39 protein-coding genes, 1 rRNA gene and 2 pseudogenes (1 of these 42 running past the window's edge) are annotated in these 57,671 nt (G+C 71.9%); 25 read left to right on the top strand and 17 right to left on the bottom strand.

Annotated elements, in window-relative coordinates; genetic code table 11:
* The 8 genes from ACIBL4_RS09845 to ACIBL4_RS09810 form a co-directional block, all read left to right on the top strand.
* Positions 1-655 carry the end of an ABC transporter substrate-binding protein gene (locus tag ACIBL4_RS09845; RefSeq protein ID WP_399408224.1) on the top strand. The gene continues 752 nt to the left of window position 1, outside the view, so the window shows 655 of its 1,407 coding nt (coding positions 753-1,407); its start codon lies off the left edge, out of view; it ends in the stop codon at positions 653-655.
* A 4-nt stretch (positions 656-659) separates the two neighbouring features.
* On the top strand, positions 660-2,006 hold the full coding sequence (locus ACIBL4_RS09840; protein WP_399408222.1) for a carbohydrate ABC transporter permease: 1,347 nt from the start codon (positions 660-662) through the stop codon (positions 2,004-2,006).
* The gene (locus ACIBL4_RS09835; protein ID WP_399408220.1) at positions 2,003-2,863 is read left to right on the top strand and encodes a carbohydrate ABC transporter permease; all 861 of its coding nucleotides are present in this window, start codon (positions 2,003-2,005) and stop codon (positions 2,861-2,863) included. Before ACIBL4_RS09840 ends, ACIBL4_RS09835 begins: the two co-directional genes overlap by 4 nt.
* A gap of 142 nt (positions 2,864-3,005) precedes the next feature.
* Positions 3,006-5,267, top strand: coding sequence for a CDP-glycerol glycerophosphotransferase family protein (locus ACIBL4_RS09830; RefSeq protein WP_399408218.1), 2,262 nt, complete (start codon positions 3,006-3,008; stop codon positions 5,265-5,267).
* 176 nt (positions 5,268-5,443) lie between these two features.
* Positions 5,444-7,642 carry a CDP-glycerol glycerophosphotransferase family protein gene (locus ACIBL4_RS09825; protein WP_399408216.1) on the top strand — a complete coding sequence of 733 codons (2,199 nt, stop codon included), beginning with the start codon at positions 5,444-5,446 and terminating at the stop codon, positions 7,640-7,642.
* A gap of 8 nt (positions 7,643-7,650) precedes the next feature.
* Entirely contained in the window at positions 7,651-9,891 is a 2,241-nt protein-coding gene (locus ACIBL4_RS09820; RefSeq protein WP_399408214.1) for a CDP-glycerol glycerophosphotransferase family protein, read from the top strand.
* Positions 9,888-11,693, top strand: a complete 1,806-nt coding sequence (locus ACIBL4_RS09815) for a hypothetical protein (RefSeq protein ID WP_399408212.1) — start codon at positions 9,888-9,890, stop codon at positions 11,691-11,693. The genes ACIBL4_RS09820 and ACIBL4_RS09815 overlap by 4 nt, the downstream gene beginning before the upstream one ends.
* Positions 11,694-11,848: 155 nt before the next feature.
* Positions 11,849-13,408 carry a hypothetical protein gene (locus ACIBL4_RS09810; RefSeq protein ID WP_399408210.1) on the top strand — a complete coding sequence of 520 codons (1,560 nt, stop codon included), beginning with the start codon at positions 11,849-11,851 and terminating at the stop codon, positions 13,406-13,408.
* 4 nt (positions 13,409-13,412) lie between these two features.
* On the opposite strand, the gene ACIBL4_RS09805 is transcribed toward ACIBL4_RS09810, so the two are convergent.
* On the bottom strand, positions 13,413-13,826 hold the full coding sequence (locus tag ACIBL4_RS09805; RefSeq protein ID WP_399408208.1) for an organic hydroperoxide resistance protein: 414 nt from the start codon (positions 13,824-13,826) through the stop codon (positions 13,413-13,415).
* A gap of 124 nt (positions 13,827-13,950) precedes the next feature.
* Here ACIBL4_RS09805 and ACIBL4_RS09800 point away from each other — a divergent pair, with 124 nt between their 5' ends.
* Positions 13,951-14,439, top strand: a complete 489-nt coding sequence (locus ACIBL4_RS09800) for a MarR family winged helix-turn-helix transcriptional regulator (protein ID WP_399408206.1) — start codon at positions 13,951-13,953, stop codon at positions 14,437-14,439.
* 61 nt (positions 14,440-14,500) lie between these two features.
* Here the strand turns inward: ACIBL4_RS09800 and ACIBL4_RS09795 are convergent, their stop codons facing one another.
* Complete coding sequence (locus ACIBL4_RS09795; RefSeq protein WP_399409303.1) at positions 14,501-16,087, bottom strand: glycosyltransferase family 39 protein; 1,587 nt, start codon at positions 16,085-16,087, stop codon at positions 14,501-14,503.
* Positions 16,088-16,259: 172 nt separating this feature from the next.
* Between ACIBL4_RS09795 and ACIBL4_RS09790 the strand changes: the two genes are divergently transcribed.
* Positions 16,260-17,876, top strand: a complete 1,617-nt coding sequence (locus tag ACIBL4_RS09790; protein ID WP_399409301.1) for a glycosyltransferase family 2 protein — start codon at positions 16,260-16,262, stop codon at positions 17,874-17,876.
* A gap of 65 nt (positions 17,877-17,941) precedes the next feature.
* Positions 17,942-18,922 carry a UDP-glucose 4-epimerase GalE gene (gene galE / locus ACIBL4_RS09785; protein WP_399408204.1) on the top strand — a complete coding sequence of 327 codons (981 nt, stop codon included), beginning with the start codon at positions 17,942-17,944 and terminating at the stop codon, positions 18,920-18,922.
* A 19-nt stretch (positions 18,923-18,941) separates the two neighbouring features.
* Here galE and ACIBL4_RS09780 read toward each other — a convergent pair whose 3' ends face one another.
* Positions 18,942-19,568, bottom strand: a complete 627-nt coding sequence (locus ACIBL4_RS09780; protein ID WP_399408202.1) for a TetR/AcrR family transcriptional regulator — start codon at positions 19,566-19,568, stop codon at positions 18,942-18,944.
* Positions 19,569-19,753: 185 nt separating this feature from the next.
* On the opposite strand from ACIBL4_RS09780, the gene ACIBL4_RS09775 reads away from it, so the two are divergent.
* The 6 genes and pseudogenes from ACIBL4_RS09775 (at position 19,754) to ACIBL4_RS09750 (ending at position 27,147) form a co-directional block, all read left to right on the top strand.
* Positions 19,754-20,668, top strand: coding sequence for an ABC transporter permease (locus ACIBL4_RS09775; protein ID WP_356926925.1), 915 nt, complete (start codon positions 19,754-19,756; stop codon positions 20,666-20,668).
* Complete coding sequence (locus ACIBL4_RS09770; RefSeq protein WP_399408200.1) at positions 20,661-21,485, top strand: ABC transporter ATP-binding protein; 825 nt, start codon at positions 20,661-20,663, stop codon at positions 21,483-21,485. Before ACIBL4_RS09775 ends, ACIBL4_RS09770 begins: the two co-directional genes overlap by 8 nt.
* A gap of 79 nt (positions 21,486-21,564) precedes the next feature.
* Positions 21,565-23,760 (top strand): CDP-glycerol glycerophosphotransferase family protein, encoded by a 2,196-nt coding sequence (locus tag ACIBL4_RS09765; RefSeq protein ID WP_399408198.1) that lies wholly within the window; start codon positions 21,565-21,567, stop codon positions 23,758-23,760.
* Entirely contained in the window at positions 23,757-25,403 is a 1,647-nt protein-coding gene (locus ACIBL4_RS09760; RefSeq protein ID WP_399408196.1) for a glycosyltransferase family 2 protein, read from the top strand. Before ACIBL4_RS09765 ends, ACIBL4_RS09760 begins: the two co-directional genes overlap by 4 nt.
* A gap of 137 nt (positions 25,404-25,540) precedes the next feature.
* Positions 25,541-25,948, top strand: coding sequence for a YciI family protein (locus ACIBL4_RS09755; protein WP_399408194.1), 408 nt, complete (start codon positions 25,541-25,543; stop codon positions 25,946-25,948).
* 17 nt (positions 25,949-25,965) lie between these two features.
* Positions 25,966-27,147, top strand: a pseudogene (locus ACIBL4_RS09750) (RNA polymerase sigma factor).
* 43 nt (positions 27,148-27,190) lie between these two features.
* On the opposite strand, the gene ACIBL4_RS09745 reads toward ACIBL4_RS09750, so the two are convergent.
* From ACIBL4_RS09745 to ACIBL4_RS09725, 5 genes are all read right to left on the bottom strand, one after another.
* Complete coding sequence (locus ACIBL4_RS09745; protein WP_399408192.1) at positions 27,191-28,732, bottom strand: hypothetical protein; 1,542 nt, start codon at positions 28,730-28,732, stop codon at positions 27,191-27,193.
* Between the two features lie 121 nt (positions 28,733-28,853).
* Positions 28,854-29,312 (bottom strand): GtrA family protein, encoded by a 459-nt coding sequence (locus ACIBL4_RS09740; RefSeq protein ID WP_399408190.1) that lies wholly within the window; start codon positions 29,310-29,312, stop codon positions 28,854-28,856.
* Between the two features lie 132 nt (positions 29,313-29,444).
* On the bottom strand, positions 29,445-34,403 hold the full coding sequence (locus ACIBL4_RS09735) for an NAD-glutamate dehydrogenase (RefSeq protein ID WP_399408188.1): 4,959 nt from the start codon (positions 34,401-34,403) through the stop codon (positions 29,445-29,447).
* 556 nt (positions 34,404-34,959) lie between these two features.
* Positions 34,960-35,625 (bottom strand): HAD family hydrolase, encoded by a 666-nt coding sequence (locus tag ACIBL4_RS09730; RefSeq protein WP_399408186.1) that lies wholly within the window; start codon positions 35,623-35,625, stop codon positions 34,960-34,962.
* 88 nt (positions 35,626-35,713) lie between these two features.
* Entirely contained in the window at positions 35,714-36,229 is a 516-nt protein-coding gene (locus tag ACIBL4_RS09725; protein ID WP_399408184.1) for a DUF6912 family protein, read from the bottom strand.
* Positions 36,230-36,563: 334 nt separating this feature from the next.
* Between ACIBL4_RS09725 and ACIBL4_RS09720 the strand changes: the two genes are divergently transcribed.
* On the top strand, positions 36,564-37,430 hold the full coding sequence (locus ACIBL4_RS09720) for an Rv3235 family protein (RefSeq protein ID WP_399408182.1): 867 nt from the start codon (positions 36,564-36,566) through the stop codon (positions 37,428-37,430).
* Between the two features lie 73 nt (positions 37,431-37,503).
* On the opposite strand, the gene secA is transcribed toward ACIBL4_RS09720, so the two are convergent.
* Positions 37,504-40,350 (bottom strand): preprotein translocase subunit SecA, encoded by a 2,847-nt coding sequence (gene secA, locus ACIBL4_RS09715; protein ID WP_399408180.1) that lies wholly within the window; start codon positions 40,348-40,350, stop codon positions 37,504-37,506.
* Between the two features lie 280 nt (positions 40,351-40,630).
* Between secA and ACIBL4_RS09710 the strand changes: the two genes are divergently transcribed.
* Positions 40,631-41,200, top strand: coding sequence for a GNAT family N-acetyltransferase (locus ACIBL4_RS09710; protein ID WP_399408178.1), 570 nt, complete (start codon positions 40,631-40,633; stop codon positions 41,198-41,200).
* A 223-nt stretch (positions 41,201-41,423) separates the two neighbouring features.
* A complete protein-coding gene (locus ACIBL4_RS09705) occupies positions 41,424-42,602 on the top strand; it encodes a winged helix-turn-helix domain-containing protein (RefSeq protein ID WP_399408176.1) in 1,179 nt (392 codons plus the stop codon).
* Positions 42,603-42,621: 19 nt separating this feature from the next.
* Here ACIBL4_RS09705 and ACIBL4_RS09700 read toward each other — a convergent pair whose 3' ends face one another.
* The 7 genes and pseudogenes from ACIBL4_RS09700 to mtnA form a co-directional block, all read right to left on the bottom strand.
* Positions 42,622-43,368 carry a response regulator gene (locus ACIBL4_RS09700; protein ID WP_399408174.1) on the bottom strand — a complete coding sequence of 249 codons (747 nt, stop codon included), beginning with the start codon at positions 43,366-43,368 and terminating at the stop codon, positions 42,622-42,624.
* 207 nt (positions 43,369-43,575) lie between these two features.
* Positions 43,576-44,274 (bottom strand): ribosome hibernation-promoting factor, HPF/YfiA family, encoded by a 699-nt coding sequence (gene hpf / locus ACIBL4_RS09695; RefSeq protein WP_356926910.1) that lies wholly within the window; start codon positions 44,272-44,274, stop codon positions 43,576-43,578.
* Between the two features lie 311 nt (positions 44,275-44,585).
* A pseudogene (locus ACIBL4_RS09690) lies at positions 44,586-45,486 on the bottom strand (ComF family protein).
* A gap of 128 nt (positions 45,487-45,614) precedes the next feature.
* Positions 45,615-47,447: an LpqB family beta-propeller domain-containing protein gene (locus ACIBL4_RS09685; RefSeq protein ID WP_399408172.1), complete on the bottom strand. Its 1,833-nt coding sequence runs from the start codon at positions 47,445-47,447 to the stop codon at positions 45,615-45,617.
* Positions 47,437-49,656, bottom strand: a complete 2,220-nt coding sequence (gene mtrB / locus ACIBL4_RS09680) for an MtrAB system histidine kinase MtrB (RefSeq protein WP_399408170.1) — start codon at positions 49,654-49,656, stop codon at positions 47,437-47,439. The genes ACIBL4_RS09685 and mtrB overlap by 11 nt, the downstream gene beginning before the upstream one ends.
* A 1-nt stretch (position 49,657) precedes the next feature.
* Complete coding sequence (mtrA, locus tag ACIBL4_RS09675; RefSeq protein WP_003990656.1) at positions 49,658-50,347, bottom strand: two-component system response regulator MtrA; 690 nt, start codon at positions 50,345-50,347, stop codon at positions 49,658-49,660.
* Between the two features lie 200 nt (positions 50,348-50,547).
* Positions 50,548-51,696: an S-methyl-5-thioribose-1-phosphate isomerase gene (gene mtnA, locus ACIBL4_RS09670; RefSeq protein WP_399408167.1), complete on the bottom strand. Its 1,149-nt coding sequence runs from the start codon at positions 51,694-51,696 to the stop codon at positions 50,548-50,550.
* A gap of 140 nt (positions 51,697-51,836) precedes the next feature.
* Between mtnA and ACIBL4_RS09665 the strand changes: the two genes are divergently transcribed.
* From ACIBL4_RS09665 to ACIBL4_RS09645, 5 genes are read left to right on the top strand one after another with little or no spacing between them, the layout of a single operon-like run.
* Positions 51,837-53,234, top strand: coding sequence for a glycerophosphoryl diester phosphodiesterase membrane domain-containing protein (locus tag ACIBL4_RS09665; RefSeq protein WP_399408165.1), 1,398 nt, complete (start codon positions 51,837-51,839; stop codon positions 53,232-53,234).
* Between the two features lie 4 nt (positions 53,235-53,238).
* Entirely contained in the window at positions 53,239-54,009 is a 771-nt protein-coding gene (locus ACIBL4_RS09660) for a DUF4129 domain-containing protein (RefSeq protein WP_399408163.1), read from the top strand.
* Positions 54,006-55,202, top strand: a complete 1,197-nt coding sequence (locus tag ACIBL4_RS09655) for a DUF4350 domain-containing protein (protein WP_399408161.1) — start codon at positions 54,006-54,008, stop codon at positions 55,200-55,202. Before ACIBL4_RS09660 ends, ACIBL4_RS09655 begins: the two co-directional genes overlap by 4 nt.
* Positions 55,202-56,191 (top strand): AAA family ATPase, encoded by a 990-nt coding sequence (locus ACIBL4_RS09650; protein WP_399408159.1) that lies wholly within the window; start codon positions 55,202-55,204, stop codon positions 56,189-56,191. Before ACIBL4_RS09655 ends, ACIBL4_RS09650 begins: the two co-directional genes overlap by 1 nt.
* Positions 56,191-57,501, top strand: a complete 1,311-nt coding sequence (locus ACIBL4_RS09645; RefSeq protein ID WP_399408157.1) for a DUF58 domain-containing protein — start codon at positions 56,191-56,193, stop codon at positions 57,499-57,501. Before ACIBL4_RS09650 ends, ACIBL4_RS09645 begins: the two co-directional genes overlap by 1 nt.
* Before the next feature lie 79 nt (positions 57,502-57,580).
* Here ACIBL4_RS09645 and rrf read toward each other — a convergent pair.
* Positions 57,581-57,671, bottom strand: a 5S ribosomal RNA gene (gene rrf, locus ACIBL4_RS09640); the annotation flags it as partial.

The following is a 57,671-nucleotide window of genomic DNA, read 5'->3' as shown; positions in this document are numbered from 1 at the left end:
GGAGAAGTACGACCAGCTGGCCAAGCACGAGATCAAGTGGACGGACCCGTCCGTGAAGGACGCGCTGACCACGCTCGCGCAGGTCTGGGGCAAGCCCGACTACATCGCGAAGGGGGCGTTGCAGACCGACTTCCCGGCCTCCGTCACGCAGGTCTTCACCGGCGGGGACCAGCCCAAGGCCGCCATGGTCGCGGCGGGCGACTTCGCGCAGGTCAACATCCCGACGAGCATGAAGATCGGTACGGACGCGAAGGTGTTCCCGTTCCCGGCGGTCGGTGACAACGGGCCGGTGGTCTCGGGCGGCGACGCGGCCGTGATCCTTCAGGATTCCAAGGGGTCGCAGGCCCTGGCCACCTGGCTCGCCTCGCCGGACGCGGCGCAGATCCAGGCCAAGCTGGGCGGCTACCTCTCGCCGAACAAGAACGTGCCGAACTCCGCGTACCCGAACGCGGTGCAGCAGAGGATCGCCAAGGCGCTCATCGACGCCGGTGACGACTTCCGCTTCGACATGTCCGACCAGGCCCCGCAGGCCTTCGGCGGGACGCCCGGCAAGGGCGAGTGGAAGATCCTCCAGGACTTCCTGAAGAACCCGAAGGACGTCGCGGGGGCACAGCAGAAGCTGGAGGCCGAAGCGGCCGCGGCCTACGGAGGCTGACGGCATGACGTCGGCCACGGCGGCAGGGGGCGTCAAGCCCCCTGCCGTGGGCAAGTCGCGCAAGAGTGTGACCGGCACCCGCAGGATGGTCGCGGCGCTGTTCCTGCTGCCCGCGCTCGTCCTGCTCGGCGCGCTCGTGGTGTACCCGATCGGGTACTCGGTGGTCCGCAGCTTCTACGACCAGTCCGGCGACGGCTTCGCCGGGATCGACAACTACGAGGCCCTCTTCACCGACGAGGGCATCCGCACCGCGCTGAAGAACAACGTCATCTGGGTGGTGTTCGCGCCGACGGTCGCGACGGCGCTCGGCCTGATCTTCGCGGTGCTGACCGAACGGGTGCGCTGGGGCACGGCCTTCAAGCTGGTCGTCTTCATGCCGATGGCGATCTCCATGCTGGCGGCGGGCATCATCTTCCGCCTGGTGTACGACCAGGACCCGGACAAGGGCGTGGCGAACGCGGTGTGGGTGGGCGTGCACGACACGTTCACGCAGGCGTCGGCGTTCCCGAAGGCCCACCCGGGCCGCCAGTCGCCGCTGGAGCCGGCGGGCGGCGGTGCGTTCATCACCAAGTCGCCCGTCCGCGCGGGCGAGACCGTCTCGCTGCCCCTGGTGGGTGTCGCGCCGGACCTGATGCCGGACGGCGCGAAGCCGGCGGCGGCGCCGAAGCCCGAGCCGGACAAGGTCACCGGCACGACCTGGCAGGACTTCACGCGGGGCAAGGGCGTCGGCAAGCTGAACACCGTCGACCCGTCCGAACTGGGCTATGCCGGCATGAGGATCGAAGCCGTCAAGGACGGCAAGGTCGTGGCCTCCACCACGGCCGGCGACGACGGCACCTTCACCCTGCCGGCCTCGGCCGACGGGGCCCGACTCCGACTTCCGGACAGCAACTTCAAGGAGCCGTACAACGGCCTGGACTGGCTCGGCCCGTCCCTGGTCACCCCGTCCATCATCGGCGCGTACATCTGGATGTGGGCGGGCTTCGCGATGGTGCTGATCGCGGCCGGGCTCGCGGGCGTGCCGCGCGAACTGCTGGAGGCCGCCAGGGTCGACGGCGCGAGTGAGTGGCAGGTGTTCCGGCGGGTCACGGTGCCGCTGCTGGCGCCGGTCCTCGCGGTCGTCACCGTCACCCTGATGATCAACGTGCTGAAGATCTTCGACCTGGTCTTCATCATCGCACCCGGCTCCGCCCAGGACGACGCGAACGTCCTCGCCCTGGAGCTGTACCGCAAGGGCTTCTCCGAGGACCAGCCGGGCATCGCCAGCGCCATCTCGGTGTTCCTGCTGCTGCTCGTGATCCCGGTGATGTGGTTCAACGTGCGTCGGCTGAGGCGGGAGGTGCGGCGATGAAGAGGAAGCAGTCGCTGGGGTCCCGGCTGGCCGAGGGGGTCAGCGGTGGGCTGGTGCGGGTGTTCCTCATCGTCGTCGGCCTGTTCTGGCTGGTGCCGACGATCGGTCTGCTGCTGGCGAGTCTGCGTTCGCCTGAGGACATCGCGGCGAGCGGCTGGTGGAAGGTGTTCACCGAGCCGTCGCAGATGACCTTCGACAGCTACTCGAAGCTGCTGGAGAACGAGGACATCACCAGCAGCCTGGTCAACACGGTGTGGATCACCGTCCCGGCGACGCTGCTGGTCGTGATCATCGGCTCGCTGGCGGGCTACGCCTTCGCCTGGATGGAGTTCCCGGGCCGGGACTGGTGGTTCCTGGGCGTGGTCGGCCTGTTGGTCGTGCCCGTGCAGGTCGCGCTGATCCCGATCGCCGATCTCTTCGGCAACATCGGCATCTTCGGCTCGGTGATCGGCGTGGTGCTCTTCCACGTCGGCTTCGGTCTGCCCTTCGCGGTGTTCCTGCTGCGGAACTTCTTCGCGGAGATCCCGAGGGAGCTGCTGGAGGCGGCGCGCCTGGACGGGGCGGGCGAACTGCGCCTGTTCTTCCGTGTCGTGATGCCGCTCGGCGCCCCGGCGATCGCCTCGCTCGGCATCTTCCAGTTCCTGTGGGTGTGGAACGACATGCTGGTCGCGCTGATCTTCTCGGACTCCGGGAGCCAGCCGATCACGGTCGCACTCCAGACGCAGGTACGGCAGTTCGGCAACAACATCGACGTGCTGGCACCCGGCGCGTTCATCTCGATGGTGGTCCCGCTCGCCGTCTTCTTCGCGTTCCAGCGGCAGTTCGTGTCCGGCGTGATGGCAGGAGCCGTCAAGTAGCGTTCAGAGCAAGGAAGTTGGAGGGGCGGGCCGAGCGCGGTCCGCCCCTTGTACGTTCCCCCGGATGCCGTAGCCGCCGTAACCAACTCGCCCCACCGGCCGTTCCCGGGCCGAACGCCCGCGCCGACCGATGGATGGCCTCTTGCCCAGGTTCAGTGTCATTGTCCCCGCGTACCAGGTTCAGGCGTACCTGCACGAGTGCCTCGAATCGGTGCTCTCCCAGTCCTGTCCCGATCTCGAACTGATCGTCGTCGACGACTGCTCGCCGGACGCGTGCGGCGCGATCATCGACGAGTTCGCCGCCCGCGACGCGCGCGTCCAACCCGTCCATCTGCCTCAGAACGTCGGCCTGGGCCGCGCGAGAAACGCCGGCGTGTCCCACGCGAGCGGCGACTACCTGCTGTTCCTCGACAGCGACGACACCCTCACGCCCGACGCGCTGCGGTCGATCGCGGACCGGCTGAAGGAGACCGGTGATCCGGACGTCCTGGTCTTCGACTACGCGCGCACCTACTGGACGGGCGAGGCGGTCCGCAACCAGGCGGCCCTCCAGCTCACCGAGCAGGGCCCGGCCCCGTTCCGCCTGGAGGACCGGCCGGGCCTGCTGCGGCTGCTGATGGTCGCCTGGAACAAGGCCTACCGGCGGGAGTTCGTCGAGGAGCAGGGGTTCGCCTTCCCGCCGGGGTACTACGAGGACACGCCGTGGACGTACCCGGTGCTGATGACCGCGGAGTCGATCGCGACCCTCGACCGCGTCTGCGTGCACTACCGGCAGCGGCGGCAGGGCAGCATCCTGCGCACCACCAGCGAGCGGCACTTCGACGTCTTCGAGCAGTACGACCGGGTGTTCGCGTATCTGGAGGAGCGGCCCGAACTGGCCCGGTGGCGGCCGGTGTTGTTCCGCCGCATGGTCCATCACCTGGCGATCGTGTACTCGCGTCGGGACCGGCTGCCCCCCGGCACGCACGCGGACTTCATGCGCCGGGCCCGCGCCCACTACCGCCGCTACCGCACCCCCGGCGTCCCCGTCCCCCTGCGCTGCCGGATCCACCACACCCTGATCCGCTTCGGCCTGCACCGCACCTACCGCACGCTCCAGCTGGCCTCGGCCCTGCACCGACGCGTCGCGCGGACCACCGGGAAGCTGCTGCGCGGAGCCCGGTCCGCCGCGCTCGGGCTCCACTACCGCGTGCAGCGCTGTCTCCCGCTGCGCGCCGACCGGGCCGTCTTCACCGCCTACGACGGCCGCGGCCACAGCTGCAACCCGGGCGCGCTGGAGTCCGCGTTCCGCGACCTCGCGCCGCACATCCGCACGACGTGGATCGCCCGGCCCGAGCACCACCACACCATCCCGCCCGGCACGCGCCGCGTCGTCCCCGGCACGGCCGCCTACTGGACGGCCCTGGCCCGCTCCGCCTACCTCGTCAGCAACACCGACTTCGACCACCGCCTGGTCAAGCGCCGGGGCCAGACCCTCATCCAGACCGGGCAGGGCACCCCGCTGGGGCACATCGGCCTCGACCTGCAGGAGCGCCCGGCGGCGGCCCGGGGCAGGGACTTCGCCCGGCTGCTCAAGGGCGTCGACCAGTGGGACTACGTGCTGTCCGCCAACCGCCACACCACCCTCACCCACGAGCGCGTCCACCCCGGGCGCTACACCACCCTGGAGTACGGCTGTCCCCGCAACGACGTGTTCCGCACGGCGACCGAAGCGGACGTGGCCCGGCTGCGCGCCTCCCTCGGCATCCCGGAGGGCACGGTGGCGATCCTCTACGCTCCGACCCGCCGCGACTACCGCCGCTCCCAGCGCCACGCCCTCGACCTCCAGCGGATCGTGCGCCGCCTGGGCCCGCGCTTCATGGTGCTGGCCCGCGCCCACCACGCCTACGACGCCCCGCTGGCCGACACCTGCGGCCGGGTCGTCGACGTCAGCGACCACCCGAGCGTCCAGTCGCTCTGCCTGGCCTCGGACGCCCTCGTGACGGACTACTCGTCGCTGATGTTCGACTACGCCAACCTTGACCGGCCGATCGTGATCCACGCCGACGACTGGGAGGCGTACGACGCGGCCCGCGGCACCTACTTCGACCTGCGCTCCTTCCCGCCGGGCGCGGTCGCGCGCGGCGAGGACGAGCTGATCGACATCTTCGCCACCGGCCACTGGCGCGGCTCCCGGTCGGCCCAGCTGCGCTCGGCGTTCCGGGAGCGGTTCTGTACATACGACGACGGCCTGGCCGCCGAGCGGGTGGTGCGCCGGGTCGTCCTCGGGGAGTCGGACCTGCCGCCGGTGGTGCCGCTCGACGAGCGCCGGCCGGTGCGGTCGGCGGCGGCCTCGCTGGTGCGCGAGCCGCTCGCCACGGTGCCGCTGCCGGCCGGTCCGTCCGTCGTCACCGACCTCCTCTGAGCCCGGTTCTCACGCGTGGGAGTCCCCATGCCCTCCAGCCCGTCACGGCCGACGCCGAGCCGGCCGCCGACCTGGCGCCCGTCCGGCCGGCCTGGACGCCCTCGCGCCACCTGACGCGGTCCCCGCTTGCGAAGACCCTCGCCCCTCGTCCCTCGACCCTCGACAGAGAGAGCAGAATGCCCCGCTTCAGCATCGTCGTCCCGTCCCATGGGGTCGCGGGCCGGCTGTCCCAGGCGCTGGACTCGGTCCTCGGCCAGTCGTTCGGCGACTTCGAGCTGATCCCGGTGTGCGACGCGCCCGACTCACCCGCGGCGGACGTCGTCGCCGGGCACGCCGAGCGGGACTCCCGGGTGAGGCCGGTGCACTCGCCGCCGTCGGCCGGTCTGGCCGGGGCGCGCAACACCGGGCTGCGGTCGGCCGTCGGCGGCCATGTGCTGTTCCTCGACGGCGACGACATCCTGGTCCCGGGAGCGCTGGCGGCGCTGGACGCCCGGCTGAGCGCCGTGGGTGACGTCGACGTCCTGTACTTCGAGCACGAGCGCACCCCCTGGTGGGAAGGCGAGCCGGCCAACCCGGCCGCGCCCCTGCTGGCCGGGACACCGGACGGGGCCTTCTCCCCCGGCCGGGCCCCGCGGCTGACGGGCGTGACGCTGCCGACGTGGAGCGCCGCCTACCGCCGGGCCTTCCTCACCGAGCAGAACCTCACCTTCCCCGGGGACCACTTCACCGACACCGGGTTCGGCGGTCTGGTCGCCCTGCGGGCGGAGCGGATGGCGGCCCTGCGCACGGTCGTCGTCCGGCATCTGCTGCGCCGGCAGGGCAACCTCCTCAACCTGCCCGGAGGGCACCACGCCGAGCTGCTCGACCAGACCGAACTGGTGCTGACGCGGGCCGCGCAGCAGGGGCTGCCCGCGGACCGGCTGGGGCCGCTGTTCGAGCAGCTCTTCGCCGCCGTGCTGAAGACGGCCGCCCATCCCCGGCGGCTGCCGGCCGGGCGGCGCGCCTTCTTCCGCCGGGCGAGCGCGCTCTACCGGCGGTACCGCCCCGCGGGCTACCAGCCGCCCGGCGGCAGCCTCGGCGTCCAGCACCGGCTGCTGGCGGCCGGCTCGTACGCCGCGTTCCGCACCCTGCGCGCCGCCAACCGGAGGGCCGCGGGAGCCGCCGCGCTGCTCCCGCGCCCGAAGGGGCTGCGCACCCGCCTGCGGTACGCGGCGGCCCTGCGGCTCCCCCTCGACGAGAACCTCGTCGTGTACTGCGCGTACTGGGGCCGCGGCTACGCCTGCAACCCGGCCGCGATCCACGCCAAGGCCCGCGAACTCGCCCCGCACCTGCGTGCGGTGTTCCTGGTGGAGCCGGAGGCGGTGGGCGCCATGCCGCCGGACGTGGAGTACGCGGTGATCGGCAGCCGGAAGTACTGGCAGGTGCTGGCCCGCGCCAAGTACCTCGTCAACAACGCCAACTTCGCGGACGCCGTCGTCAAACGCCCCGGCAGCGTGCACCTGCAGACCCAGCACGGCACACCGCTGAAGAAGATGGGCGCCGACCAGGCGACGTACCCCGTGGTGGCCGCGGCGACCGGCAGCTTCACCAAGCTGCTGGCCCGGGTCGACCGCTGGGACTACAACCTCACCTCCAACCGGCACTCCACCGAGATGTGGGAGAAGGCGTTCCCCGGCGCGCACGAGACCCTCGAGTACGGCTATCCGCGCAACGACGTCTACTGCACGGCCTCCGCCGAGGACGTCGCCCGCGTCCGCAAGGAGCTGGGCGTCCCGGACGGCAAGAAGGCCCTGCTCTACGCGCCCACGCACCGCGACTACGCCATGGGCTTCGCGTCGGGCCTGGACCTGGCGGAGTTCTGCGAGGCGATCGGCGACGACTACGTGGTGCTGCTGCGCGCCCACTACTTCTACGACCAGGGGGCGAGCCGGGGCGGTGGCCGGATCATCGACGTCACCGGGCACCGCTCCTCGGAGGACGTGTGCCTGGCCGCCGACGCCCTGATCACCGACTACTCGTCGATCATGTTCGACTACGCCAACCTGGACCGGCCGATCGTCGTGTACGCCGACGACTGGGAGGTCTACCGGGAGGTCCGGGGCGTCTACTTCGACCTGATGCGGGTCCCGCCCGGCCGGGTCGCCCGCACGCCCGAGGAACTGGCGGCCCTCTTCCGCGACGGCGGCTGGGCGGACGAGTCCGCCACGGCCCTGCGCGCCGCCTTCCGTGAGCGCTTCTGCCAGTTCGACGACGGACGGGCCGCCGAGCGCGTCGTACGCCGGGTGCTGCTGGGTCAGCCGCCCGAGTCGATCCCGCCCGTGATCCCACTCGCGGAGCGCGTCCCGGCCCCCGCCGCCACCCTCGTGAGGAGCTGACCGAAGAAGTGCCCCGCTTCAGCATCATCGTCCCCGTCTACAAGGTGCAGGGCTTCCTGCGCGAGTGTCTCGACTCGGTGCTCGGCCAGTCGTACGGCGACTTCGAGGTGATCGCCGTGGACGACCGCTCGCCCGACGGCAGCGGTGCGATCCTCGACGAGTACGGGGCCCGCGACGCCCGGGTGCGGGTGCTGCACCTGCCCGAGAACGTCGGCCTCGGCCGGGCCCGCAACGCCGGTCTGGAGCAGGCGGCCGGCGACTACGTCCTGTTCCTCGACAGCGACGACCACTACACGCCGGGCCTGCTGGCGGCCGTCGCCGCGCGCCTCGAAGCGACCGCCGAGCCGGACATCCTGGTCTTCGACCACGTGCGCACCCACTGGTGGGGCCGGGGCGGGCGCAGCGAGGCGGCGGACCTGCTGGCCGCGGCGGGCCTGGACACCTTCTCGATCCGGGAGAGCCCGCAGTACCTGAACCTCTTCCTGGTCGCCTGGAACAAGGCGTACCGCCGGTCCTTCTTCCAGGAGCACGGCCTGCGCTACGCGCCGGGGCTGTACGAGGACGCGCCGGTCACCTACCGGTCGATGGTGCTGGCGGACCGTATCGCCTGCCTGGACCGGATCGGGGTGGAGTACCGGCAACGCCGGCAGGGCGCGATCACCAAGACGCCGGGGCGTCGGCACTTCGACATCTTCCCGCAGTACGAGGGCCTGTTCGCGTTCCTGGAGCAGCGCCCCGACCTGGACTGGGCACGGCCGCTGCTGCTGGAGCGGGCCCTGGACCACATGCTGTTCGTGCTGGCCCGGGAGTACAGGGTGCGGCCCGCGGACCGGGGCGACTTCTACCGCGAGATCCGCTCCTTCCACCGCCGTCACCTCCCCGAGGGCGGATTCCCTGAGCCGGAGGGCTGGCGCGGGGTCGAGATGCGGCTGCTGGCGTCGGCGCCCTACGCGTCGTACGCGGCGGTGCGGGGACTGCGGGACGTGCGCGCCACCGTCCTGGGCGGGCAGCGGGCGGTGGCGCGGAAGGCGTCGGAGACCGCCGTGCGCACCTGGTACCGGGCCCAGTCGAAGCGGCCCCTCGATCCGCATCTCGCCGTCTACTCGGCGACCCACCACCGGGGCGTGTCCGGCGACCCGGCCGCGATCCACGCCAAGGCCCGCGAACTCGCCCCGCACATCCGGGGCGTGTGGGTGGTCCGGGAGGACGCGGTGGACGCGCTGCCCCCCGGCATCGACCACGTCACGCCGGGCTCGCGGCGCTACCACGAGGTCATGGCGCGGGCCACGTACTGGGTGAACAACGTCAACTGGCCCGGCACCCTGGCCAAGCGGCCCGGCAGCGTCCACATCCACACCCATCAGGGCACCCCGCTCAAGTACATGGGCGCCGACCTGCTGACCAAGCCGGGCGCCCGGCACGGCTTCGACGTGCCGCAGATGCTGCGCCGCGCCGACCGCTGGGACTACAGCCTGGTCGCCGGGCGGCACGCGGAGCGGGCCTGGGAGCGGGCCTACCCGTGCCACTTCACCTCGCTGCGGACCGGCAGCCCGCGCAACGACGTGCTGGTCGGCGCCGGCCCGGAGCGCGGCCGGGCCGTCCGCGAGCGGCTCGGCGTCCCCGCCGGCCACACGGTCGTGCTGTACGCGCCGACCCGCCGCGACTACCGGCGGGGCGGTCACGTCGACCGGTTCGACCTGGCCCGGTTCGCCGCGGACCTCGGCCCCGGCCACACACTCGTCGTCCGCCTGCACCCCTCGCTGGCCGGGGGTGTGGCGCGCGGCCTGGGCCTGGCCGACCTGCACCGGCGGGGCGTGGTGGTGGACGCGACCGACGAGCCGCACGTCGAGGACGTGCTGCTCGCCGCCGACGCGCTGGTCACCGACTACTCCGCCCTGATGTTCGACTACGTCCTCCTGGACCGGCCGGTCGTGATCCACGCGGACGACTGGGGGGCGTTCACGGCGAGCCGGGGCGCCTACTTCGACATCACGGCCGACGCACCGGGGCACGTGTCGCGCTCCTACCGGGAACTGGCCTGGCTCTTTGCCTCGGGCACCTGGCAGGACGCGGAGTCGGCGCGGCTGCGGGCGGGCTTCCGGGACCGGTACTGCGAGTTCGAGGACGGGCAGGCCGCCGAGCGGGTCGTACGCCTGCTGATGCTGGGCGAACGGGGCGGTGCGCTGCTGCCCGCGGCCCGCCGCACACCGGGGCTGCCTGCCCGGTCAGGGGCGCTGATCGAGCGATGAGAACCCCCGCCGGCCCCGAGGCCGTTCCCTCCCTGCCCGGCCAGCGGGCCTCCTCGGCACGGCCCCCGACCGTCGTCGAGCGGCTGCGGCCGGTGCACTGGTGGCACGCGGCCCTCGTCGCCGTCCCGACCGCGGCCCTGTTCGTACTGGGCTACCGGCGGCGCTGGATCTGCGACGACGGGCTGATCTACCTGCGTCCGGTCCGGCAGATCCTGGCCGGCAACGGGCCCGTGTTCAACGTCGGGGAACGGGCGGAGAGTTCGACCGGCACCCTGTGGCAGTGGCTGCTCGCGCTCGGCACCTGGATCTCCGGCGAGGACCCGGCGTTCCTCGCGGTCGGGCTGGGGCTGCTGCTGAGCACGGCCGGATTCGCGCTCGCCCTGATCGCCACGTGCCGGCTGCACCGGGGCGCGGGGCCGCTGCTCCCGGCCGGTGTGTTCGTGCTGCTGGCCGTGCCGCCGTTCTGGTCGTACATGACCTCGGGCCTGGAGAGCGGCCTCGGCACCTTCTGGACCGGCCTGTCGTGGTGGCTGCTGACGGGCACCCGGCGCGGTCGGCGGGCCCGGGTGACCTGCGCCGCCGCCTTCGTGTTCGGGCTGGGGCCGCTGGTCCGGCCCGATCTGGCGGTGGTCACGGTGTGCTTCCTGGCGGCGCAGTGGTGGGTGCTGCGCCCGTCCCGGCGGGACACCGCGGCGATGGCGGCCTCGGCGGTGGCGCTGCCGCTGGCGTACGAGGTCTTCCGAGCGGGGTACTACGGGGTCCTGGTGCCGCTGCCCGCCATCGCCAAGGAGGCGAGCGCCAGCGACTGGGGCCGGGGCGCCGGCTATGTGCAGGAGACGCTGGGGCCCTACTGGCTGTGGCCCGTGGTGCCCGTGCTCGCCGCGCTGGCCGTGCTCCTCGTGCGGCGCACCCGGCTGGAACGGCGGGACCGCGCCCTGGGGCGGGCCTCGCTCGCGGTGCTGCTGGCGCCGCTCGCGGCGGGTGCGCTGCTGGCCGGGTACGTCGTCCGCGTCGGCGGCGACTACATGCACGCCCGCATGATCCTGCCCGCCCTCCTGCTGCTGCTCCTGCCGGTCCTGGTCGTGCCCGCGACCAGGTTCACGGGGGTCGCGAGCGCGCTGCTGCTGGTGTGGCTGTGCGCTGCGGTCAGCCCGCTGCGGGAGCCGTTCGACGTGCGCAGCACGCCCGGCTCCTTCAATGTGCGCAGCTCCGACGTGGAGGGCCTCGGCGACCACAACCCGGTGCGCACCGCCACCTGGGTGGACAACTGGCCGTCCCTGCCGGAAGGGCGCGGCATGCTGGCCCGGGCCGCGCGGGCGCCCCGGCCGACGCTGCTGTACTTCGACGCCGGGCGCCGGCTGCACGCCACGCCCATGCGGGAGGACTCCCCGTACCACGTGGTGATCGTGGGACGCCATCTCGGTGTCACGGGAGCCGCGGCGCCGCTCGACGCCTATGTCAACGACGCCTGGGGACTGGCCAGTCCCGTCGGCGCGCATCTCGCGCTGGAGCGGTGGAGCTGGCCCGGGCACGAGAAGTTCCTGCGCAACTACTGGGTCTTCGCGGAGTGGGCCGTGCGGCACCCGCCGCAGCGCGACCTGCTGCGGGCCGGGGCCCCGCGGGAGGCGGTCGAGGCGGCCCGGGCGGCGCTGGGCTGCGGTGAGCTGGCCGAGCTGAGGGAGTCGGTGCGCGCGCCGCTGACCGCCGAGCGGTTCTGGCGGAACCTCACGGGGGCCGTCGAACGGACCCAGTTCCGGTTCGCGCGCTGGCCGGTCGCGGCCGAGCGGGCGCTGTGCGACTGACGGCGGCGGGCGGGTGTATCGGCAGACGGCGGCAAGCGGGTGCATCGGCAGGTGGGTGTAGCCGTCTCACCCGATGAAGTGACCCGGGGTCAGGCCTGCGGCAGCGGCGGGAACATTCGGCGCATGCCCCAGACCCTCGCCCTTCCGACAGTCCTGTGAGCGCCGGAGTCCTCGTCCGGCGGACCGTGCGTGGCGCGACGGCGCTGCGCGGCGGCCGCGTGGGGCGGCCGACGCCGTACCAGTTCTTCGGCGCCCTGTTCTGGCTGGTGATGACGCTGGCGTACTGGCGGGTCCCGCTGTGCTGCGACGCCGGACAGCACGCGGCGGTCGTCGAGCGCCTCAAGGCCGACCTGCTGCATCCGGCCCACACCATGGCCGATCTGCCGGGCGAGGGCAGCCCGTACTACGGGCCGTACGCCGTAGCCCAGGGCGTCCTGGCACGGTTGACGGGGCTGACCGGCTGGGCGGTGGTGAAGCTCGCCGGGCCGGTGCATCTGCTGGTGCTGCTGACGGGGATCGGCCGTTTCGTCCGGGCCCTCACGGCGCGCCCGTGGGCGCCGGTCCTGGCGCTGCTGTTCATGACGCTGCTGTGGGGCACGGCGCGGATCCTGTGGAGCGGCTACCTCGGGCTGATGTCGATGACGACGAACCTGGGCTATCCGTCCGCCGTCGCGATCGGGCTGACGTTCTGGGCGTGGGCCTGGACCTGCGGGCGCGCGCGGGAGGACGCCCCGGCCGTGCGGTTCGTCGGCCCGAGCGGGCTCGGCGGCTGGTGGGGGTACGCCGGGATCGGCGCCCTGTACGGGCTGATCCTGCTCACCCATCCCGTCACGGCGGCCTCGGCGCTCGTCGGGGCGGTGGCGGTCGTGGCGTCGCGGCAGCGGGGGTGGCGCCGGCCGGTCGTGGCGCGCTGGGCGCTCGCCGGTGGGTCCTGCGCGGCACTCGCCGTGTCGTGGCCGTACTACGACGTCCTGTCGCTGGTGGGCGACACCGGCATGGACGCGATGCACCGGCGGCTGTACGAGGGGATGCTCGCCAACTCCTGGCTGGCGCTGCTCGGCGCGCCCGCGCTCTGGCTGCGGGCCCGCCGGTCGGTACGGGACCCGCTGGTGCTCATGTGCCTGCTGCAGGGTCTGCTGGTGGCATACGGCTGGGTGAGCGGGCACTACACGTACGCCCGGGCCCTGTGGGCCGTTCTGCTGCCGCTGCAGTTCGCGCTGGCGGTGGAGCTGGCGGCGCCCCGGCCCTGGCGGCGGGCCCGGAGGGTGCTGGGCGGGGCGGCGGCGGCCGGGGTGTGCGTCGGGTTCGTCACCGTGCACGCCGGGGCGGTCGTGCCGCGCTCGGTCGACCCGGTGGGGTTCGCGCAGCCGACGCGCTGGCCGTCGTACGACTGGGCGGCGCGGCACATCGGGCCGGGCGAGGTGGTGATCACCGACGGGTATCTGGCCGGCCACTCCATCGCCGGGTACGGGCCGAACCTCGCCGCGCCCATCTGGCCCGACCCCGCCCTCGACGAACGCGAGCGGAAGCGCCGGGCGGCCGACGTCCGCGCCTATCTGGCCCCCGACTCGACCCGCGCCGAGCGGGCCGCCGTCGTCCGCCGCTATCACGTGCGCTGGCTGCTGCTGACGCGCTGGCACCCGGTGCCCGAGGAGGCTGTGGTGGTGGCGTGGAGCAGACGGACAGGGGAGGTGCTGGCGCGGGTCGGGGGGTGACCGCCTATTCGATGACGAGGTCGACCTCGATGTTGCCGCGGGTTGCGTTGGAGTACGGGCAGACCTGGTGGGCCTGCTCGACCAGCTTGCGGCCGGTCGTCTCGTCCACGCTGTCGGGGAGCTCCACGCGGAGGGTGACGGCGAGCCCGAAGCCCTCGCCCTGCTTGCCTATGGAGACCTCGGCGGTGACGGCGGCGTCGCTGACGTCGACCTTGGCCTGGCGGCCGACGAGGCCGAGGGCGCTGCCGAAGCAGGCGGCGTACCCGGCGGCGAAGAGCTGCTCGGGGTTGGTGCCCTGGCCGTTGCCGCCCATCGCCTGGGGTACGCCCAGCGCGAGGTCCAGCACGCCGTCGGAGCTGACGGCGCGGCCGTCGCGGCCGTGGGTGGCGGTGGCGACAGCGGTGTAGAGCGCGTCCATGGAAATCATTCCCTCTCACACGTCAACGTTCGGCGGCCCGCTTCCGGGCCGCCTGACGCCCAGAATTAGAGCACACAATTAAGTTGTGGGCAATTGAATGGTGGGCGCGAGCTATCCTGGAAGCATGAACACGCCGGACGACGACTGGCTCCGCCTGGACCAGCAGATCTGCTTCTCGCTGCACGCGGCATCCCGCGCCTTCAACGGCGTCTACCGCGGGATCCTCAAGGACCTCGGGCTCACGTACCCGCAGTACCTGGTGATGCTGGTGCTGTGGGAGCACGGGGAGCTGCCCGTGAAGAAGCTCGGGGAGCATCTGCGCCTGGACTCCGGCACGCTGTCGCCGCTGCTGAAGCGGCTGGAGGCGGCGGGGCTCGTACGCCGGGAGCGCAGTGCGCGCGACGAGCGGTCGGTGGAGGTGCGGCTGACCGAGGAGGGCACGGCGATGCGGCGGCGAGCGCTTCAGGTACCGCGCCGGATCGCCGCCTCGACGGGCTTCGGCCCGGAGGAGATCCGCGCCCTGCGCGCCCGCGTCGACGAACTCACCACGGCACTGGACGCGGCCGCGCTCGCGGAGGCGGCGGGCGGTTCGCCGGGAGACGGGCGGTCGTAGCGGAGGCGGGGGGTCTCGGTGAACGCGCCGGGCGGCTCATCGGCGGCCGGTACGTCGGGCATCAAGGGGCGCGGGGAACTGCGCGATCAACCACCGACGGCCGGCGCTCGACACGAAACCCCGAGCTGTCACGGCGCATGGCGAACGGCTCACCGGCGGTCGCCACCCCGGTGGACGGCTCATCACTGGCTGGTGCGTCCGCCGGGGTCCTCCGTACGTGGAGGCGCAGCACCACCCCGCCCCCGGCGTGTTCCTCCCGGACCGTGAACTCCTCCGCCAGGACGGCCCGTTTCACGCGCTCGACCGGGTCGCGCGGAGACCAGCGCGGATCCAGTGCGTACGCCTCCGCGACGGTCCAGACGCGGTCCACCGAGGCGAGCCGGTGCCGCAGCTCCGCGGGGGTCGCCTCACGGCCCCACAGGGTCCCGGAGCGCGGGGCCGACTCCCGCAGCGCGATGTCCCGCACCTGCCGGAACCCCTTCGGGTAGGCCAGCGCGGCGAGCCTCCCGACCGACGGCACGAACAGCACCGGGTCGCCGGGGCGCAGCTGGCTCAGGGCGAGCGCGGAGACGACGGCGAGGTTGTCGGGGCGGTGCGCGGCGGACCGGTGCTGGCGGTGGACGGGGAGCTGGTGGATGAAGGTGGCGGTGAGGGCGAGGACGCCGGTGATGCCCAGCACAACCCGCACCTGCCGGCCGCCGACCCGTACCCGGCGCCCGTCGAACCGCAGCCGCCCCAGCGCTGCGGCCACCCGCCCGGCTCCGGCGGCCACCAGCAGGGACGCTCCCGCCAGGGAGTAGAGCACGTACCGGTCGTGGAAGAGCGGCCGCGCCTGCGACACGGTCATGAGGATCACCGGTGGCGCCAGCAGCAGGGGGAGCGCCACCGCCGCCAGTCGCCGGGTCCGGAGCCCGACGGCCATGAGCGGCAGCGACGCCCGGAAGGCCACCCCGGCCGGGCCGGGACAGAAGTTCCGCAGCAGCCTCTCGGCCCTGTCCCACCCGGGCGTCACCAGCCACGCCACCTGCTGGGACTGCCCCTGCGACACCCACGCCAGCGGCAGCAGGAGCAGGCCCACCACCCCGGCCGCGCGCCCCCACGCCGTCCACACCGCCCTCGGCACCCGCAGCAGCGCCAGCGTCATCGCGTGCGCGCACAGCACCAGCACCGCCAGCTCGTGCAGCAGACAGGTCAGGGCGACGACGGTCCCGTACGGCCACCAGGCCCGGGCGGTGGCCGCCTCCACCGCCCTGAGCAGCAGCAGCGTCGCCCCCGCCACGCCCGCCGCGACGAGCGCGTACGACCGTCCCTCCTGGGCGTAGTGGCCGGTCATCGGCGTGATCGCGTAGAGGAGACCGGCCCCCAGGCCCACCCGCGGCCCGGCCAGCCGGACGCCGAGGGCCGCGACCAGGCCGGCGGTCGCCGTCGCCGCGCACACCGACGGCAGCCGCAGGACGACCTCGCCCGGGTGGACGGCGAGGACGGCGTGCATGAACAGGTAGTACAGGCCGTGCACCGCGTCCACGTCGTGCAGCAGCCGCCAGATCTGCGGCACCGTGCGCTGCGCGACCTGGAAGGTGACGCTCTCGTCGCCCCACATGCCACCGCGGTCCAGGCCCCACAGCCCGATCGCGAGCATCACCGCCATGGGAACCGCCACGGGCACCACGCCCGTGCCCAGCCGGCCGCTCCCCCCGGACTGTCCGCTCATCACGGGCCGATTCTGTGCCGTTACGCTGGCTTTGATGACATTTGATGGTGTGTTACCACTTTCATGTCATTCACCCGGCTTACGATCCGCCGTAATGAATGCCGCCGTGATGCATGCCGTACAGAGCCCCGAGAGGCCCCTCCCCCAGGTCGCCGTCGTCGTCATCGGCTACGACGACGCCGCCCATGTGACGGACGCCGTGCGCTCGGCGCTCGCCCAGGGCCCGGCCGTGCGCGAGGTCGTGGCCGTCGACGACTGCTCGGCGGACGGCAGCGCCGATCTGCTCGGCCGGCTGGCCGCGTCGGAGCCCCGGCTGAAGGTCATCCGCCGCCGGGCCAACAGCGGCGGCTGCGGCACCCCGCGCAACACCGGGCTCGACGCGGTGACGTCGTCGTACGTGATGTTCCTGGACAGCGACGACGTCCTGCCGCCCGGCGCGGTCGACGCGCTGCTCGACGCGGCGACGGGCGCGCACGCGGAGGTCGCGGGCGGCCTGTGCGTACGCCGGGAACTGCCGTCGGGGCGCGAAGTACCCTGGCAGGCGCGCCTGTACACGCTGCACGCCGTGGTACCGCACCCGGCGCAGCGCCCGCTCCTGGTCCACGACACGCTCTGCGTCAACAAGCTCTACCGCACCGGCTTCCTGCGCAAGCACGGCATCCGCTTCCCCGAGGGCCGCTTCCCCTACGAGGACGTCGTCTTCACCGCGCGCGTGCTGGCCGCGGCCCCGCGCATCGTCCTGATTCCGGACCGGGTGTACGTCTGGCACGTGCGCCGGTCCGCCGAGCGGCTGTCGATCTCGCTGGACCGGGCCGGCGTCGAGAACTGGCGGGCCCGTACGGAGGCGTGCCGGCAGGCGTACGAGATCCTGCTGGGCGCCGGGCAGAAGGAACTCGCGCGGGTGGCACGCGCCAAGTTCCTCGACCACGACCTGCGGATGTACCTGCGGGAACTGGGGTTGCGCGACGCCGCCTACCGGCGCGCGTGGTGGGAGATCACGCGGGCGCATCTCGCGGAGTACGACGCGGACGACTGGGCCCGCAACCCGGCCGCTCCCGGCCGGCTGGCGGGGCGGGTCGTCCTGGCCTCCCCGGAGCCGCGCGACCTGCCCCGGCTGCGGGAGCTGGCGGCCCGCCCGGCCCGGTTGTACCCGCCGTACGCCCGGGCCGCGGACGGCACGCCCGTCTGGTCGGAGGACCTCCCGCAGGTCTCCCTGGAGCCGCTGCTCACCCGGCCCGTGCCCGTGCTGCCCCTCGCCGTCGACGCGGAGCTGCGGCCACGCGCGCGGGGCGCCCGGCTCCGGCTGCGCCTGCACGAGCTGTACGGCCGGGTGGCACAGGCGGGCCCGGAGGCGGTGGAGGTGGAGTGGCGGCACCGCGACGACGGGGACGAGGCGGTCCGCCGCACGACCGCGCTGGTGCCGTCGTCCGGCACCTGGTCGGCGGAGACGACCGTGGACCTCCCGGCGCTGGCCGCGCCCGGCGTGGGCACCTGGGACCTGCGCCTTCGGATCCGCTTCCGCGAAGGCGTGAGCCGCGACGTCACGGCCCACGCCCTCACGGGCGCCGGCCTGCTGCGCCGCAGCGCCGTCCCGAGCGCCCGGCACGGCGTGGTACTCGTACAGCCGTACGCCACCCACTCGGGCGCGCTGGCGCTGCGCGTCGCGCCCGGCGTACCCGGTGTGCTGTCCGTCGTACGCGGAAGGCTGCGCCGCCTGCTTCACTGAGGGCACGACGACGTATCGGCACGAGCACCACCACCACGGGCCAACTGACGAGGGGACGGCCGCACATGACCTGGTTGATCACCGGCGGCGCCGGCTACATCGGAGCGCACGTCGTGCGGGCGATGACCGCGGCGGGCGAACAGGCGGTGGTGTACGACGACCTGTCCACCGGTATCGCCGAGCGCGTGCCCGACGGGGTGCCGCTGGTCGTGGGCTCCACGCTGGACGGCGAGCGGCTCGCGCGCAGCCTCGCGGACCACGCGGTCACCGGCGTCGTCCACCTCGCGGCGAAGAAGCAGGTGGGCGAGTCGGTCGAGCAGCCGCTGCACTACTACCGGGAGAACGTCGAGGGCCTGCGAGTGCTGCTGGACGCGGTGACGGCGGCGCGGGTGCCGTCCTTCGTCTTCTCGTCCTCGGCGGCGGTGTACGGCATGCCGGACGTGGACCTGGTCACCGAGGAGACCCCCTGCGTGCCCATGTCACCCTACGGCGAGACCAAGCTGGCCGGTGAGTGGCTGGTGCGCGCGACGGGCCGGGCGACCGGGCTGTCGACCGCGTCCCTGCGCTACTTCAACGTGGCCGGCGCGGCGAGCCCGGAGCTCGCGGACACCGGCGTGTTCAACCTCGTCCCGATGGTCTTCGAGAAGCTCACTCAGGACGCGCCGCCGCGCGTCTTCGGCGACGACTACCCGACCCCGGACGGCACCTGCGTACGCGACTACATCCATGTCGTCGACCTGGCCGAGGCCCATGTCGCGGCGGCCCGGGTGCTGCGCTCCTCCCCCGGCCGCGACCTCACGCTCAACATCGGCCGGGGCGAGGGCGTCTCAGTCCGCGAGATGATCGACCGCATCAACGCGGTGACCGGCTACGACCGGCCGCCCACGGTCACGCCCCGCCGCCCGGGCGACCCGGCCCGGGTCGTCGCCTCCGCCGAGCGCGCTGCCGCGGAGCTGGGCTGGAAGGCCCGGCACGACGTCCAGGACATGATCACGTCGGCGTGGCAGGGCTGGGTGCGTCTGCATCCGGAGGCGGCGCGGGGCTGACCCGGGCCGTCCGGCGGAACTACAGCGCCTTCAACGCCCCCGCCGTGGCCCGGGCCAGCGACCCCAGATACCCCTTGGGCAGCTTCGGGCTGCGGATCACCACCGAGCGCCAGTAGAGCGGGCCGGAGATCAGGTCGAGGGCCAGGTCGTGGTCGACGCCCCGGCGGAGTTCGCCGCGGGCTTCCGCCGCCGTGACGATGCCGGTCGCGACCCCGTCCTGGCCCTCGCGCAGGGCCTTCTGGAGGGCCTCGGCGATCTCGGGGTTGCGGGCCGCCTCGGCCTGGAGGTCGGGGATGACCTGCGAGGCGACGGGGTGGCGCAGGGCGCGGGAGGTCACTTCGTACAGCAGCCGCAGGTCGCCCTCCAGGGAGCCGGTGTCCGGCACGGGCAGGCCCTGCACGGCGAGCGCCGAGACGATGTCGAGGACCAGGTGCAGCTTGGAGCGCCAGCGGCGGTACACCGCCGTCTTCCCGACCCCCGCCCGGCGTGCGATCCCCTCGATGGACATCCGCGCGTAGCCGACGGCCGCGAGCTCCTCGAAGACGGCCGCCCGGATGGCTTCCGTCACGTCCTCCCGCAGTACGGCGGCCCCCGCGGGGGCCCGGCGGCGCGGGGGCTGCTGGGACTCGTCGGGCTTCGTCGTCATGCCGACAGCATAGGGCGTCACGACGAAACGGTTGCGTTCCGACGTACCGACGGCTTACGCTCGCGTTGCGACGATACGGTCCCGTCCCGACGTAAGAAGTCGTGAGGAGTCCGGTGAGAACCGGCTCATCCCCTCACTCTTCACGACCCCACAGGTCCCACACCCCCCGAACGAAAGCAGCGGATGTGAGCCAGGTCCTCCACACACCGCCCCAAGCACCGGCCCCGGCCGACGACGACCTCGCGGCCCTCGCCGCCCGCCACGGCCTCTCCGTCAGCGGCGCCCGCCCCGCCCTGCCCGAGTACGTCCGCCAGCTGTGGGCCCGCCGCCACTTCATCACCGCGTTCGCCACCGCCAAGCTCACCGCCCAGTACAGCCAGGCGAAGCTCGGCCAGGTCTGGCAGGTGATGACCCCGCTGCTGAACGCGGCGGTCTACTACTTCATCTTCGGCGTGCTGCTCGGCACCAAGCACGGCGTGCCGGACTACATCCCGTTCCTGGTCACGGGCGTGTTCATCTGGACGTTCACGCAAAGCTCGATCATGGCGGGCACCCGCGCCATCTCCGGCAACCTCGGCCTGGTGCGCGCCCTGCACTTCCCGCGCGCCGCGCTGCCCCTGTCGTTCTGCCTCCAGCAGCTCCAGCAGCTGCTGTTCTCGATGGGCGCCCTGGTCGTCATCCTGCTCTGCTTCGGCGTGCCGGTCAGCGTGTCCTGGCTGCTGGCGCTGCCGGCGCTGTTCCTGCAGTTCACGTTCAACGCGGGCGTCTCCATGGTCATGGCCCGGATGGGCGCCAGGACGCCGGACATCGCCCAGCTGATGCCGTTCGTGCTGCGTACCTGGATGTACGTCTCGGGCGTCATGTGGAGCATCGACAAGCTGGCGCAGAAGGACAGCCTGCCGCACGTGGTGACGGTGGCGCTGGCGGCCAACCCGGCCGCCGTCTACATCGACCTGATGCGCTTCGCCCTGATCGACAGCTTCCACGCGAGCCAGCTCCCGGCCCATGTGTGGGCGCTCGCCGCCGGCTGGGCGCTGGTCGCCGGCGTCGGCGGTTTCATCTACTTCTGGAAGGCTGAGGAGACGTACGGCCGTGGCTGACATCGCCAACGACAGGATCCCCACCGTCGTCGCCGACGGCGTCGACATCGTCTACCGCGTCAACGGCACCGGCGCCGGACGCGGCTCCGCGACCGCCGCCCTCAACCGCATCGTGCGCCGCAAGCAGACGGAGAAGGCGTCGGGCGTGCGCCGGGTGCACGCCGTGAAGAACGTGTCCTTCGTCGCCTACCGGGGCGAGGCGATCGGCCTGATCGGCACCAACGGCTCCGGCAAGTCGACCCTGCTGAAGGCCGTCGCCGGGCTCCTCCCCGTGGAGAACGGCCATATCTACACCGACGGCCAGCCCTCCCTGCTCGGTGTCAACGCGGCCCTGATGAACGACCTGACCGGCGAGCGCAACGTGTACCTCGGCGGCCTGGCCATGGGCATGTCCCGCGAGCAGGTCAGGGACCGCTACCAGGACATCGTCGACTTCTCCGGCATCAACGAGAAGGGCGACTTCATCACGCTGCCGATGCGCACGTACTCCTCCGGCATGGCGGCGCGGCTGCGGTTCTCCATCGCCGCCGCCAAGGACCACGACGTGCTGCTGATCGACGAGGCCCTGGCCACCGGTGACCGCTCCTTCCAGCAGCGCTCCGAGGACCGCATCCGCGAGCTGCGCAAGCACGCCGGGACGGTGTTCCTGGTCAGCCACAACAACAAGTCGATCCGCGACACCTGCGACCGCGTGCTGTGGCTGGAACGCGGGGAACTCCTCATGGACGGGCCGACGGAGGACGTTCTGAAGGAGTACGAGGCGTTCACCGGCGACAAGTCACCCAAGGCCAAGCCGAAGGCCTCTGTTCCCTCGTGAGGCGCACTCGATCGGCCCTTTTGTCTCATTGATGGCACCATGACCGCATAGGCTGCCGCCGCGAGAAGGAGTCCCCGTGATGGCCGAGCTGAGCGTCATCGTCCACGGGCCGAACGTTCAGGACCACCTGACGGAACTCCTCGACTCCCTCGCCGCCCATCCCCTGCCGGACGCCGAGCTCATCGTGGCCGCGGTCGGCGACTGGGCCCGGGCGACGGCCGAGCGGCACACCCCGGACGTACAGGTCGTGCCGCTGCCGGACGGCACGGGCGACGCCGCGGCCCGGGCGGCGGGCGCGGCGCGGGCCACTGGGCGCTGGCTGCATTTCGTCCACGCCAAGGACGGCCTGCCCGCCGGCGCCCCGCGCACGGTCGCCGAGCGGGTGGCCGAGCTGCCCGGCGAGGTGGACGTCCTGCTCCTGGACCACGTCCGCAGCACCTGGCACACCTCCGGCATGCCCTCCCGGGACGGCTCCCTGCTGACCCGGGCGGGCCGGGCCGACGTCCCCCTCGACGACTGCGCGCCCCTGCTGCGCCTGACCCCGCTGCTCGGCACCCGCGTGCTGCGCGCGGACTTCTGGCGGGCGCACGAGCAGCGGCTCACCACCGACGACGAGCCGTACGCCGCCCTGGCCGCCCTGCTGCTCGCCGACCGTGTCGCCTGCCTGCCGCACGTCGCCTACGAGGACCGCAGGCTGCGCCCCGCGAGCCTGCCCCCGGTCACCCCCGAGCAGCACTACGGCCTCGTCGAGCGCTACGAGTCGCTCCTCGACCTCACCCGGGACCGGCGCGCCGCGCACGCCGTGCTCTACGACGTCATGGTCCGCGACTGCCTGCTCACCTTCGCGCGCGGCGGCATGCCGGAGGAGGTCGCGCGGGAGTTCTTCCGCCGGGCGTCCCTGGCCGCCCTGCGCCGCCGTCCCGAGGGCTACCGGCGCCCCGCCGGACTCGAAGGCATCCGCCGCTCCCTGCTCGAAGAGGGTGCCTACGGCAGGTACCGGGCCTTCCAGGCCGTCAACCGCACCCGCCGCACCGCCAAGTCCGCCGTACGGGCCCGCAAGCGGCAGGCCGGCGCCAAGCTCCGCGACCACCAGTACCGCAGGGCGCTCGGCCGCCCGGTCAACCCCCACCTGGCGGTGTTCGCGGCGTACTGGAACCGCGGCGTCGCCTGCAACCCGGCCGCGATCGCCGCGAAACTCGCCGAACTGGCCCCGCAGATCCACCCGGTGTGGGTGGTGACCGAGGAGAACGCGGCCCTGCTGCCGCCCGGCACAGACCACGTCGTGCCCGGCACCCGCCGCTACTGGGAGGTGCTGGCGACCGCCAAGTACCTCGTCAACAACGTCAACTTCCCCAACGCGGTGGTCAAGCGCCCCGACGCGATCCACCTCCAGACCCACCACGGCACGCCCCTGAAGCGCATGGGCCTGGACCAGATGGCGTACCCGGCGGCCGCGCAGGGCCTGGACTTCCAGGCGCTGCTGGAGCGCATCGACAAGTGGGACTTCAGCGTCTCCGCCAACAGCCACACCACGCGCATGTGGGAGCGCGCGTACCCGTCGCACTACGTCTCCCTCGACCACGGCTATCCGCGCAACGACGTCTACTACACGGCCGGCGCCGAGGACATCCGCAGGGTCCGCGACCGGCTCGGCATCGCGCCGGGCCGCCGGGCCGTCCTCTACGCGCCGACCCACCGCGACTACGAGGCCGGCTGGACCCCACGCCTGGACCTGGCCGCCCTCGCCGACCGCCTCGGCGACGGCACGGTCCTCCTCGTCCGCGGCCACTACTTCTACGGCGGCGCGGCCTCCCCGCTCACCAACCTGCGCCGCGCGGGCCGGATCATCGACGTCTCCTCCTACGACCCGGTGGAGGAGCTGTGCCTGGCGGCGGACGCCCTGGTCACGGACTACTCCTCGATCATGTTCGACTACGCCAACCTCGACCGGCCGATCGTGATCCACGCCGACGACTGGGAGACGTACCGCACCACGCGCGGCGTCTACTTCGACCTGATGGCGGAGGCCCCGGGCCCCGTCGCCCGCACCCAGGAGGAGCTGACGGAGATCCTCGCCACCGAGGCCTGGCGCGACGAGGGCGCGGCGAAGGCCCGGGCCGTCTTCCGTCGCAGGTTCTGCGAGTACGACGACGGACGCGCCGCCGAACGCGTCGTGCGCCGGGTCTTCCTCGGCCAGGACGAACGGTCCCTGCCGCCGGTGCTGCCCATCGAGGAACGCACCCCGGCCCCGACCCCGCAGGAGGCGACCGCATGAGCACCCCCGACGTCACCGTGACGGTCATCGTCCACAACGACGCCGAACGCCTCCCCCGCGCGGTCGACTCGGTCCGCCGGCAGACCCACGCGAACGTGGAGATCGTCATCAGCGACGACCACTCGACGGACGAGACCCCCGAGGTCGCACGGCGCCTGGCCGCCGAGGACCCCCGCATCCGCCACCTGCGCCTGGAGGAGAACAGCGGCGGATGCAGCGCGCCGCGCAACCGCGCCCTGGAGATCGCCCGGGCGCCGTACCTGATGTTCCTCGACAGCGACGACGAACTCCCCGAGGACGCCGTCGAACTGCTGCTCGCCGCGCACCGCGAACGCGAGATCGACTTCGCGATGGGCGCGGTGCAGCGGATCCGGGTCGACAACGGCCGCCGCTCGACGTGGATGCCGCACCTGGTCGCCGAGCGCCGCACCCTCGAGGGCATCGAGGCCGACCCGCGGATGCTGTTCGAGCACCTCGCCACCAGCAAGATGTACGCCCGCGCCTTCCTCGACCGGCACGGCCTGCGCTTCCCCGAGGGCATCCACTACGAGGACCAGCTGTTCTCGGCCCAGGCGTACTGCCTGGCCAAGGCGTTCACGATCATCCCGGAGCCGGTGTACCGCTGGTACGTCGCCCCGTTCGCCGCCTCCGACGCGGCCTCGATATCCAACCAGCGGCACAAGCTCACCAACGTCCGCGACCGCGTCCACGTGCAGCACCTCATCGACGCGTTCCTGGCCGAGAGCGGGCACGAGTCGCTGCGGGAGGACAAGGACCACAAGTTCCTCAAGCACGACTTCCGGATGTACGCCGGTGACCTGCCCTACCGGGACGAGGAGTGGCTGTCCGCCTTCGCGGACATCGTCACGCCGTACCTGGACACGCTCACCCCGGGCGCGTTCGCCCGCCTCCCCCGCGCCGAGCGCGTGGTCATCCAGCTGATCCGCGACCGCCGCCTGCCGGAGGCCGGGCTGGCGTCCCGGGGCCTGGGCCACGGTGTGGCACCGAGGCAGGTCACGACGGACGGGGACGGCCGCATGTACTGGGGTGACCGGATCCCGTCCACCGCATGGTCCCGCCGCGAACTGGACATCTCCGACCTGGAACTGGAGACGCGCCCCTTCCCGAGCGCCCAGTTCCGCCACGAGATCACGGAGATCACTCGGGGGCCCGGCGCCTCGGTCGACCTCGCCATCCGCACGTACGACCCGGCGCTGCGCCTCCCGGTCGGCCCCCAGCGCGCGACCCTCCTCATCGCCCCGGGCCGGCGCCGGCTGCGCGTCCCGTTCCGCCTCTGTCCCGTCCGCCCCGGCATCTTCGAAGGCCACGCCCACCTGGACCTGGCGGCCGCGCCCCTCCCCTTCCACGGCTTCGCCGGAGTCCGCCACCCCTTGCTCCGCCTGGAACACCAGGGCTTGACCCACACGGGTCTGCTCCTGGCGCCCCTGACGTTCCCGGCCCTGACGACCCAGGTCCCCCGCCACCGCCTGACCCTGGAACCGGAGGGGCACGGCCCGGGCCGCCTGCAGGTCCGCTGGGAACCGCTGGGCCTGACGGCGACCCTGATCCGCCCGCTGGCCCGCCGGGTGGCGAAGCCCCGGGTGAAGAGGGCGGCCCGCCTGGTGGCGAGCGCGTTGCGGTAAGCCTCGCCACCAGAGTTGGGACAGGCGGGGAAACAAATCGACGCGGATGTCGACGGACATGTCGAGAACCCGCGTCCGGCTCCGTCCCCGGGGTGAACGCGACCACAATGGGTCGCACGAGCCCCGAGGGGAACACGATGGCCAAGTACCTGCTGCTGAAGCACTACCGCGGCGCCCCGGCTTCGGCCAACGACGTGCCGATGGACCAGTGGAGCCCCGAGGAGATCTCGGCCCACCTGCAGTACATGCGCGACTTCGCGGCCCGGCTCGAGGAGACCGGCGAGTTCGTCGACAGCCAGGCGCTGGCGCCCGAGGGAACGTGGGTCCGCTACGACGGCGAGGGACGCCCGCCGGTCACCGACGGACCGTTCGCCGAGACCAAGGACCTCATCGCCGGCTGGATGGTGATCGACGTCGACAGCTACGAGCGGGCCGTGGAGCTGGCCGGGGAACTGTCGGCCGCCCCCGGTGCGGGCGGGAAGCCCATCCACGAGTGGCTGGAGCTGCGCCCGTTCTACGGCGTGCGGCCCACCATCACGGAGTGACCTCCCAGGTGACCCGGATGAACGAGGCCCTGCTCCGGAGCCTCACGCCGAGCGTGCTCACCGTCCTCGTCCGCCGCGGAGCCGACTTCACGGCGGCCGAGGACGCCGTGCAGGACGCCCCGGTCGAGGCGCTCCGGGTCTGGCCGGCCGATCCCCCGCGGGATGCCAAGGGCTGGCTGGTGACCGTGGCCTGGCGCAAGTTCCTCGACGCGACGCGCGCCGACGCCGCCCGCCGTCGGCGCGAGGACCGTGTCGAGGAGGAGCCGGTGCCCGGGCCGGCACCCGCGGTGGACGACACGCTCCAGCTCTACTTCCTGTGCGCCCACCCGTCGCTGACCCCGGCATCGGCGGTCGCGCTCACGCTGCGTGCCGTCGGCGGGCTGACCACCCGCCAGATCGCCGAGGCCTATCTGGTGCCCGAGGCGACCATGGCGATGGGGGTCCCCCCGGTTCGAGCGAAGTCGAGAACTGGGGGAGCATCAGCCGGGCCAAGCGCACCGTCTCCGGCGTGCGCTTCGACCGGCCCAGCGACGTCGCCACCGTGCTGCGCGTCCTCTACCTCGTCTTCAACGAGGGCTACTCCGGCGACGTCGACCTCGCCGCCGAGGCCATCCGGCTCACGCGGCAGCTCGCCGCGTCCATCGACCATCCCGAGGTGGCCGGGCTGCTCGCCCTCATGCTGCTCCACCACGCCCGGCGTGCTGCCCGGACCGCGCCCGACGGCAGCCTGGTGCCGCTCGCCGAGCAGGACCGCGGCCGGTGGGACACCGCGTTGATCGCCGAGGGTCATGATCCTTCAGGGGGCTCTCGCCCGCGACCGGCTGGGCGAGTTCCAGGCGCAGGCCGCCATCGCGGCCCTGCACGCCGACGCGCCCACCGCCGAGGAGACCGACTGGGCGCAGATCGTCGAGTGGTACGACGAGCTCACGCGCCTGACCGACAGCCCGGTCGTCCGGCTCAACCGCGCGGTCGCCGTCGGCGAGGCCGACGGACCGCGCGCCGGCCTCGCGGCACTCGCGGCCCTGGACGCCTCACTGCCCCGCCACACCGCGGTGGCGGCCTACCTCCACGAGCGCGACGGCGACCTGGCGACGGCGGCCCGCCTGTACGCCGAGGCGGCCCACCGGGCACCCAACCTCGCCGAGCGCGCGCACCTGACACGCCAGGCCGCCCGGCTCAACGCCCGCCGAAGCCGCTGACGGGCCGCGCCCAAGAGCGGCTCCCCGGCACACCGAGCGCGAGTCACCGCACCACCGCGTACAACACCTGCCCCTCGGGTCCCCGAGTCACCTCCCGCAACCGCACACCACGTTTCCCAGCCGCCCCCTTGTCCACGACCCACCGCACCCCGTACTCCCGAAGAATCTCCTCGCGCTCCCGCCCTGTGGCCCCCTGACCGAAATACCTGCGCACAGCCGCCGCCCGCCGCCCTTCCCCCGCCAGGAAAAAGTCGGGATACCCAGGCGCCACGGTGTACGCCCCGTACGCGGGGATCTGCCGGGCCGGCCGTCCATCCCGGGCCATCACCACGTCCCCGTACTTCACCCACGGCGTCATCCAGAAGTACCCCGCCCAGGGCCGCCGGTACTTCTCCGCGACGGCTTCCGGCAGGTCCCGCGGCTTCACGACGTACCCGACCGTCCCGACCTGCGTCCAAGCCCCCACGGCCAAGGCCGCCCCCAGCACACATGCCCACGCCACCCGAGCCTGCCGCCGCCCGGCCTCCCCCACCTCCACCGCCACAGCCACCTGCGCCGGAATCAAGGCCGCCGGCAGCGCCCGGCCCCACGACCAGTGCCCGCTCACCCCGCCCGCCGCCACCACGGCGGCTCCCAGAACGAAGAACAGCACCAGCGGATCCCACCGGTCCCGCCGCCACCGCATCCCCAGCGCCACCACCCCGAGCAGCACCAGCCAGTACCGTCCGACCAGGTCCTCGTACAACGGCCGGTGCACCGACTCCAGATCCGCACCGGCCCCGAACAGCGCGAAGAAGTCGTAGTACGGCCACAGCAGCAGCACGATCAGCCCCAGCACCAGCCCACCGCCCAGCCGGACCCACACCGCCCGGCCCGGCCGCGCGGCCACCACCGTCGCGACCGCCCCCAGCGTGGCCACCACTCCCGAGAACTGATGGCACAACAGGATCAGCGCCCACAGCGCCCCCAGACCGAGCCACACGCCCCAGCCCGAGCCACCGTCGCCGCGCACCGCCCGCCCGAGCCACGCCCAGAGGTGGAACGCGAGCCCCAGCGCGAACACGCTCGGATACGACACCGTCAGCGCGAGCGAGTTGAGCCCGTAGAAGCCGCTCCAGTTGAACAGGGCCGTCCCCCACAGGAACAGCAGGCTCAGTACGGCCAGCGCGGGCGCGGCACGATGGCCGCTCAGCGTCCGCGCGTACCGCCACACCCCCGACAGCAGCAGTGCGAGCCCGGCCAGCGCCCCCAGCCGCAGCACCACGAAGACCGACAGACCGCTCACCCGGGCGACACAGCCGAGCACCAGCATCCAGGGCGAGTAGTACGGGCTCGGCGTGTCCGCGTCGACGAGCGGATTGCCCGGGTCGACGAGGTCGTGCCGCAGCCGCTGGACGGTCGCGGCGTGCATGCCGAGATCCCCGGCCCACGGCAGCCGGACGATCACGAGGACCAGCAGCAGAACGACCACCGCGGCCGCCGCCTGCGCGGCGAGGACCGCTGGTCCAGTGGGCTTCTGATGGATCTCCGCAGGAGAAGGAGCGGCGTTCGGCGCGTGCGATCGGCGTGCGGTGCGGAGGGTCATGTGGCGGAGCCACCTGGCCCTCCGCACCGTGCGGCATGGGGGTGCCCCCGCTCGAGCGAAGCCGAGAGTGGGGGAGGGCGTGCCGGGCGCCGCGACGCTGCGGAGATCCATCAGAAGCCCCCTAGGTGCGGTGCGCATCGTGCTGGAACACCCAGGTGCGGTAGACGAGGAAGCGGAAGGCGGAGGCCAGCACGATGGAGGCCGCCTTGACCGCGTTGGACTCGAGGGGACCGGTCAGGCCGAGCCCGTGGTATCCGGCGTAGAACAGCCCGCTCTCCATGGCCACGCCGATTCCGCTGAAGCCGAAGAACAGCGCGATCTGGCGCCGGGTGCGGGACGCCCTGTCCCGGTAGGTGAAATACCGGAACCCGAGGTAATTGGTGCCCATGGCGATCAGGCTGGCCAGCACGGTCGCCGGCATGGCGGCCCGGTGCAGCCCGTGCAGGAGCACGTTGAACACCAGGAAGTTCACCGCGACGCCGCTCCCGCCGACCAGCGCGAAGTTCACCACTTCGACGACGACGCGCTTGACCGGCGGGGTGGGAGCGGCCGCCCGCTCCTCGGAGAGATTCACTGTCACGCCCCAAGCCTTAGCCGGAAACCGTAAGTCCTCCACTCGAATCGCCCTAAGGCACGCCAAGAAGAAGGCGCACGCCAAGAAGAAAGCGCCCCGGGCCGGAAATCGGCCCGGGGCGCCCAGGACGCCGTACTGCTACGAATGCGTCCGCAGCAGTGTCCGCATCGTCCGCATCGCGACCGACAGGTTCGCGAGGTCGAATGCCTCGGAGCTCTGGATCTCCTCCAGTGTGGTGCGGGCCCGGCCGAGGATCGCCGCGTTCTTCTGCTCCCAGGCCTTGTAGCGCTGCTCGGGCGTCGAGGTGCCGTTGCCCACCGCCAGGACGTCGGCGGTCAGCGCCGCGTGCGCCGCGTACAGGTCCTCGCGGATCGCCGCGCGGGCCATGGACTGCCAGCGGTCGGCGCGGGGCAGCTCGATGATGCGGTCCATGAGCTGGGTGATCCGCAGCCGGTCGGCGAGGTCGTAGTACACCTCGGCGACGTCCAGCGGCTCCCGGCCCATGCGGTCGGCCACCGAGACGATGTCGAGCGTCGGGAAGGCGGAGGAGAACCCGGCCACGCGGGTGGCGAGTTCGTCCGGGACGCCGGCGTCCGTCAGCTCGTCGTAGATCTTCTGGTACCACTCCAGGTCCGCGCCGCGCAGCAGCTTCGGCAGCTGCCCCCAGACCTGCTCGACCCGGTCGGCGAAGAAGTCGACGGTCTCGGCGAGCTGGAGCGGCTGCGGCCGGTTGTTGAGCAGCCAGCGCGTGCCGCGCTCCACCAGGCGCCGCGAGTGCAGCCGGATGCGGGTCTGGACGTCGGCCTCGGCCTTGTTGTCGAGCGCCTCGACCCCGTCCCACACCTCGGCGGAGCGGAAGATCGCACGCGCCGCGGTCTGGGCCCGGACGATCTCCTCCAGGGACGCGCCGGTCTCCTCGCGCAGGCGGTGCAGGTACGTCGTACCGCCCGTGTTGACCGTGTCGTTGACCAGGACGGTCGTGGTGATCTCGCGGCGCAGCGGGTGGCCGTCGATGCGCTCGGCGAACTGCTCGCGCAGCGCGGTCGGGAAGTAGCAGTGCAGCAGGCCCCGCAGGTACGGGTCGTCGGGCAGCGAGGTGTGCAGCAGCTCCTCGGCGACCGTGATCTTCGTGTACGCCAGCAGGACGGCCGTCTCCGGGCTGGTCAGGCCCTGCCCCTGGGCGAGCCGCTCGCGGATCTGCCGGTCGGTGGGCAGGAACTCCAGCGCCCGGTCGAGGTGGCCCTCCCTGACCAGGTGCTTCATGAAGCGCTGCTGGGCGTGGAGCATGTCCTTGGACTGGGCGAGGGCGTTGGCGATCGCCGTGTTCTGCGCGTAGTTGTTGCGCAGCACCAGGTGGCCGACCTCGTCGGTCATCTCGGCGAGCAGCTTGTTGCGCTGCTTGACGGTCATGTCGCCGTCCGCGACCAGGCCGTTGAGCAGGATCTTGATGTTCACCTCGTGGTCGGAGGTGTCCACGCCCGCGCTGTTGTCGATGGCGTCGGTGTTAATCCGGCCGCCGTGCAGCGCGAACTCGATCCGGCCGAGCTGGGTCAGGCCCAGGTTGCCGCCCTCGCCGACGACCTTGACGCGCAGGTCCTTGCCGTCGACTCGGATGGCGTCGTTGGCCTTGTCACCGACGTCCGCGTTGGACTCGGTGGAGGACTTCACGTACGTACCGATGCCGCCGTTCCACAGCAGGTCCACCGGGGCCTGGAGGATCGCCTTCATCAGGTCGGCGGGGGTCAGCTTGGTGACCTTGGCCTCGATGCCGAGGGCCTCGCGGATGTGGGCGTTGACCGGGATCGCCTTGGCCGTACGCGGGAAGATGCCGCCGCCGGCCGACAGCAGCTCCTTGTTGTAGTCCTCCCAGCTGGAACGCGGCAGCTCGAACAGGCGGCGGCGCTCGGCGTAGGAGGTGGCGGCGTCCGGGTTCGGGTCGATGAAGATGTGCCGGTGATCGAAGGCGGCCACCAGGCGGATGTGCTCGGAGAGCAGCATGCCGTTGCCGAACACGTCACCGGACATGTCGCCGATGCCGACGACCGTGAAGTCCTCGGCCTGCGTGTTCACGCCCAGCTCCCGGAAGTGCCGCTTGACGGACTCCCAGGCGCCGCGGGCGGTGATGCCCATGCCCTTGTGGTCGTAGCCGGCCGAGCCGCCGGAGGCGAAGGCGTCACCGAGCCAGAAGTTGTACTGCTCGGCGACGCCGTTGGCGATGTCGGAGAAGGTCGCGGTGCCCTTGTCGGCGGCGACGACGAGGTAGGTGTCGTCCTCGTCGTGCCGCACGACGTCCGCCGGGGGCACGACCTCGCCGGCCACCATGTTGTCGGTGATGTCGAGCAGCGCCGAGATGAACGTCTTGTAGCTGGCGATGCCCTCGGCCATCCACGCGTCGCGGTCGACGCTCGGGTCGGGCAGCTGCTTGGCGACGAAGCCGCCCTTGGCGCCGACCGGCACGATGACGGTGTTCTTCACCATCTGCGCCTTGACCAGGCCGAGGATCTCCGTACGGAAGTCCTCACGGCGGTCGGACCAGCGCAGACCGCCGCGCGCGACCTTGCCGAAGCGCAGGTGCACGCCCTCGACGCGCGGCGAGTACACCCAGATCTCGAACGCCGGGCGCGGCGCCGGAAGGTCCGGGATGGCCTGCGGGTCGAACTTCATGGAGACGTAGTCGTGCGGCTTGCCGCCCGCCGCCTCCTGGAAGAAGTTGGTCCGCAGCGTCGCCTTGATGACGGTGAGGAAGGATCGCAGGATCCGGTCCTCGTCGAGGCTCGCGACCTGGTCGAGGGCCGCGTCGACCTCCTCCAGCAGCGCGTCCACGATCTCGTGTCCCGCGCGCTGCCGGTCCGGCGACATCCGCGCCTCGAACAGGGAGACGAGCAGGCGGGTGGTGTGGACGTTGTTGCGGAGGGTGTCCTCCATGTAGTCCTGGCTGAACGTGGACGCCGCCTGCCGCAGGTACTTCGCGTACGCCCGCAGTACCATGGCCTGGCGCCAGGTCAGCCCGGCGCTCAGCACCAGGGCGTTGAAGCCGTCGTTCTCCGCCTTGCCGGTCCAGGTGGCGGCGAAGGCGTCCTGGAACCGCTCGCGGGCGTCGTCGGCGAGGTACTCACCGCCGCCGCGGGAGCGGGGCATGCGCAGGCCGAAGTCGTAGATCCAGGCCACGCTCCGGTCCGAGCAGCGCAGCTCGTACGGCCGCTCGTCGACCACCTCGACGCCGAGCCGGTTGAGGACCGGCAGCACCGCCGACAGGGAGATGGCGTCGCCCGTGCGGTAGATCTTGAAGCGGCGCTCCTCGGGGGCGGCGCCCACCGGCTCGTAGAGGCTGAGCGCGAAGTCCTGGCCCTCCTCGGCGTTCAGCTGTTCGAGGTGGACGAGGTCGGCGACCGCGGCGCGCGGATTGTGGTCGGCCTTGTAGCCCTCGGGGAAGGCGTGCGCATAGCGGCGCATCAGCTCCGCCGCCTGCTCCTCGCCGAGCTCGGCGTTGAGCGCCTCGGCGAAGGCGTCCTCCCAGGAGCGCGCGGCCTCCACCAGCCGGGCCTCGATGCGCTCCTTGTCGGCGTCGGACAGCTCGGGCAGTTCGGTGCCCTGCGGGACGCGGACCACGAAGTGCAGCCGGGAGAGGATCGACTCGGTGTTCCAGGCCGTGAAGTCGACGCTGATGCCGCCCAGTTCCTCCTTGAGGATTTCGATGATCCGCAGGCGGACGGCCGTGGTGTAGCGGTCGCGTGGGAGGTAGACGAGGGCGGAGTAGTAGCGCCCGTACTCGTCCTGGCGCAGGTAGAGCCTCAGCCGCCTGCGCTCCTGGAGGTAGAGGACGGAGGTGACGATGGCCCGCAGCTCGTCGACCGGGGTCTGGAACAGCTCGTCGCGCGGGTAGGTCTCCAGGATCTGGAGCAGGTCGCGCCCGTCGTGGCTGTTGGGCGAGAACCCGGCCTGTTCGAGGACCTCCTCGACCTTGCGCCGGATGACCGGGACCCGGCGCACGGACTCGGTGTACGCGGCGGAGGAGAACAGGCCCAGGAACCGCCGCTCGCCGATGACATTGCCCTCGGCGTCGAACTTCTTGACCCCGATGTAGTCCAGGTACGACGGCCGGTGCACGGTAGACCGGCTGTTCGCCTTGGTCAGGACGAGGAGCTTGTGCTCGCGCGCCTTGGCCCGGGCGTCGGCGGGCAGCCGCTCGAAGGACGGGCTGACCGGGTGGCTCTCCTGGTCGGAGTGGTGCGGGTCGGCGCGCAGGATGCCGAGGCCGGTGCCGGGCACGGCAGCCAGCGAGTCGTCCCCGCGCAACTGGTACTCGCGGTAGCCGAGGAAGGTGAAGTGGTCGTCGGCCAGCCAGCGCAGCAGCTCGCGGGCCTCCTCGACCTGGGGTCCGGGCAGATCACCGGGGATGGGCTCGTCCGGCAGCCCCTCCGCCAGCCGGATCGCCGCCTCCCGCATCTTGCCCCAGTCCTCGACGGCCTCACGAGCGTCGGACAGCACCCGCAGCAGGTCGGCGGTGATCTGCTTCAGATCGGACCGGTCGGTCTCGCGGTCGATCTCGACGTGGATCCAGGACTCGATGTGCGCGTCGTGCGGAAGGTCGCCCATGCCGGTCGCGGGCTGGGGCAGCACCTCGATGAGCTTGCCGGTGACATCGCGCCGCACGACGAACTGCGGGTGGATGACGACATGAATCCCGCGCCCCTGCCGCGTCAGCTCATTGGTGACGGAGTCGACGAGGAAGGGCATGTCGTCGGTGACGACCTCGACCACGGAGTGGCTGCACGTCCACCCGTTCTCTTCGACCGTGGGGGTGTGCACCCGCACGTTGGCCGTGCCCTGGGGGCGATTTTCGGCCAGCCGGTAGTGCGAGACGGCGGCTCCGAAGACATCGACCGGGTCGCGGTCGGTGAGGTCCTCCGGGGCCGTGTGCAGGTAGTAACGCTGGAGGAACGAGAGCAGGGACTCGCGATCAAGGGCCTCCTGGGCGTCTGGGGTCTCCTCGCCCGTCGACCCGGTCGGTAGGTGCCCCCCGACCGGGCTGTTCTCAGCAACCCGGGCGGCCCTCTCGAGCAACTCGGCCTTGGCTTCGTCCAGCTTGGTCTGCATTGTCCTCTGGCTCCTGTCGCGCGCCGTTGCGTGACGTAGAAGGAAGTACGGCCTCTGCGCTTACGACGTCACGTCGTGACTCGGGGTATCCGGTCTGTTCCGACGCTATGCCGCAAGGTGAGATGAGCGGGGGTGTCTGAGCCAATCTTGAGCTGCCCCACGGGTGTGAGGCTGCTCTCTGCGACGCCTCGGTCCGGGTGGTGCTCGGCGTCCCGGGAGTCCTCGAAGCCCCGTCCCGCCCGCGAAGACCAGCGACCGCCGCCCGGTCACGGATGTGGTCCGTGCTCTCCGGGCGCAGGGCAGGGACGACGACGTCCCCGCGAACTATCGCGCTGATCACGCCACCAAGGCTATCGCTCCTTACAGGGGGCCCGTCATGAGCCGTATGTGTACAAAACCAGGCCTGGAAGTTTGACGTTCTGCACAGTGCGGCCACCTTCCGACGGCCACAGCTGCGGGCAGTCGTGCCGCTAGGGGCGGCACGGGTGGGCGCAGCGGCACCCCGCCACGCCGGGCTGCGGACCGACCCGGCATCAGGACAACCGCCGACCCCTGGTTACGCCGCCAGCCGCTCCGCCTCAGCGACCGCCTCCTCCAGCGTGTCCACCACAGGCACCCCCACCGCCTCCAGACTCGCCCGACTGTGCGACCCGCCGGTGTACAGCACAGCCCGGGCCCCCACATGCAACGCGGCAACCGCATCGTCCGCCGCGTCCCCGATCACCACAGTGCGCTCAGGAGCCACGCTGGTGAGCGACGCGAGATGCCGCACCATGTGCTCGGCCTTGCTGCCCCCCGACGGCCCGGTCCGCCCGTCCACCCGTATGAAGTGCGGCTCGATCCCGAATCCCCGCACCAACGGAACCAGCTCCTCATGCACGTACATGCTGAGGATCGACTGACTCCGCCCCGCCAACCGCCACCCGGACAGCAGCTCCACCGCCCCCACGGTCAGCCCGCAGCGCACCCGGTGCTCCGCGTAGTACCGATGGAAGATGTCGTCCATGACCTCCCACTCGGCCTCGGTCGGCAGCCGCCCCATCAGCCGCTCATAGAACTTCGGCACCGGCACGCAGTACAGCTCCCGGTACTTCTCCAGCGTCAGCGGCTCCAGCCCCAGCTCGGCGAACGCCGCGTTCGTCGCCCCGATGATCGCGTCGATGTCATGGAACAGCGTCCCGTTCCAGTCCCAGACAATGTGCGCGCCCGTCTGCATCCCCATGCCCCAAAACGTACCCGCCCCCACTGACAATCAAGAGAACGGCGACCCAGCGCGCCCCCTGAAACGCCGAGAGCACCCGCCCCGGCGCTCAGTCCCCGCGCCCCACCAGGTTCGGAATCTCCTGCGTGGCGAACCACAGCAGCTCGTGGTCCTCCGCCCCGTCCACGACGAACTGCGCGTCGTCGTCTCCACCGTCCGCCGCCGGCAGTGCCTCGGCCGCCGCCGTCACATCCGCCTCCGCGTCCGCGGCGTCGACATGCACGGACGCCGCCTTGGCCAGCGCGACTGGGCCGGCGACCCGCACCTCCCCCAGCGCCGCGGGGTCGAGCCCCCGGTCGGGGTCCGCGCTCGCGGCCCGGTCGGGAACGTCCACGGCCACCACGACCCGCCGCCGCGGCGCCTCCGGCTCGGCCGCCAGCCGCCGCAGCGAGGCCAGCGCGGCCCGGCTCAGCGCCGCGTACTCCAGTTCCTCGATGTCGTCGGAGAGGTACCACTCGCGCAGCCCGGGCGTCACGGCGTACGCGACGAACGGCCCGGATCCCAGCTCACCCGTCTTGTACGCCTCGGCGAGACCGGGGAGGGTCAGGGGCACGTAGACACGCATGGCTGGACGCTTCTTTCGTGGTCGCTTTTTCGTGGTCGTTTCGTGGTCGTTTTCACGACCGGAGGGCTCCGGAGGGCCTTCAGGATACGTGCGGCGCGTCCCCTTTCGAGTTCCGCCCTGTGACGCCGGACGCGGCAACCCCAGGCCCGGCATTCACCCGGCGCACCCCCGCCCTGACTGGTTCCGCACCCTCCACACCACCCGGATAGGTGAACATTCCGGCGCTCGCCACCCGACGTCCGCTTCCTTGCCTTTGCCCCCGTCGGGCCCGTACAAGATCACCAACCCGAAGTTACTCCCCGGTATCAACCGGGCCCACGAAACGGGGACCCCCATGTACAAGGTCATGACCAGGGCACAGCAGCGCCCGGCCACACGCCCGCCGGCCCGCCGGGACCCACGCCGCCCCGGCGCCAGCACCGGCACCGGCACCGGCACCCGCACATCCGGCAGCACCACCCCGCGCACTCCCGGGAGCCCCGCTCCCCGCGCCCCCGGCGGCACCACGCCGCCCCGCACCCCCGGAGGAGGCCCCACCCGAACCCCGGCAGCCGACGGCCGCCCACCGGGCTCCGCCCGCGCCACGAGCCCCCGCACCCGCCCCACGGACACCCGCCCGCCGACACCCTCCGCCGCCCCCACAGCACCCCGCAGAGCGACACGGGCGACCACCCCGGCCTCCCGGCAGACCACACCACCGGCCCCGGCCGCCTCTCGGAACACCACGCCAGTTCCGAGCTCCCGGCAGACCACACCACCCACCCACGTCTCCGAGAACACCACACCCGTTCCGGCCGCCCGGGACACCGCCGCACCCCGCGTCCCGGCCCAGCACCCCCACCGCCCGGCGCCGGTCCCGCACCTGCTCCCCACCGACGTCTTCGCCGACCTCCTGCTCGCGGTCCTCAGCGGCCACCGCCCCGTCCACTCGATGCTCCGCCACACCCGGGGCCGCGCCTACGACGAACTGGCCTGGCTCGCCGAACGCGGCCCCCTGCGCACTCGCGGCGCCCGCCCCGTCGTCCGCGACATCGGCTACTTCGAACCCCGCCCCGGCGCCATCGAGGCCTTCGCCCGCATCGGTGCCGGAGACCAACTGCGCGCCATGGCCTTCCGCCTGGAACTCGGCCAGGACCTCCGCTGGCGCTGCACGGCGGTGGAACTCGGCGGCCCCCGCCCGCCCCGCGCAGAGGCCGACTGACCCCCGACATGCCGAAGGGCCGGACACCCTCGGGTGTCCGGCCCTTCCTGCCGCTACGGCGCCTCAGCGACCGTCACTTCTTACGACGACCCCGGCTCCGCGCCTGCTTGCGGCGCTCCGCGCGCGTGAGGCCGTCGGCCTCGGAACGCACCGGCTCCTCGTCGGTGGCGAAGTCACCCTCGATGGTGCCGCCCTCGCCGTCGACCGTCGGGGCGGAGAAGTGGAGGTTGCGCCGCTGCGGGGCGTCGAGCCCCTTGGCGCGGATCTCCGGACGGGCACCGGCCTGCGCCGGCACCGTGTCGTGCTTCTCCAGGTCGGCCACGGGCTTGGTGTCCTCGACCGGGACCTCCTCGACCTGCTGCTCGACCTGGACCTCCAGGTTGAACAGGTAGCCGACGGACTCCTCCTTGATGCCCTCCATCATGGCGGTGAACATGTCGAAGCCCTCGCGCTGGTACTCGACCAGCGGGTCCTTCTGCGCCATCGCGCGCAGGCCGATGCCCTCCTGGAGGTAGTCCATCTCGTAGAGGTGCTCGCGCCACTTACGGTCGAGGACCGACAGCACGACCCGGCGCTCCAGCTCACGCATGATCTCGGAGCCGAGCTGCGCCTCGCGCGCCTCGTACTGCTCGCGGATGTCGTCCTTGATGGAGTCGCCGATGAACTCGGCGGTCAGCCCGGCCCGGTCGCCGGCCGCCTCCTCCAGCTCCTCGATCGTGACGTTGCACGGGTAGAGCTGCTTGAAGGCGCCCCACAGCCGGTCGAGGTCCCAGTCCTCGGGGAAGCCCTCGGCGGTCTCGGCCTGGACGTAGGCGTCGATCGTGTCGTCCATGAAGTGCTGGATCTGCTCGTGCAGGTCCTCGCCCTCCAGGACGCGGCGCCGCTCGCCGTAGATGACCTCACGCTGGCGGTTGAGGACCTCGTCGTACTTCAGGACGTTCTTACGGGTCTCGAAGTTCTGCTGCTCGACCTGCGACTGGGCGGAGGCGATCGCACGCGTGACCATCTTGTTCTCGATCGGCACGTCGTCCGGGACGTTCGCCATCGACATCACGCGCTCGACCATCTGGGCCTTGAACAGCCGCATCAGGTCGTCACCCAGGGAGAGGTAGAAGCGGGACTCGCCCGGGTCGCCCTGACGGCCGGAACGACCGCGCAGCTGGTTGTCGATCCGCCGCGACTCGTGCCGCTCGGTGCCCAGCACGTAAAGGCCGCCGAGCTTCTCGACTTCTTCCTTCTCGGCCTGCACGGCCTTCTCCGCGCGCTTGAGCGCCTCGGGCAGGGCCTGCGCCCACTCCTCGATGTGCTCCTCGGGGTCGAGGCCGCGCTGGCGCAGCTCCGCCTCGGCAAGGTCCTCCGGGTTGCCGCCGAGCTTGATATCCGTACCACGGCCGGCCATGTTCGTGGCCACCGTGACGGAGCCCTTGCGGCCGGCCTGGGCGACGATCTGCGCCTCACGGTCGTGCTGCTTGGCGTTCAGCACCTCGTGCTGGATGCCGCGCTTGCTGAGCTGCTGCGAGAGGTACTCGGACTTCTCGACCGAGGTGGTGCCGACGAGGATCGGCTGGCCCTTGCGGTGCTTCTCCTCGATGTCGTCGACGACCGCCTCGAACTTGGCGACCTCGGTCCGGTAGATCAGGTCCGACTGGTCCTTGCGGACCATCGGCCGGTTGGTCGGGATCGGCACCACGCCGAGCTTGTAGATCTGGTGGAACTCGGCGGCCTCGGTCATCGCGGTACCGGTCATGCCGCAGAGGCCGGGCTGCTCCTTGCCCTTGTGGTCGTGGCGCTTGTAGAGGCGGAAGAAGTTCTGGAGCGTGATCGTGGCGAGCGTCTGGTTCTCGTCCTTGATCGGCACCCCTTCCTTCGCCTCGATCGCCTGGTGCATGCCCTCGTTGTAACGGCGGCCCGCGAGGATACGTCCGGTGTGCTCGTCGACGATCATGACCTCGTCGTCGATGATGACGTAGTCCTTGTCCTTCTTGAAGAGCTCCTTGGCCTTGATGGCGTTGTTCAGGTAGCCCACGAGCGGGGTGTTCACCGACTCGTACAGGTTGTCGATGCCCAGCCAGTCCTCGACCTTGGCGACACCGGACTCGTGGATCGCGACCGTGCGCTTCTTCTCGTCGACGTCGTAGTCGCCGGTCTCCTCGATGCCCTTGAGCGGCTGGCCCGCCTCGCCGCGCTTGAGGCGCTTGACCAGCTTGGCGAAGTCGCCGTACCACTTGGTGGCCTGGTCGGCCGGGCCGGAGATGATCAGCGGCGTACGGGCCTCGTCGATGAGGATGGAGTCGACCTCGTCGACGATGGCGAAGTTGTGGCCGCGCTGGACCAGCTCGTCCTTGGACCACGCCATGTTGTCGCGCAGGTAGTCGAAGCCGAACTCGTTGTTCGTGCCGTACGTGATGTCGCAGGCGTACTGCTCGCGGCGCTGAGCCGGCGTCATGTTGGCGAGGATGCAGCCGACGCTCAGGCCCAGGAAGCGGTGGACGCGGCCCATCATCTCGGAGTCGCGCTCGGCCAGGTAGTCGTTCACCGTGATGATGTGGACACCCTCGCTGGACAGCGCGTTCAGATACGCCGGCAGCGTACCCACGAGGGTCTTGCCCTCACCGGTCTTCATCTCGGCCACGTAGCCCATGTGCAGGGCGGCGCCGCCCATCATCTGCACGTCGTAGTGCCGCTGGCCCAGGACGCGCTTGGCGGCCTCGCGGACGGTGGCGAACGCCTCGGGCAGCAGGTCGTCCAGCGTCTCGCCGTCCGCGTAGCGCTGCTTGTACTCATCGGTGAGGGCCCGCAGCTCGGCGTCGGAGAGGTCGACGAAGTCCTCTTCGATGGAGTTGACCTGGTCCGCGATGCGGTGCAGCTTGCGCAGGATCTTGCCTTCGCCTGCACGCATGATCTTCGAGAGGACGGACACGGGGGTTGGTCTCCTTGCCGGTCGGGCCTGGGACGGTCGGTTACCACTTGACTTACTGAGCAACGGCCATCGTATGCGAGGACCCCGCCGCGCCGGGAGGGCCTGCCGAGACGGCGACCGTCCGCTGCTTCATTTCTCTTTCACTCTGCTTCAAAGGGGACAACGTCCGGGCCCCTCGGATGGTGCCGCACCCCCCACCGGAATTGAGCGAAGCGTGATCACTCCCTCACTCACGGCAAACAGATAGCGCTCTTCGCGGGCCTCGCACCACAATCGGCCGATGGACCCCGTCACCCTCACCACGGACCGCCTCCTGCTGCGCACGGTCGGCCCCCAGGACACCGACGCGGTGTACGCGGCCTGCCAGGACCCCGACATCCAGCGCTGGACCACGATCCCCTCGCCGTACCTCCGCGAACACGCCGAGGGCTTCACGGAGCAGTTGGTGCCCGACGGCTGGGCGGACGGGTCCATGTACACCTTCGGCGTCTTCCTCCACTCCGGAGAACTCACCGGCATGGTCGGCATCACCCTGCGCGCCCTGGGCGTGGCCGAGATCGGCTTCTGGGCCGCCAAGGAGCACCGCTCCAACGGCTACATCACGGAGGCGGCCCTCACCGCCTGCCGCTGGGCCTTCGTCCACGCGGCGATCGACCGCGTCGAATGGCGCGCCGAGGTGGGCAACCACGCCTCGCGCGCGGTGGCGGAACGCGCCGGCTTCACGATCGAAGGCATGTTGCGCGCCGCGACCAGCAACAAGGGCGTACGCCGCGACACGTGGGTCGGCTCCTTGCTCCCCTCGGACCTGGGCCTCCCGTCAACGGCCCCGTACTTGCCGGCACACGCTTAGCTGATCAGCTACTGAGCTGCGGGCAATCGTGCCTCCCCCAGTGCCTTAAGGGCCTGGGAGGTGCCCCCAGGGCGGCACGGGTGGGCGCAGCGGCACCCCGCACCGCCGGGCTGCGCGCACCCACCCCACCCCCGCCCCGACACACAGCACCCCACCCCCAACCCTGCAGCTCACGCCCCACTGCCAGTCCCACTGTCAGTCCCACCCCCTATCGTGCAAAACCATGACCACCCCGCGCCCGCGCCCCACAACAGAGCTCTCCGCAGACGAGGCCCGCAGACTGACCCTCCGCGCCCAGGGCTTCCTCGGCGCCCCACCCCGCCGCGCCGGCGTCCGCGGCATCCTCCGCCACCTGGGTGCGATACAGCTCGACACCATCTCGGTCCTGGCCCGCTCCCACGAACTCGTCCCGTACGCCCGCCTGGGCGCGGTAGGCCGAAAGACAGTGGAGAACGCCTACTGGACGGACACCCACGCCTTCGAGTACTGGTCCCACGCGGCCTGCATCCTCCCCATCGAGGAGTGGCCGCACTTCGCCTTCCGCCGCCGCGCCTACCGCAACCGCCCGCACTGGAACCACGAGCTCCCGGACGGCGCCTACGACGAGGTCATCAAGCAGCTCCGCGACGAAGGCCCCCTCACGGCCACGGAGTTGGGCGGCGCGAAGAAGACGAACGACTGGTGGGACTGGTCCGGCTCCAAGGTCGCCGTCGAACGCGCCCTGATGTACGGCGAGGTGGTCTGCGTCGAGCGCCGCGGCTGGAAGCGCGTGTACGACCTCGCCGAGCGCGCGATCCCGGAGGACCTGCTGCACGACGAGTTGGACGACACCGAGTGCCTGCGCCGCCTGGTCCGCCTGGCGGGCCAGGCCCTCGGCGTCGGCACCCGCGCGGACATCGCCGACTACCACCGCCTCAAGGGCGAGCAGGTCGACGCGGTGATCGCCGACTCAGGCCTCGTCCCGGTCACGGTCGAGGGCTGGGGCAAGCCGGCCTGGGCCGACCCCGCTGCCCTGGAGACACCCCCGCGTGGCCGCCACCGCACCACGCTGCTCTCGCCCTTCGACTCCCTGATCTGGGAGCGGGCGCGCACGGAGCGGATCTTCGGCTTCACCCACCGCCTGGAGGCCTACGTCCCCAAACAGAAGCGGGTGTACGGCTACTTCGCGATGCCGGTCCTGGCCGGCGGCCGGCTCGTCGGGCGCGTGGACCCGGCCCGCGAGGGCCGCACGCTGGTGGCCAAGCAGGTCACGCTCGACGGCGCGAAGGCGGTCCCGGCCGTGGCCCAGGCCCTGGCCGAGGCGGCGACCTGGGTGGACTGCACGGACGTACGCGTGGAGCTGGTCGACGCACCGGACCTGCGCGAGCCCCTCGTCAAGGAACTCGCCCGCATCCTCGCCTGAGCCCTACCGGGTCAAGAGATCACCGGATCTCGAGGATCTTCTCCCGCATCGCGTACACCACCGCTTCCATCCTGGAGTGCAGCTGCAGCTTCTCCAAGATGTTGCGCACGTGGTTCTTCACGGTGTTCTCGGAGATGAACAACTCCTTGGCGATATCGCGGTTGTTCATCCCCGTCGCGACGAGTTTGAGGACTTCCAGTTCGCGGTCCGTCAGCCGCGGCGCGGGCACCAGCCGGCGCTCGTCCGTGCGCTGGATCATCGACTTGAACTCGGTGAGCAGCTTCGACGCCATGGACGGGCTGATCTGCGACTGCCCGTCGGCCACCGCGCGAATGGCGGTGGCCACCTCGTCCGTCGAGATCTCCTTGAGGAGATAACCGGTCGCGCCCGCCTTGATGGCCTCGTAGAGATCGGCTTCCTCGTCGCTGATCGTCAGCATGATGATCTTGGCGCTGGGGGCGACCTCCTTGATGGAGGTGCAGGCCTCGATCCCGCCGCGCTTGGGCATCCGCACATCCATCAGCACGATGTCGGGCAGCAGGTCGGCGGCCTTCTCGACGGCCTCGGCGCCGTCACCCGCCTCCCCGATGACCTGGATGTCCTCCTCGGCCGCCAGCACGATCTCCAGGCCACGGCGGAACAGGGCGTGGTCGTCGACCACAAGGACTCTGATCGGTTCCTTGCGTGGAGAGTCCGTGTCCGGGCCCATGCCGCCGACGCCGTCGTCGGCATCCTCGTCACGCATCGGTCCGAAGCTGTCCGCCATCGTTCCTCCCCCTGAAGGCTGCGGCCTGTGGTCCTGAGCCATCGCCAACCCAGAGCAACGACCCACCGGTTGGGCCGTGGCCAACCATGATTTCATGCCCGGACGACACCGGGGTGACGGAGCGGGGCGCCAAGAGGTCGCACGGGGGTGCCCCTGGGGGCGCACACGCGCTCCAGGGGCACCTCTGCTCCGCTGTACCCGGAATGGTCAGCCGCCGAGCGCACCGCCTGCCTCGGGGGCGTGCGCCTGGGTGACCATCGTGTCCGTCCGGAGGTGGATCACGCCGTAGTCGTAGGCGTGCCGTCGGTAGACGACGCTCGGTTCCTTGGTCTCGGAGTCGACGAACAGATAGAAGTCGTGCCCGACCAGTTCCATCTCGTAGAGAGCCTGGTCGAGGGTCATGGGCGCTGCGACGTGGGTCTTCTCGCGGACGACGATGGGGCCGTCACCCTGCACTTCCAGCGAGCCGATCTTCTTCGTGGGGACGGCCTCTTCAGGCTCCTCCTGCGGAGTCGGCACCAGGCCGTTTCCGTTGAGCGTCGCCACGCCCGGGACGTGATCGGCGACCTCCGCGGCCGAAATCCGGCGCGCGCCACGGCGCGAGAACCGCTTGTCGTGCTGCCTGCGCAGCCGGGCTTCCAGCTTTTCCGCCGCCAGGTCGAGCGCCGCGTACGGATCGCTCGCCGCTGCCTCCGCCCGGATCACCGGACCGCGGGAGCGAAGGGTGATCTCCACTCGGTCACAGCGGTCGGCCTGCCTGGGGTTCGGCTCCTTGGACACCTCGACGTCGAGGCTGATCACCTTGCCATCGAGCTTCTGGATCTTCTCCAGCTTCAGCTTCTCGGCCACGTGCTTCCGGAACCGCTCGGGCACCTCGGTCTTGCGGCCCTTGACGACGATGTCCACGCAGAACTCCGTTCCCGGATCGCTCCGCTTCGCTGCGGAGCGTCTCCCTTTTGCACCAGGTCCCGGCGTGCCCCGGGACCTCGGACTCGGTGACTTCCACCTCCTCCCCCGCGGGCGAGATCTCCACTCCACCGTCGCGAGTGATGAAGAAAAACCCGCGACGCGGCATTCGGATTCGAGAGGTGTGGCCTGCGGCTTTCCCTCTCAACCGAACATATCTCGCCTGGACGGATGTCGTCACCCTCTACTGCGGCGTACCTCCGTTCAGGTGAATAAGGCCTCTCGCTACCTGCAACGACGCAAGATCTCAGTCAGTTCCGGTTTATTTCAAAAGAGTCCGGTGATGCCGCGACCACTGCCGCGCACACCACGTCAACGGCTCCGTCGGCGCCGCCCCCGCACGTCATTCCCTGCCGGCCGGGCCGCCGGCCCGTCCTCTCTCGCGTTGTTCCGACGTTCTGTTCCTCTCTGCTTTCCCACGTCTCTCCCCCGTACACGGCCACAGCCCCGGCAGCGTTCGAAACCGGCCCCGCCGCCCGCACGGCACGCGCGGCCTCCGCCAAGGACGCCCCCGTGGTCATCACGTCGTCGACGAGGACGACCGGCCCGCCGGAGAGCAGTCGGGTACCCCCGGGCACCACCGCCAGCGCGCCCGCGAGATTGTCCAGCCGCTGCCGGGAGTTGAGCTCCGCCTGATCGGCCACGGCCCGCCGCTGCCGCAGCACGCCGAGCACCCGGGCCGGCACCCCGCTCCGACGCAACTCCCCCGCCGCCGCCAGCGCGATCCGCCGCGCGGGATCATGCCCACGGGCCCGCACGGCCCGCCGCCCCGACGGAACGGGCACGAGCAGCACAGGAGCACCGACAGCCCGGGGCCACGCCCCTTCGGCCCCGGTCCAGGAGCCGCCCCACGCCGTCTGCAGCCCCGCCCGCACGGCCCCCGCCAAAGCCGCCCCGAGAGGACCGGCAAGCGCCAGGGCGCCCCGTTCCTTGTGGGCCAGCAGTGTCGCCCGCACCTCGTCCGCGTACCGTGCCGCCGCATGCACCAGGGGCAGCCCGGGTGGCTCCGGCTCCGGCCGCACCCGGCGTGCCGCGACTCCGTTCAGCACCGCACGGCACTCCGGACACAGCACCGTACGAGGCCTCCCGCAGCCCCCGCACTCGGCCGGCAGCACCAGGTCGGTGAGGTAGGTCCTGCCACCACCCCCGCATGGCCACCACTGTGCCGCCCCGGGGCCCGCCCTGCCACCCCTGTGGACAACGGCCTGTGGACAACTCCCCGCCCGACGAACCGCTCATCCGTGAGGCCGCCTCCCGGGAGGGCGCGGGGGCGCCACACCTCACCCCGGATAAACCGGCGCCGTCCCCTCCGTCACCTTCTCCCACTGCGCGCCCGACGGGAGCCGGACGATGCCGTCCACCGAGTACGCCACCAGCGGCAGCCGCTCGTCCTCCGCGGCGGTGACCTCCTTCACGCCGGTCAGGGCCGCGGGCGCCGGTACGTCCGGCGTCGAGCCGTCGACCTGGACGTACCGCATCTGCTCCACGCCGCCGTGTTCACGCCCGACCACCACGAGCCGGCTGTCCCCGGCCCACGACATGGCGGTGACCTCCTCCAACTCCGGTGTCGCCGAGCGCAGTTCGGCCACCCTGACGGCAGGCCGCTCGCCCGGCTTCCCCTCCCGCTCGATCAGCCCGATGAGCAGGGTCTTCTTGCCGCCCTTCTCCACGACGAGCGCGATCCGCACCCCGTCGGCGGCCACCCGCACGGCCTGGACCCGCCCGTCCACGTGCGGCATGCGCACCTCCAGCGGATCACCCTTGCCCTCCTCCAGCAGGAGCAGCCGGGGATTGTCCGGGTCGCGGTCGGCCACCCACAGGCCGTCGTGCGCGTCCCAGCTGGGGGTCGTCAGCCGGTCGGCCTCGGACCGGCCATGGCTGCGCAGTACCGGCTCGCCCAGTGAACCGCCCGAGACCAGCGATCCCACGTACAGCGACTTGCCGTCGAGGCTGACGCCGGCCGCGGTGTGCTCGTCGCGTGAGACGGCCACCGACCGCAGTGCCGTGTCGCCCTCGCCCAGCGCCCCCGGAGCGGGGTCCGACTCGGGGTCGCTGCTGCCCGCCGGGATCCGTACCAGCCGGTCCTTGCCGTCGACGAAGTACAGATAATCGGGGCGGCGCGCCGAGCTCCGGAAGGCGGCGGAATCGGCCGCGCCCTGCGTGAGCGAGCACAGCTCCTCCCCGTCGGCCCGCAGCTCGATCTCCTCCACCGCGGGGCTGAGGCTCTGCAGGGCGAAAAGCAGCTGCGCCGCCATCTCCTGGCACCGGTTGGTGCCGATGCCCGCGGCCTTGTCATTGAGCGGGACGGTCAGCTTGTTCCGGTCGTCGGGCGCCAGCGCACCGGTCTTCTTCGCCAGCGCCGTGCCGGTGGGGAAGCTCGACCTGACGACGGGCCCGAGCCACCGCGTGGGCCCGCTCAGGACGGAGCGCACCACCTGTGTCATGGGCTCCACCCGCCGGCGGACGTACACGGGGTCGGCGACCGCGGTGGGCTGGGTGTCCGCCCCGGCCACCGTGGTGTTCGAGGCGAAGTAGTACTTGTTGACGGACATGTAGTTGCGCTGGAAGTCCGACTCACCCATGACGACGCCCTGCGGCAGTGCGTCGATCCGCCACTGCCGGCTCTTTTCGTCCTGCGTCAGGTGCACGGTGCGGCCGTACGCCCCGGTGGCCGGCGCGTACGCCTGCTGCGCGTCCACGCTGGCCACCTTGGTGCCTGTGAGCGTGTACGAGATCTCGCCGGTGTCCTCCCCGCCGCCCCCCGCCTCGGGCTTGGCACCCGGCCCCTCCGCCAGCACGGTGGTGGAGATCTCCGGCTGCCACGTCTTGGCGGCCTCGCCGGTCAGGTACTGCCGCGCGGTCTTGTAGTGCGGATCGTCGCTGGTGAGCGCCTCGAGGAAGCCCTGCACGATCTCCGAGGGCGGCGCGTCCTCCCCGGGCGGCACGGCGAACACCCGTACCTGGGTGTCCTGGCGCGGCGTGGACTCCACATCCCGCAGATCCCCGCTGTCCGGCATCGAGGCACACCCCGCCATCAGCAGGACGCCACCGGCGGCGTACGCCATCACACGCGCGGGCGTACGCCGACCGCGCCCCCCACGGTCAGCGCCCACGAGATGCCTCCCCATGCCTGTCCGCGCTCTCCGTCCCGGCTTCCCTGCCCGAGCCCGCGGATCCGTCGTCCCTGTCCGCGTCCCGCGGCCCGCTCACGTCCCGGCCCCGAGAGGCCCCGGCAGCAGACCCGGCAGACCCACTCGTCTTGCCGTCGCCGGCCGCACTCGCCGGACCACCGCCGGCCGCACTCGCCGAACCACTCACCACACCCTTGCCGGCCGCACTCGCGGTGCCCGAGGCGGGCCGGGGCACCACGCGCGCGCCGTTGCCGGGCAGCGCCGTCGGATCGGCCGTGGGGGCCGCTGAGGCCGCCCGCGGCGGTATCGGATCCCGCGCCTGCCCCGACGACACCGGCCCGCTCGCCGACTGCGCAGGCACGGTCGCCCGCTTCTCGCCGTCCCCGCCGCCGCACGGCAGCCCGGCGTCGTCGAGCCCCCGGTTCCGCCGTGAATCCTTGGGCTCCAGCGGTATCGGCGAGCCCCTGAGCGGCTCGTCCGCGGTCCTGGGCAGCGTCAGCCGGAACTGCGAGCCGCCGCCCGGCTCGCCCCACGCCTGAAGCCAGCCGCCGTGCAGCCGCGCGTCCTCCAAGGCGATGGACAGCCCCAGACCCGTGCCACCCGTCGTACGCGCGCGTGCCGGGTCGGCCCGCCAGAAGCGGCTGAACACCCGGGTCGCCTCGCCCGGCTTGAGCCCGACCCCGTAGTCCCGCACCGCGACTGCGACCGCACCGCCGGCCGCGGCGAGCTTGACGACCACGTCCCTGCCCTCACCGTGCTCGACGGCGTTCACGACCAGGTTGCGCAGCACGCGCTCCACGCGCCGGGCGTCGGCCTCGGCGACGACGGGCTGCTGGTCGCCCAGGATCCGGATCCGCGTGCCCTTGCGCTCCGCGAGCGGCTCGGCCCCGCTGACCACCCGCCGTACGACCTCCCTGAGGTCTATCGGCTCCGCCTCCAGCGCCGCGGCACCCGCGTCGAACCGGCTGATCTCCAGCAGATCCGCGAGCAGCGACTCGAACCGGTCCAGCTGGTCGGCGAGCAGCTCCGCGGACCGCGCGGTCACCGGGTCGAAGTCCTCACGCGCCTCGTGGATGACGTCCGCGGCCATCCGTACGGTCGTCAGCGGCGTGCGCAGCTCGTGCGACACGTCCGACACGAACCGGCGCTGCATCCGCGACAGGTCCTCCAGCTGGCTGATCTTCAGCTGGAGGTTCTGGGCCATCTTGTTGAAGGCCTCGCCGAGCCGTGCGATGTCGTCCTCGCCGGTGACCTTCATACGTTCCTGAAGCCGCCCGGCGGACAGCCGCTCGGCGATCCCCGCCGCCATCCGCACCGGCGTGACGACCTGCCGCACCACCAGCCAGGCGATGGCCCCCAGCAGGACGACGACGAACAGCCCGGCCGTCGCGAGGGTCCCCTTGACCAGGCTCAGCGACTTCTCCTCCTGGGTGAGCGGGAAGAGGTAGTAGAGCTGGTACGGGTCCCCGTTGGGGTCGTTGACCTGCTTGCCGACGACCAGGCCCGGCTGGGATTTCTTGGTCGCGTTGTTGTAGGTGATGCGGGTGTAGCTCTGCGCGGCCGTCGTGCTGCTGCCGATCCGCTCGCGCAGCTCGGGGGGCACGCTCCTGCTCCAGTCCACCTCGCCGGAGGCACGCTGCCCACGGCCGCCCGCGCCGTCCTCGTCGGAAGCCGGGAGCGTCACCACGTCGAAGGCGCCCTGGCCGCCACTGGACAGCGAGGAGACGAGGTCGCTCATCCACTCGGAGACGTTCTGCGCGGGACGCCCGTCCGCCGTGGCGACGTCGTCACCGGTGCCGCTCGCCGCCTCGTCGGCCCGCTGCTTGGCCACCGCGAACCCGCCCGTGGCCTGGCTCTGGGACGCCTTCACCTTGGCGTCCAGCAGGCCGTTGCGCACCTGCCCGATGACGACGAAGCCCAGCAGCAGGACCACGCCCAACGACATCAGCAACGTCGTGACGACGACCTTGAGCTGGATGTTGCGCCGCCACAGCCGCATGACCGGCAGCAGCGGCCGGCGCACCCACCGCATGAACAGCCGGATGACCGGACTGCCCTGGACCCCGCCCTGGAGCAGCAGCCCGCTCTCCAGGAACCGTCCCCAGCGGGAGCCCGCCTTCTTCCGCCCGACAGACCGCCCCGGGCGGGCCCCGGACCGGCCGGGCGCCGAAGCGGCACTGTCGCCGGTCATGTCAGCTCGGTCCTGCCTTGTACCCGACACCACGGACGGTCACCACGATCTCCGGCTTCTCCGGGTCCTTCTCGACCTTGGAGCGCAGCCGCTGCACATGCACGTTGACCAGACGCGTGTCCGCCGCGTGCCGGTAGCCCCACACCTGCTCCAGCAGCACCTCACGCGTGAACACCTGCCACGGCTTGCGCGCGAGCGCGACCAGCAGGTCGAACTCCAGCGGCGTCAGCGCGATCGACTGCCCGTCCCGCTTCACGGAGTGCCCGGCCACGTCGATGACCAGGTCACCGATGGCGAGCTGCTCCGGAGCGGGCTCCTCCGACCTCCTGAGCCGCGCCCGGATCCGGGCCACCAGCTCCTTCGGCTTGAACGGCTTCACGATGTAGTCGTCGGCACCCGACTCCAGGCCCACGACGACATCGACCGTGTCGCTCTTCGCCGTGAGCATCACGATCGGCACACCGGACTCCGCCCTGATCAGGCGGCACACCTCGATGCCGTCCCGGCCGGGCAGCATCAGATCGAGCAGCACCAGATCGGGCTTGGACTCGCGGAAGGCGGCAAGCGCCTTGTCACCGTCGGCCACGAAAGACGGCTCAAAACCCTCACCACGCAGCACGATGCCGAGCATCTCGGCAAGTGCGGTGTCGTCGTCGACGACAAGGACTCGTCCCTTCATAAACGACATCATCCCATTCTCATAACAGCGGCGAAGGCAGTGGTGAGGTAGGTCACCGGCCAGTGACCATAGTCGCAGCAAGCGCTACTGTCTGCCCTCGCCCGCCCCCCTTGGTGATCTCGAAGACGCACAGCGGCAGGCCCTCGCCCCGCGAAGCGACGAGGTTGCCGGAACCCGCGCCCCCTGCGCACGCGCCCCGGCAGCCACCCGGATCAGCCCGCCGCCACCCGGCGCGACCGGGCACACACCTCGGCGAGCGCCTCGGCCGTGACCGGCGAAACAGCACCCTCCTCCGTGACGATCGCCGTCACCAGCTCGGGGGGCGTCACGTCGAACGCCGGGTTGTACGCCTGCGTCCCCAGCGGCGCCACCGGAATGCCACCGCCCGCCTCCACCCCCATCACCGGTACCTGCGGCGCCACGAACTCGGTCACCTCATGACCGGCCCGCTGCTCGACCTCGATGGACGCCCCGTCCGGGGTGTCCAGATCCACCGTCGTCACCGGCGCCACCACGATGAACGGCACATGGTGATACCGCGCCAGCACCGCCAGGGGATAGCTCCCGACCTTGTTCGCCACCGAACCGTCCGCCGTGATGCGGTCCGCCCCGATCAGCACCGCGTCCACCTCCCCGGCGGCGAACAGCGACCCGGCCGCGTTGTCGGTGAGCAGCGTGTACGCCATCCCGCTGCGCGCCGCCTCGTACGCCGTCAGCCGGGCGCCCTGCAACAACGGACGCGTCTCATCCACCCACAGACGCCGGAGCCGGCCCGCCCGGTGCGCCGCCAGCGCCACCGCGAACGCTGTGCCCTCGCCGCCCGACACCAGCGAACCGGTGTTGCAGTGCGTCAGGACCCGGTGCCCGCCGCCGGGCAGCAGCTCGTCCAGCAGGGCCAGCCCGTGCTCGGCCATCCGCGCACTGGCCTCGGCGTCCTCCCGGTGCAGCTGCCGCGCCGCCGCCAGCGCCGCCGCGGCCGCCTGCCTGATGTCACCGCCCTTGGCGAGCGCGGCCTCGTGGGCCGCCTGCGCCCGGCGCACACCCACAGCCAGGTTCACCGCGGTCGGCCGGGCACTCGCCAGCGCGGCGGCGGCCTCGTCCACGTCGAAGCCCCGCACGGCCGCGAGCGCGACGCCGTACGCCCCCGCGATGCCCAGCAGGGGCGCCCCGCGCACGGCGAGCGAGCGGATCGCCTCCACCAGCGCGGGCGCGTCCGTACAGACCAGTTCGACCTCCTCGGCCGGCAGCCTCGTCTGGTCGAGAAGGACCAGGACGGGTCCTTCCGGTGGCTCGTCCCAACGGATCGCCGGGGTCTCGGTCGGCCGCTTGTCGTCGCCGCTGTACGCGTACTGATCAGCCATGCCGTCAGTCTGCCCCCTGAGGCACGGACAATTGAAGGTACGCAGCCCATACCGCTGCCGGTCACTCCAAGACCACCCCATGGCACGATGGCTGCCAACCTGCCGCCGCGACCGCGGACGGGCACCGTGAAGGAGCGACGATGAACGACACTCCGGGCTGGGCCTCGCCCGGATCCGCCCCGTCCGACGGGCAGAAGCCGGACGCGTCCGGCCCTCCCGAGCCCGCCGACCGCCCGGGCCCTGCCGAGTCCACCGACCGCCCCGGCCCCGCACAGCCCGCGGACCACCCGGGCCAGCCGGCCCAGGCCCCTCAGGGCCCCGGCCCGCAGTGGTCCAAGGACCAGCCGCCACCCGCCCAGTGGTCCGCCCCCAGCGGCTCCGGAGGCCCGGCCGTCCCCGGCCAGGCGCCCCCGCCCCCGCCGCCCGGCCCCGGCTGGGGCACCCAGCCCCCCGGCGGCTACGGTCCCGGCGGTCCAGGAGCCCCCGGCGGATACCCAGGCCCTGGCGGCCCTGGCGGCTGGGGCAACGCCTGGGGCGGCCCCCCGCCCGCTGCCAAGCCCGGCGTGATCCCGCTCCGCCCCCTCGGCGTGGGCGAGATCCTCGACGGCGCCGTCTCCACCATGCGCACCTACTGGCGCACGGTCCTCGGCATCTCCCTGACCGTCGCGGTCATCACCGAGATCATCGTCGTGCTGTTCCAGGGCCTCGTCCTGGACGACTCAAGCACCGACGCCCTCAACGACCCCAGCGCCACCCTCGGCGAACTGAGCCGCGCCATGGGCGACGCCATGCTCAACTCCACCGTCGTCTTCGTCATCTCCCTGGTCGGCACGGTCATCGCGACCGCACTGCTCACCACCGTCACCAGCCGCGCCGTGCTCGGCAAGTCGGTGACCATCGGCGAGGCCTGGCGGGACGCCCGCCCCCAGGTCGTCAAACTCTTCGGCCTTATCTGCCTGCTGCTGCTGATCACCGCGGGCATCGTCACCGTCGGCACCCTGCCCGGCATTCTCATCGCCGCTGCCGGCAGCACCGGGGCGGGCGTCGCCCTGACCATCCTGGGCGTCATCGGCGCCGGCATCGTCGCCCTCTGGCTGATGATCCGCTTCTCCCTGGCATCGCCCGCCCTGATGCTGGAGAAGCAGGGCATCAAGAAGGCCATCAGCCGCTCCACGAAGCTGGTCCGGGGAGCCTGGTGGCGGATCTTCGGCATCCAGCTGCTCGCCACGATCATCGCGAACGTCGTCGCCTCGATCATCGTCATCCCGTTCACCTTCCTCGCCGCGGCCCTCAGCGGTGACGGCGTCACCGGCTGGCTCAACAGCGGCGGCTCCGGCCTCGGCTGGACCTTCCTCATCGTCAGCGGCATCGGCGCGGTGATCGGCTCCATGATCACGTTCCCGATCACGGCCGGCGTCACCGTGCTCCTGTACATCGACCAGCGCATCCGTCGCGAGGCCCTCGACCTCGAACTGGCCCGCGCCGCCGGTGTCCAGGGCTACGGCTCCACCGCACCCGGCGCCGTCCCGGGGAGCTGATGCCGTGAGCTGGGCGGGGGACGTTCTCACATCGGCGCTGCCAGGCGCCGCCATACGCACACTGCTGCGCGCCGACGGCACGTCCGTGCTGTCGTCGGCACGCTCCGCCGACGAACCGCCCGTCACCATCCCGCGCGACCCCGCGCGCGAGGCGGCCCGGCGCGAGCTGTCGAAGCGGATGTACCACGAGGACGACCCCAGCCTGCTCCAGCGCGCCCTCGACGCCTTCTGGGAATGGCTCAACAAACTGTTCAACGCCGCCTCGACCGCCACGCCCGGCGGCACACTCGGCCTGGTCGTCGTCATCCTGGCCGTCGTCGCGGTCCTGGCCGCCCTGTGGTGGCGCCTGGGCACCCCGCGCCGCCATCCCACCTCGTCCGCCACCCTGTTCGACGACCGCCCCCGCAGCGCCGCCGACCATCGCGCAGCCGCCGAGGCACACGCCGCCCAGGGCCACTGGAACCAGGCCGTCCAGGAACGCATGCGCGCCCTCGTCCGCGCCCTGGAGGAACGCGCCCTCCTGGACGACCGCCCCGGCCGCACCGCCGACGAAGCCGCCGCCGAAGCCGGCCGGGCCCTGCCCGCCCACACCGACCGACTGCGCGCCGCCGCCCGCGACTTCGACGACGTGACATACGGCGGCCGGTCGGCGACCGAGCAGGCGTACCACCGCATCGCAGAACTCGACCGCGACCTGGAACGCACCAAGCCCCAACTCGCCACGAGCAGCGCCCACAGCACGGCCCCCCACACCCGCCAGGGAGCCGCCGAATGACCACCGAGGCCACCCTCCCGTCCACCTCGGCCTCGCCCACCGCCCGCCAGGCCTGGACCCGCGCGCGCGGCATCGCGCTCGCCCTCGTACTGCTCCTGGTGGGGGCCATCGCCATCGCCGTACTCCGCTCCGACGCCCGGCACGGCGAACTCGACCCACGCTCCGCCGACCCCAACGGCAGCCGCGCCGTCGCCGAACTCCTCGCCGACCGGGGCGTGGACACACGCGTGGTCACCACCCTCGACGAGGCATCCGCCGCAGCCGGCCCGGACACGACCCTCCTGGTCGCCGTCCCCGACCTGCTGACCCGCAATCAGCAGTCCCGCCTGCACCACGCGTTCGCCGACTCCCGCGGCCGCACCGTCCTGGTCGCCCCCGGCAGCGCGTCCGTCGAACGACTCGCCCCCGGCGTCACCGCCGACCCCGCCACCAGCCTCGACTCGACGCTCTCCCCCGACTGCGACCTGCCCGCCGCCCGGCGCGCCGGCACCGCCGACACGGGCGGCGTCCGCTACACCACCACCCACCTCGACGCCGACAAGTGCTACACCAGCGAGCGCCTGGCCACCCTGCTGCGCATCCCGGCCCCGACCGGAGACGGCGACACCGTCGTCCTCGGCGCGCCCGACATCCTCCTCAACGACCGCCTCGACAAGCAGGGCAACGCCTCGCTCGCCCTCCAGCTCCTCGGCTCCCGCCTCCATTTGGTCTGGTACCTCCCCTCGCTCTCCGACACGTCGGCCACCGGCACCGACGACGACCGCAGCTTCTTCGACCTGCTCCCCTCGGGCTGGCTCTGGGGCACCCTGCAACTCTTCATCGCCGCAGCCCTGGCCGCCCTGTGGCGGGCACGCCGGCTCGGCCCCCTCGTGCCCGAAAAACTCCCCGTCGCGATCCGCGCCTCCGAAACCGCCGAAGGCCGAGCCCGCCTCTACCGCAAGGCCGACGCCCGCGACCGCGCGGCCAACGCTCTTCGCTCCACGACCCGCACCCGCCTCGCCCCCCTCACAGGCGTCCCCGTCACCCAGGCGCACACGCCCGAGGCCCTGCTCCCCGCCCTGTCCGCCCACCTCCACGGTGACGGACAGGACCTGCGCACCCTCCTCTTCGGACCACCGCCCAGCGACGACGCAGCACTCATCGCACTCGCCGACCAACTCGACGCCCTCGAAAGAGAGGTACGCCGTCCATGATGGACCCGACCACTGACAACGCCGGGCAGACCGGGGACCCGGGCGCCGCCCGAGCCGCCCTGGAGGCCCTGCGCGCCGAGATCGCCAAGGCCGTGGTCGGCCAGGACCCCGCCGTGACCGGCCTCGTCGTCGCCCTGCTCTGCCGCGGCCACGTCCTCCTCGAAGGCGTCCCCGGCGTCGCCAAGACCCTCCTGGTCCGCGCCCTCGCCTCCGCCCTCGAACTCGACACCAAACGCGTCCAGTTCACCCCCGACCTGATGCCCAGCGACGTCACCGGATCCCTGGTCTACGACACCCGCAGCGCCGAGTTCTCCTTCCAGCCCGGCCCGGTCTTCACCAACCTCCTCCTCGCCGACGAGATCAACCGCACGCCGCCCAAGACCCAGTCGTCCCTCCTGGAAGCCATGGAGGAACGCCAGGTCACGGTCGACGGCACCCCCCGCCCCCTCCCCGACCCGTTCCTGGTCGCCGCGACCCAGAACCCGGTGGAGTACGAGGGCACCTACCCCCTCCCCGAAGCCCAGCTGGACCGCTTCCTCCTCAAACTCACCATCCCCCTCCCCTCCCGCCAGGACGAGATCGACGTCCTCACCCGCCACGCCGAGGGCTTCAACCCACGCGACCTGCACGCCGCCGGCGTACGCCCCGTGGCGGGCCCGGCCGACCTGGAGGCAGCACGCGCCGCCGTCGCCAAGACGACGATCTCCCCGGAGATCACCGCCTACGTCGTCGACATCTGCCGCGCCACCCGCGAGTCGCCGTCCCTCACGCTCGGCGTCTCCCCCCGAGGCGCCACGGCCCTCCTGGCCACCGCCCGCGCCTGGGCCTGGCTGACCGGCCGCGACTACGTCATCCCCGACGATGTGAAGGCCCTCGCCCTCCCCACCCTCCGCCACCGCGTACAACTCCGCCCGGAGGCCGAAATGGAAGGCGTGACGGCCGACTCCGTCATCAACGCGATCCTCGCCCACGTCCCCGTCCCCCGCTGATGGCACTCACCGGACGCGCCGCCCTCCTGGCAGCCCTGGGCTCCCTCCCCGTAGGCATCTGGGAACCCAGCTTGACGGGCATCCTGGCGGTCAACGCACCCCTGGCCGTGGCCTGCGCCTGCGACTTCGCCCTCGCCGCCCCCGTACGACGCCTGGGCCTCACCCGCTCCGGCGACACCTCCGTACGCCTCGGCGACACCGCGGACGTGACGCTGACCATCACCAACCCGACCCGCCGCCCCCTCCGTGCCCGCCTCCGCGACGCCTGGCCCCCGAGCACCTGGCAGCCGGGCACGGAAACGACGGCCTCCCGCCACCGCCTCACGGTCCCTCCGGGCGAACGCCGGCGCGTGACGACTCGACTGCGCCCTACCCGCCGGGGCGACCGCCAGGCCGACCGCGTCACCATCCGCTCGTACGGTCCCCTCGGCCTCTTCTCCCGCCAGGGCACCCACAAGGCCCCCTGGACGGTACGCGTCCTGCCGCCGTTCACCAGCCGCAAGCACCTGCCCTCCAAACTGGCCCGCCTCCGCGAACTCGACGGCCGCACCAGCCTGCTCACCCGCGGCGAGGGCACCGAATTCGACAGCCTGCGCGAGTACGTCCCCGGCGACGACACCCGCTCCATCGACTGGCGCGCCACAGCCCGCCAGTCCGCGGTCGCCGTACGCACCTGGCGCCCGGAACGCGACCGCCACATCCTCCTGGTCCTCGACACCGGCCGCACCTCGGCAGGCCGCGTGGGCGACGCACCCCGCCTCGACGCCTCCATGGACGCGGCCCTCCTGCTCGCGGCCCTCGCCTCACGCGCCGGCGACCGCGTCGACCTCCTCGCCTACGACCGCAAGGTCCGGGCCCTCGTCCAGGGCCGCACGGCAGGCGATGTCCTTCCGTCCCTGGTCAACGCGATGGCCACGCTCGAACCCGAGCTCGTCGAAACGAACGCCCGAGGCCTCACGGCCACAGCCCTGCGCACGTGCCCCCGCCGCTCTCTGATCGTGCTCCTCACGACCCTGGACGCGGCCCCCATCGAAGAAGGCCTCCTCCCGGTCCTCTCCCAGCTCACCCAGCGCCACACGGTCCTGCTGGCATCCGCAGCGGACCCGCACATCAGCGAAATGGCGAAGGCCCGCGGAAACGTCGACACCGTCTACGAGGCAGCCGCAGCCGCCCAGGCCCAATCCGAACGTCACCGCACGGCAGAACAGCTCCGCCGCCACGGCGTGACGGTCGTGGACGCGACACCGGACGACTTGGCGCCGGCATTGGCGGACGCGTATTTGGCATTGAAGGCGGCTGGACGCCTATGACGTTTAGGGCCCCACGGAACAGGGCCTCTAAACGCAGAAAGCCCCCGCATCCGAAGATGCGGGGGCTTTCCCAAGAATTGTTCGGCGGCGTCCTACTCTCCCACAGGGTCCCCCCTGCAGTACCATCGGCGCTGTAAGGCTTAGCTTCCGGGTTCGGAATGTAACCGGGC

The sequence above is a fragment of the Streptomyces sp. NPDC050416 genome (assembly GCF_044458845.1).
Taxonomy (GTDB): Bacteria; Actinomycetota; Actinomycetes; order Streptomycetales; family Streptomycetaceae; genus Streptomyces.
This window is presented reverse-complemented; position numbering and strand designations above follow the sequence as displayed.

What these genes read in the sequence shown, in the direction of transcription:
- ACIBL4_RS09840 (WP_399408222.1), top strand. Translation starts at nt 660, where the DNA reads ATGACGTCGGCCACGGCGGCAGGGGGCGTCAAGCCCCCTGCCGTGGGC.
- ACIBL4_RS09835 (WP_399408220.1), top strand. Translation starts at nt 2,003, where the DNA reads ATGAAGAGGAAGCAGTCGCTGGGGTCCCGGCTGGCCGAGGGGGTCAGC.
- ACIBL4_RS09825 (WP_399408216.1), top strand. Translation starts at nt 5,444, where the DNA reads ATGCCCCGCTTCAGCATCGTCGTCCCGTCCCATGGGGTCGCGGGCCGG.
- ACIBL4_RS09815 (WP_399408212.1), top strand. Translation starts at nt 9,888, where the DNA reads ATGAGAACCCCCGCCGGCCCCGAGGCCGTTCCCTCCCTGCCCGGCCAG.
- ACIBL4_RS09805 (WP_399408208.1), bottom strand. Translation starts at nt 13,826, where the DNA reads ATGGACGCGCTCTACACCGCTGTCGCCACCGCCACCCACGGCCGCGAC.
- ACIBL4_RS09800 (WP_399408206.1), top strand. Translation starts at nt 13,951, where the DNA reads ATGAACACGCCGGACGACGACTGGCTCCGCCTGGACCAGCAGATCTGC.
- ACIBL4_RS09795 (WP_399409303.1), bottom strand. Translation starts at nt 16,087, where the DNA reads ATGGCGGTGATGCTCGCGATCGGGCTGTGGGGCCTGGACCGCGGTGGC.
- ACIBL4_RS09790 (WP_399409301.1), top strand. Translation starts at nt 16,260, where the DNA reads ATGCATGCCGTACAGAGCCCCGAGAGGCCCCTCCCCCAGGTCGCCGTC.
- galE (WP_399408204.1), top strand. Translation starts at nt 17,942, where the DNA reads ATGACCTGGTTGATCACCGGCGGCGCCGGCTACATCGGAGCGCACGTC.
- ACIBL4_RS09780 (WP_399408202.1), bottom strand. Translation starts at nt 19,568, where the DNA reads ATGACGACGAAGCCCGACGAGTCCCAGCAGCCCCCGCGCCGCCGGGCC.
- ACIBL4_RS09765 (WP_399408198.1), top strand. Translation starts at nt 21,565, where the DNA reads ATGGCCGAGCTGAGCGTCATCGTCCACGGGCCGAACGTTCAGGACCAC.
- ACIBL4_RS09760 (WP_399408196.1), top strand. Translation starts at nt 23,757, where the DNA reads ATGAGCACCCCCGACGTCACCGTGACGGTCATCGTCCACAACGACGCC.
- ACIBL4_RS09755 (WP_399408194.1), top strand. Translation starts at nt 25,541, where the DNA reads ATGGCCAAGTACCTGCTGCTGAAGCACTACCGCGGCGCCCCGGCTTCG.
- ACIBL4_RS09745 (WP_399408192.1), bottom strand. Translation starts at nt 28,732, where the DNA reads ATGACCCTCCGCACCGCACGCCGATCGCACGCGCCGAACGCCGCTCCT.
- ACIBL4_RS09735 (WP_399408188.1), bottom strand. Translation starts at nt 34,403, where the DNA reads ATGCAGACCAAGCTGGACGAAGCCAAGGCCGAGTTGCTCGAGAGGGCC.
- ACIBL4_RS09730 (WP_399408186.1), bottom strand. Translation starts at nt 35,625, where the DNA reads ATGGGGATGCAGACGGGCGCGCACATTGTCTGGGACTGGAACGGGACG.
- ACIBL4_RS09725 (WP_399408184.1), bottom strand. Translation starts at nt 36,229, where the DNA reads ATGCGTGTCTACGTGCCCCTGACCCTCCCCGGTCTCGCCGAGGCGTAC.
- ACIBL4_RS09720 (WP_399408182.1), top strand. Translation starts at nt 36,564, where the DNA reads ATGTACAAGGTCATGACCAGGGCACAGCAGCGCCCGGCCACACGCCCG.
- ACIBL4_RS09710 (WP_399408178.1), top strand. Translation starts at nt 40,631, where the DNA reads ATGGACCCCGTCACCCTCACCACGGACCGCCTCCTGCTGCGCACGGTC.
- ACIBL4_RS09705 (WP_399408176.1), top strand. Translation starts at nt 41,424, where the DNA reads ATGACCACCCCGCGCCCGCGCCCCACAACAGAGCTCTCCGCAGACGAG.
- ACIBL4_RS09700 (WP_399408174.1), bottom strand. Translation starts at nt 43,368, where the DNA reads ATGGCGGACAGCTTCGGACCGATGCGTGACGAGGATGCCGACGACGGC.
- mtrB (WP_399408170.1), bottom strand. Translation starts at nt 49,656, where the DNA reads ATGACCGGCGACAGTGCCGCTTCGGCGCCCGGCCGGTCCGGGGCCCGC.
- mtrA (WP_003990656.1), bottom strand. Translation starts at nt 50,347, where the DNA reads ATGATGTCGTTTATGAAGGGACGAGTCCTTGTCGTCGACGACGACACC.
- mtnA (WP_399408167.1), bottom strand. Translation starts at nt 51,696, where the DNA reads ATGGCTGATCAGTACGCGTACAGCGGCGACGACAAGCGGCCGACCGAG.
- ACIBL4_RS09665 (WP_399408165.1), top strand. Translation starts at nt 51,837, where the DNA reads ATGAACGACACTCCGGGCTGGGCCTCGCCCGGATCCGCCCCGTCCGAC.
- ACIBL4_RS09655 (WP_399408161.1), top strand. Translation starts at nt 54,006, where the DNA reads ATGACCACCGAGGCCACCCTCCCGTCCACCTCGGCCTCGCCCACCGCC.
- ACIBL4_RS09650 (WP_399408159.1), top strand. Translation starts at nt 55,202, where the DNA reads ATGGACCCGACCACTGACAACGCCGGGCAGACCGGGGACCCGGGCGCC.
- ACIBL4_RS09645 (WP_399408157.1), top strand. Translation starts at nt 56,191, where the DNA reads ATGGCACTCACCGGACGCGCCGCCCTCCTGGCAGCCCTGGGCTCCCTC.